Raw genomic sequence first — 54,343 nt, 5'->3', positions numbered from 1 at the left:
AGCCAGTCGTAGCAGATCGCGCAGCCGAGGCGTCCGATAGCCGTGTCCGCAACCGGAAACAGCGGTTCGTCGTATCCGTCGAGATCGTGGGGGCTCGCGTGCACCTCGAACGGGATCCAGGTGTTGACCTTTCGGTATTTGTAGAGAATCCCTGCCGGCCCGATGAGGCAGCTCGTGTTGAATACGACGCCAGGCCAGCGATCGTCCACTTCGAGCATCGAGCCGCTCTGAATATAGATGTCGTGCTCGCGAGCCTTCGCGTGGAGGCGTTCCGTGTGCTCGTTTGGGATAGGCACGGCAAGCTTCTCGAGCAACTCGCCCACGGTGGGAAAGACCGGCGCGGCATGGGCGAACTCCGGAAAGACGAGGAGACGAACCGGAAGGAAGGGTGCCTGGCCGCCGACCGCGGCATCGATCATCGACACCATACGGTCGGTGTTCGCGCGCATTTGGGCGCGCTCGAGCGGGTTCGACAAGTCGGTCTGGCACGCCGCGACGGAATAGCGGAGAGGCGTCATGCTGACAATCGTAGCGAAAAAAGGAACCGGGTACCTTTTCGGTCGCGAAAAGGTACCCGGTTCCTTTTTCACAACGCCAGGAAGGGGCGGCCGGCCATCGCTTGGAGGAAGAGACCGACCATCAGGGCCAGCCACACGGCGGCGCAGGCGCCCATGGCTGTGACGCGTCCTCCTGAGGACCAGTACGGTCGCAGCTGATCCAGCAGATAACCAGCAATCGGGAAGATCTGCAACGAATGGAGTCCGAGGAAATGTGCTACGCGCAGGTCGCCCGCTCGGGTGCTCCAATTGAGGAACGGCAGGCCAGGTCCGCCATCGGGGAGCGCCACCGTGTGGGCACTTGCAGCGACCATCGCAAAACCCTCGACTGTCGCCAGCAGGAACAACACCAACCCGAAGCGCAGACCCCACAGATACGCCACGCGCGGCGCCGCCGTCGGCCCGCGTAGCAGCCACAGCAATCCGATACCTAACACGGTATTGAGACTGATCATCGCACCCATGAGCTGAAACACGCCTGCATCGAAGGCAGTTGCATTGTTGAAATGCGACGTCGTCCCGCGCGCGGCCTGCATGCCAATGCAGGCAATCTCGGTCATCATCGCCAGAGCAATGCCCCATCGCACCGTGGAGCGCAGCGCTCCGCCTTTCTGCGCTTCGCCCATATACCACGCGACCGTGAACGCGTAGAGCGCGATCGAGAGGGCAAACTTGAGTGGCTTGATCCAAGGATTGATCCCGGCGACAAGGCGGGTGTCGAACGGCAGCAGAAGGACCATCACCAGCGCGAGCGCAAGATTGATCACCCCGACCCACGCGAGCAGGGCGTCACGTCGGAAGATCTCGCCGACGTACCAGCTCAAGAGCTCACGAGGTCCAGGTCGTGCGCCCGCCAGGCCCGGAGGGCCAGGTAGGCCAGCAGGCCGATTGGACCGAGCATGAACGTCAGAATCAGACATGGCACCACCATGAGGTGCGGCACGCCGGCGCGCCGCGCATCCCGTGTCTCCCAGGCGCCGATGAAGAGGTCGAAGGCCAAGTAGTGGACCCACCCTGCCAGCAGCAACACCGGTTGCTCGAACAGGCGCGCCACATCTTGAAGCGATCCGAAGCCACCCTCTGCACCGAAGAAGCTCGTGGCGATCAGCACGAGGTACACCGTGGCCAGCAGCAACGGGATGACAACCGCCGCCACGAGCCGGGGTGTCCGATAGTGCGGGACGACCACCAGCAGCAGCCAGCCGACCATCGCTACGATGTTACAGGCGCCGAAGAGCTGCTCTAGCTCGGTCATCGTGACAACTCCAAGACGAGGACCGAGGCGTCGGGATCCGGCGCGGCCCTCGGAACGCCGATCGTAAGGTCCTCGGCGCTGGACGATATCTCGGGCAACTTACTCGCACAGCCATTGTACCCAAAGCGGCTGATACACTAGGCGCAGAACATGTCCGAGGTTCGTCACGCGCTTCGGAGGCTGCTCCAGCGGCCCGGTCCCACGGCGGCGTGTGTATTTGCCCTCGCGCTCGCCATCGGCGCCGTTGCCACAATGGCCGGCATCGTCAGCCGGATCCTCATCGAGCCGCTCCCTGTCGACAAGCCCGACCGTCTCGTCACATTCCATACGCGGTCGGACTTCGGGCTGAGCGATGGGTTTCCGTACGAGGCCCTTCTTCGCATTAGAGAGTCGTATGACACGTTCACCGGCGTTACTGGTATCGCCATGCAGGCAGTCGCGCTCACGTCGCACGGCGTGACGCGCGATGTCCAAGCGCTCTTCGTCACACCAGACTACTTCCGACTACTCGGCGTGAGGTTGCCGGTCGGCCGAGACTTCACGCCAGCGGACAATCGGCCCGGTGCTCCTCTCGCAGCCATTCTCAGTTACAGATTCTGGAACAACACGTTCGAGCAGGGCTCGGAGGCAATCGGGACGGCGATCCGAGTGAGCGACGTTCCAGCCACGATCATTGGTGTGGCACCGCGCGGCTTCAGCGGTACTCGCCTAGCGATCTCCGAAGCGCGCGATAACCTGGCAACTGCCCGACGGCGGGGACTAGGCGGGTGGCACAACTATTGTGCCTAACTCGTTCCAGAACGAGTTCATGCGTATTGCCAATGTGAAGTGATAAATCAATCCCCTCAGGTTCTCGTGCCACGTCCGGGGAGGCATTGCATCCCGTGGCTATAGCAAAACCCAGCCTAACGCTCCCGCGCCTTCTGATGGAACCGGCGCGCCTTCGCGCGGTTGCCGCAGACCTTCATGTCGCACCAGCGGCGTGTCTTGTTGTGGCTCTGGTCCAAGAAGAGCCAGGCGCAGGTCGGCGCGGCACACTCGCGCACCGAGGAGACACGCTCAGACGTGAGCAAGTCGACCGCGGATTGTGCGATCGGCCACAGCATGCGCCCAAGCGCGGTGGGCTCGTCCCGTGTCCATTGCCACTCGAAGTGATCACCGGCCGCTGTGAGCCGGCGATGCCGCAGCGCATCCGCTATAAACGTGTTGAGCTCGTCGAGGTCCCCCGGCGCCACTTGGCGCCGTGCCGCAACCGCAGAAAAGGCCCGGAAGATGACATCGCGCAGCCGCCGCGCGCGCGCGAGCACCGAGCGTGCAGTACGGGGCGCCTTCGCGCCTTCGCGCAGCAGAAGCAGAGCTTCGCGCGGCGAGACAAGGCTCGTCTGCCGGCTCCAAGCCACCAGCGCGCCATAATCTTTCAAGAGGTCTCGGCGATGGTCCGGGCCTGTTAACGTGTTTGCGAAGTCGAGGCAGAGCTCACCCGCCGTCAGCTCAAACTCGATATCGGCCTTGGCTGCGATAGCTGAGCTCATGCTCCCGTCGTTGGTAACCATCATATGGCAATTGACAGGTTATACGATGTCGCATAGAATTGTAACCTGTTAATTCGATGTTGATGGTTACTAGTCATACCACGATTGTAGAGGCGCAATGCCCTCGAGCCCATCCCGAACGCTCGTCGCCCTGTCCTTCTTCGCGATCTACGTGATTTGGGGGTCGACGTACCTCGCGATTCGATTTGCCGTCGAAACGGTGCCACCGCTGACGACCGCTGCGATGCGACATAGCATCGCCGGCTTGTTGCTGTTTGCGTGGGCGTATAGCCGCGGGTACCGGCCCACATGGCGCGAGTGGAAAGCAGCCGCGGTGGTCGGCTTCCTCTTCTTCCTGCTGGGCCACGGCGGCCTCCATTGGGCCGAACAGACCGTGCCCTCCGGTCTTGCGGCGCTGATTGTTGCCACCGAGCCCATCTGGCTGGCAATCCTCGTCGCCCTGCCACCGGGCGGCACGCGACCGACCGGGCGTGCGATCGCCGGCCAGGCTATTGGGCTGGCAGGCGTCGCGCTGCTGATGGGTCCGATGAGCACCGAGAGCTCGTCGGCCGGCTTACTGGTCGGCACCCTCGTGATTCTGGGCGGCACGCTCGCATGGACGCTTGGTATCGTCTACGCCGCGCGCGCGCCAATGCCGCGTGATCCGCTCGCTCGCGCAGCGCTGCCGCTCCTCGCCGGCGCGGCCTGGCTGTTGATCGCGTTGACGGCTGCAGGAGAGCCGGCCAGGCTCGCTGCGAATCCTGTGTCGCTCCGGTCCGCGCTCGCCGTGGGATACCTGGTTACGTTTGGCTCGCTCGTGGCGTTCACGGCGTACACCTGGCTGCTCGGCCACTTTCCAGCAACACTGGTCGCGACCCACACATACGTGAACCCTGTGGTGGCTGTTTGGCTCGGCTGGGCGCTTGGCAACGAGGCGATCACACCGCGTGTCCTGATCGCTGGCGCGATGATCGTCGTGGCCGTAGTGCTCGTGAACGCCGGCACCCGCATTCCCGCTCGGCAGCAGTCGCGAGCGCCCGCCGGCGCCGAAGCGGGCCCTGCCTAAGTGCCTGCTGATCTGAATTCGAAAACAATTGTGCACGGCGAGGGAGGCACGCGGACAGACGCATTCATTTCGGGGAACCGAGCAGTCGCAGCTGCGCGAAGATTCAAACGCTCAACCAGTGGCGACGGCGGGCGGATACGACTCCCAGAGGTCTTGTGTGGACCAGTCAACTTTGCCCATCCACCCGAGCTGCCGATCGTGGACCAGCTCGCCACGGACCATGTCCTCACCGTCCACGAAGATGAGCGGCTGGCGCTTTGAAGCGATCTCCACGAAAGGGGTTTGCTCATGCATCCGCAGATCTTCGAGCCGCAGCCGCCCTAGCGCGTCGACGTGGTTGAAATCGGCTTTGAGAGTGATCATCACGGCATCCAGCGATTGGGTTGCGGCACCGGATTGGCCTCCGGCAAGCCCAGAATCGCATCGAACTGCTCGGGAGTCAAACCAGTGAGGTCGTGGTGGTGCGGCGGTCCAGATGATGGCCTGAGAAGCCCGCCCGTCGCCAGAACGGCTCCAACATGGCTGCGGGAACTCGCGGTGCTGTACGAGACCGGCAGACGGTCGACTACCGACGTGCCATGCTGGTCTCGATCGGAGAGATAGGTCGGCCGACCGCCCGCGTGTTGTATTCGGCGCGATAGCGCCTGTGCGCAGGCGTGTCCGGGTAGGCTTCCGGCGCCGGGTACGGATAGTTGGTCATGTCGTGGAACGGCAAGGGCAGGGTGAGATCCGGGCTGGCGGAGTTCAGATCCATCTCCTTGCTGAAGCCGTCCGCGTAGAGGAGGAACGTTCGCGTCTGACCTTCCGGGAGAGGTGCCAGAGCGGTGGCGTCGAATGAGAGCGCAATCTCGTCGCCTGGTCGAGCGACCACGAACTTGTCGTCTGCCATCTGGAGCAACGGGCGAACATCTCCTTCACGCGTATAGCGTCCTCGCATCACCTTCCACGGCGAGAGGAAGCTCACCCGGTCGTAATCGAAGTCCAGCGGCTGGCTGTCGTCCGCTGTCACCGCAGCTTCGTCGGAAAAGCCGCGCCACGCCAGACGGGCTCCGACAGGATCGAGCTGCTCCCACTTCAGTGGCTCGCTCTCCGTCTCGTTCTCGATCACTGACACCGGCGTCGCCAGTCGGATGAGATCCCAATACACGCGCATCGACGTGACGATGCGCACCTCGCGGTTGTCGGAGAGCCATTTCCCCGTGAGATCGACAGGCACGGTCTGCGGCCGGCCCACCGGAATGCCAATGTTGTCGATTACCGTCTGCCAGCGACCGCGCCCGTCCTTCACCTGAAGAGACGGCGGCACGAGCGCGAGGCCAGCCTGGTGGGCGGCCAGGTTGTCACTCGAAAACGCGTAATCGGTCCAGCCGGTCAAGAGCAGTAGCTGGCCGTCGGACTCGCTCGTCCCGGACAAGGGGTGCGACGGGCTCAAGTCCAGCGTCAACGCGTGCAGCTTGGCATAGCCGCGAATCTTCTCGAGCGGCAACCGATCGACGAAGCGCCGGTCCAAGCGCGCGATCCGATCAATGACGTCACGGCCGGCATGGTCAAGGGCGCGCGCCGGCACGCGGGAATCCCTCACGGCAAAGAGCCGAAACGGCTTTGGCGTGTGCGTCATCCCCTCGTTTGGATACACCTCCTCGTCTGCGCGGTGCGTCACGACCACGAGCCTCGCGTGATCCAGATACAAGGTCTCCTCGAGCTCGTTGGTGACGCGGAGCTCGTAGCGCCCGTCGCGCGCACGCAGTTGGTCGCCCCGAATACGCACGTACTCGATCGGATCCGGAGTGTTGAAGACGCCGGGCGCGACAAGGTAGCCCATCTCGCCACCACCGAGAAAGTCGGTCACGAACTCGAATTGGTCGCCGTTCCAGGTGAAGAGATAGGGGCAGGAAGAGGGTTTGCGGTCGAGCTCCGTCAGCGAGACGACCTGCGTATCGTCGGCAGCCGCCGGTGCCGGAGGAATCTCTGCCTGCAAGATGCCAGCTGGCCAGAGCACGCGGACGACATCGGCACTCGTCCGCTGGCCGAGGCCAAAGCTGATGTCCGCCGGCGCAGAAGCGGGCCAGGCACTCACGTACTCGAGCTTTTGCCACAGTGAGCCGGCTCGCATCTCGATCTTCGCGCCATACGCGCTGCGGTTGCTGACCTGCGCGGTCAGGCGAACCTGAACGGAGCGGTTCGCGTTGCCACCCTCGTTGCGCCAGACCGTGATCGTGCCATCGGCGCCGCGGACGACCAGATCCGTGTCTCCATCGCCATCGAGATCACCGGTTGCAAAGCTGGCATGCTCGGACCCGGCATGTTCGGCCCCTTGGCGAAGCGGCGCGGGGAGTGCCTTCTCTGAAACGTCGTCCCACCGCGCACCGAGGTTCCTCCACAGACGAAATCCCTGCGCGGTCGACACGAGCAGATCCAGCAGCCCGTCATTGTCGTAATCGAGAAATTGCGAGAGACCCGGGGACTCTGGATTCGGGCCCGATTTGGAAGAGCTGAAGCTCCCGTCACCGGTGCTCAGGCTCAGCGTGCCCCGCGCGGCGGCACCTTCATCGTCTGCGCCGAAAAAGAAATCCGTGAACCCATCCTTGTTGACGTCGGCGGCAGCGGAGGCCGAAGTCGGGGTCGTGGGAAGACCAAGCTCGGACGCCACGTCCTGGAACGTGCCATCCCGCATGTTCCTGAAGAGACGCGACGGCTGACCCGATCCGACGATCAGCAGGTCCACGTCTCGTCGATTGTCCACGTCGGTCGGCACGACCTGTGCGCCCGCGACAACGCCAACGCGCGCAGCCTCCGTGATATCGGCAAACGTCCCGTCGCCGTTGTTGCGCAACAGCAGACTGCGCGCCCCGGTCTGTGCGCCCGGCTGACGGGGCTCCGCGGCGATGAGCGCCAGGTCGAGATCGCCGTCATGATCCAGATCGACGAAGCTCGCCCCGACGTGCGGACCCGCAGGCTGTGGCACCTTCGCGGTCTTGGTCTCATCCTCGAAGCGGCCGCTCTCACTCTGCCGCAACAGGCGGTTCCCGCCGGCGCCAAGCAAGAAGAGGTCGACACGGCCGTCATTGTCGTAGTCGCCGCCAATGGCGGCAAAGGGCTCGATCGAAGCCACCGCTGTCCCAAGGCCAACCCGCTCCGACACATCCGAGAATTGGCCCTCGTCATTCGCGTAGGCTCTCAGCGAGCCTCCCGCGCCAGGTGGATCCCGCTCCGCGCGAAGCAGGTCGAGATCACCATCGCGGTCGAGATCTAGCAGCGTCACGCTTCCACCAGGCTGTGCGCCGACTTCGGAAGGAGCTTTCTGCACCTCGTCTGCGCTCGCCGCCTCGTCCGGCAGCGCATCTCGAGAAGCGACGAACGTCACGGCGGGCGTCGCCTCGTCTACCAGCCCCGGCTCCGCTCCGGTCGACGTGATGGCCTCGGCGTAGCGCCCTTGTTCCAGGTAGGCGTTGGAGAACGTGGTCGCCACGCCGCTCTCACGCAGCTTCTGGAACCGCGCCATGGCTTTGGTGCCCTCGTCACGACGGCCTGCACGCATGAACGCCACGGCAAGGCTGTACGCCGCCGTCGCGTTGTAGGGCTCCGCCTCGACGGCGCGCTCGAATAGCGCGTTTGCAGCGTCGTACCCCCGCTGCTGCATCTCGAGCTGTCCCAGGTTCACCAGCGCGCCGACATCGCGCGGATCAATCGCGAGGACACGCTCGAAGGCCGCCTTCGCCTCGTCTATGCGGTTCTCCGACTTCGCGATGAGACCGAGGACGTAATGCGCCTGCGGTCGATCCGGTGCCCCCTGCGCCGCCGCCTCCGCCTCGGTGCGCGCCGCCGTCAGATCGGGAACGTAGAAATGAGCAATGGCAAGATTCACGCGGGCGATGACGAGATCCGGTGCGGCAGCAAGCGCCTTGCGAAAGCTCTCGACGGCGCTCTTGGCATCGAACTGCTCCAGCCGTGCGACACCGATATTGTTCTCGCGATAGGCCTCTTCTTGCTTGGCAGACACAGCGCCGCTATCCGCCTCCTGCGACCGCCCCTGAAGCCAGGCGCCGACAACGACCAGGGTGAGGCCAACCAGGGCAAGCGTGTTTTGACGACGTGACATCTCTGGAAATGAATTCCCGATTGCTACTTCGTGTTCGACGAATCCGTCGCGCCTATGAACGGGACTCGCCGCACGATACCTTTACCTTCGCGCACGATGACCGTCTGGCCGGCATCGACTGCGCCAACGCGATCGACTCGCCCGCTCGGCCATCGGACGTCGAGCGCGCTCACGCGCGGCGCACGGCCAAGACCAAACGTCACGGCCAGGTCGCTCTGGGAGAGATAGCTCGAGCCCGACTTCACCAGCGCCCAGCGCTTCTGCCCCTTCGCCACAGTCGCCACGACCTTGGCGCCAAGGCCGCTTCGGTTCGACACGCTGCCGATCGTGGCGACGCGCAACGCGTGCTGCTCGCTTGCCCCGTCATTCCGCAGGAGTCGCGCCGGCCCGTTGTTGGCCGTGACGACGAGGTCCAGGTCACCATCGTTATCGTAATCGAGATAGGCAGCGCCCCGCCCGACAATGGGCTGCTGGAACGCTTGGCCCACTGCGGCCGACACATCCACGAAGCGCTTGCCGCCCTGGCTCCGGAATAGCTGCGGCCGTTGTGCGTAGGTCACGTTGGGCTGCACACGGTTGATGTCGTCTGCGACATGGCCGTTGACGGCGAGGATATCGAGCCAGCCGTCGAGATCATAGTCGAAGAAGAAGCAGCCAAAGGTGAGCGTGAGCAGCGTTTGTCGGCCAAGGGCCGAGGGTGGTGCCTCGTCAATGAAGAGCCCATTGCCCTCGTTGTGATACAAGGCCATCATCTCGTTGGCGAAGTTGCCGATGATGAGGCTCTGGCGGCCACTGCCGTCGTAGTCGGCCGCATCGACGCCCATTCCTGCCCGCGCAACGCCGGTCTCGTCGAACGCGACGCCTGCCGCGACCCCTTCATCGGTGAACGTGGCGTCGCCGTTGTTGCGATATAGGCGGTTCGGCTGCGTGTCGTTGGCGACGAAGAGATCCGGCCAGCCATCATCGTCGTAGTCGATCACCGCCACACCCAGCGCCTTGGACGTTGGATCGTGGAGCCCCGCCCGCTCGGTCACATCGTCGAAGGTGCCATCACCCTTGTTGCGATACAGCCTTGGCGTCTGCCCTGCGTACGACTCCGGCGTGCAGTACGACTTGGTCTTACCGTCGAGCGTGCAGAAAAGGTCCTTTTCGATCGACCACTGCACGTAGTTGGCCACGTACAGATCCAACCGGCCATCTTTATCGAAATCGAACCACATCGCCCCCATCGAGAAGCTGGTATCGCCGACGCCGGCGCGCTTCGTGACGTCCTCGAACCGTCCCTCGCCGTCGTTTCGAAACAGCCGGTTCGGGCCAAGCGCCGTGACGTAGAGATCCACGTCACCGTCATTGTCATAGTCGGCCGCCGCGCCACCCATGGCGTACGCGTCGAAGACGAGGCCCGCGTCACGCGTCGCGTCCATAAAGGTCGCGTCACCGTTGTTGCGATAGAAGGCCGACCGGCTCTGCTCTTTGCCGTGGCCAGGCCAGGCCCTCGAGTTGACGAAGAAGAGGTCCTGGTGGCCGTCTCCGTTCGCATCGAGGACAACCACGCCGGAGCCCATGGTCTCTGGGAGGTACTTCTTGCCGAACGCGCCGTTGGTGTGACGAAAGCGAATGCCGGCCTCTTTGGTCACATCCGTGAAGACGGACGTGGAGGAGTCGGTCGCACGCGCCGAAGCAAGCAGAAGGATCGCCAGAACCAACACGAGCCCGGCAGGCCTAAAGGCCTGCGCTACAAAGACTGCGCGCAAGTTTGTCATCGTGATCCACGGCCGGCAGACGGTGGTAGGGCGCGTTCGCCGAACGCGCCGCCAGGACGCCTCGGCGAGGCGTCCCTACCTACTGATTCTGTCCGATATCGCGCGGAATCGCGAGGGCTGACATCCACCGACCGGTGCTCGTGGATGGGCTGCCGCTCGTTGTTGTCGTCCGGGTGGAGCTGACGATACGGACCGGTGATCGCCTGCGAGGCCTCGTCTGCCTTGAAGCGCTCGTAGAGCTTCTGCTCGCGAGCCGCCCGTTCACGGTCTCCGACGCCACGGTAGCAGAGCATGAGATTGTAATGCGCCTGCAGGTCCTCCGGGTCAATCGTGAGGACATGCTCGAGCTCCGCTATCGCCTCCTCGTAGCGGCGCTTCAAGAAGAGGACGCGTGCAACCTGGTTGCGGACTACCCGGTCCCGCGGGTACTGTGCGGCAGCCTTGCGCAGATGAGCGAGCGCGTCGTCATAGCGCCCGGCGTTTTTGAGCACCGTGCCAAGAAAGAAATGTGCCGCGGCGAGATTCTCATCCACCGTGAGTGCTTTCCGCAGCATCGCCCCGGCCCCTTCGAGATTGCCCTCTTGGATGCGTGCCCGCGCGACGTTCACCCAGCCGTCCGCGTAGCCGGGATCCGTCTCGGTCACCTTGAGGAACGCCGCCTCGGCGCCCTTGAGGTCGCCTTGCAACAGCAAGCCGATCCCGTAGTCGTTCCAGCGCTCGCGCACCGAGGCGTGGAGGTACGGCGACTGGTCGGGTAACGGCACGCTTGCCGGCAGCACGCGAAGCTCCGCCTGCTGCTCGGCCATCACGGTTACCGGAAGGTCTGGAATCTCCTTGATCTTCCCGGACACGTCCGAGGTATCGCCGCTGAACACCCACCGGCCGGAATCGTGGCTGGGCGCGAGCGCGTAATCACGATGCGTAGGATCACGTATGCCGGCAAACGCCCACTGGGTGTTCCACCACATGAACTTGCGGTAGTTCACCTTGGCGGTGATGAAGATGCGCTCCCCGGCATCCGGCGGAATCCGCAACCGATAGTGGAGCGTGTCGGCGGCACCCGGTGGAATGAGGCGCACGTAGGCGACAGAGCGGGCCATCCAGGCGTTGCGCTTGTTGATGGGATTGCCCTGGCCATCGAGCAGCAGGCTCCGATAGAAGTGCGCGCCAGGCTCCACCGGACCCTTGCCTCCGTCTTCTATCTGCCCACTGTGGAAAATCTTGCGTCCGGTCTCATCTCGTGCTTCGAGCTCGACCCACACGTCGAACGCATCAACGGTCCCGCCTGGAAAGAAGTGCCCGACACCGCGAGTGCGGACGACGACCTCCAGGCGGACCGACTCGCCGCGTTTGACGCTTGCATCGACGTGGCCAAGCGGACCAACCACTTCGACCGGCGGCGCAATGAACGCCTGGCTCGCGCCGAAGTTGGCTGACTCCTCACCGACAGCAAACGTGCTCGCAATCTCCGGTTCCTCGCGTGGTGCACTCACGGGAGCCGCGTCCGCTGTTTCGTCTGTGCGGGCGAAGCCAAAGATGTCCACCGTGATCTGTCCGTTTCGCAGGAAGTCCTGCACCACCTTCAACTGCTCATCGTCACGATTGACGTACGGCAGCGCGGTGTTCGCCCCAGGAAAGCGGTGAGAGCGGACCTTGCCGTCCGTCGCCGCCGGATCGTCCGAGTCGACGAGCGGCATGTGGCAGTCCCTGCACGTCTGCGGCTCTGGCGGATAGTAGAACGAGCGAGCGCCTTGTCCGGACACGCCGGACGCTTGCCAGTTGTCGTAGTCGTTGAAACCGCGGAACCAGCGGTAGTTGTTCACCGGCAGGTCGAGATGGACCTTGTGGCACGTAGAGCAGAACTCCGGCGTCTGCTCGGTGTGGAATGGCTTGAGGAACGTCTCGCGGTGCGGCTGCGGGTCGAGCTCCAGCAGCTTGTCGTGCGTCCAGCGCAGAAAGGCATTGTCGCTCGTGGCCAAGTCGTGCAGGGGTGGATACTCGACGATGAAGTCGCCCTGCCCCATCGAGCTCTTGACGTGCGTCATGGCATGGCACGACGTGCAACCGAGTCCCGCCTGCGCTTCAGGCGTATCGATCTGCTCGACGGCCGGCCGATCGAAGCGACCATTGAAGAACATCGCGTGGTCATGGCAACCGGCACACCACCGCGATGGCTTCGTCCCAATGACATCCTGCATGTACTCAATCGACTTGCGGTACCACTGGTTGTTGAACGATGAGAAGTGGTGCGCAGACGAGGACCACTGTTCGTAAACGTCTTCGTGACAGCGGCCACACTCCTGACTTGTGAGGAAGAAGTTCGCAGGGATGATGCCATCGACGTTGGTGTTGGCCGATGACGGCCAGAAGGGGCTGGTAGGGCCGGCGCCCTCGTCGGTCATGCTCGCCGGCACGGTCTTTGGGTTCGCAATTCGATGGATGGTTCGGCGGGTCGCGTCATGGCGGGCGAGCCGCGCGGACGCCGCCACGCCAAACAGGAGGACTACGCCAATCGCGCCAAGCAACCAGCGTCGCTCCGGTGCCACCAGCAAGCGCGCGGCCAGGGTGAGGTGAACGAGCACGACCACGCTGCCGGAGACACTCAGCAGGATGTGGTTGTACAGCAGCCAGTAGTAAGGACGCGTCGCGCCAAGCCAGGCAACGAGCAAGCCCAGGACCAAGCCGGCGGCCAGCAACATGAGGCCGACCGCGAGCAGCGCCGGGACCCTGATGCGCCGGCGTGTTACCGCCCAGGCCGTAGCAATGGCGAGCGCCATGCCGCCGACCGGATGCAGGACCACGTTGACGAAGTAGAAAGCCGTCGCCTCAGCGTACGCGGCGAGATAGGCGCTGTTGGCGAGCAGGAGCAGGAAGCCGGCCACCAACCAATGAGCCGGCATCAGCCGCCGTATTGGCATGGTTCAGTCAACGTCGGGGCAAAGAATGGGTCAATAGTACAAAAACGCTAGGCGCCGAGAAAAGGAACCGGGTACCTTTTCCGGCTGCATTCGTTCCCGGAAAAGTTACCCGGTTCCTTTTTCTCGGCGTGCATCAGAACGTATAGCGCACGGCAAACTGGAGCCTTCGCATAGGTGCCGTGCCCTCGAAGGCGGTTCCCGTGATGCGGCCCGCGTTCTCGTTCAGGTCGCCGGCCACCCCAATCGTCGTATCCGGAAGCCCCAAGTTGACATGGTTGAAGAGGTTGAGCGCTTCGATGCGTATCTGTAAGTCGCCCGTCGCGCCCACGCGAAAGTGCTTGAAGAGCGACGCGTCGGTCTGCCAGAACGTCGATCCACGCAGCGCGTTCCGCTCCAGGTTGCCGAAGCTGCCGCGGGCTGGGCGGCCAAAGGCGCTGCCCGCCTCGCCGATCGGCGTGACGTTGAACCACTGGTCTCTGGTCTTGGGTCCCTCGGGATCGCCGATGAGATCCGGACGATTCGGTCCCACGTCGCGATCGTCCGCCGCTCCTCGGTAATTCACGTTGAAGGGCAAGCCGCTCATCCAGGTGTGGTTGGCATTGACTTGCCACCCGCCGACGATGTACTCCAGCGCTGGAGCGATATCTGACAAGAACAGCCGATCGCGGCCAATGGGAAGCTCCGTAACGAGCGAGGCGACAATCGTATGGGTCCGATCCCAGTCCTGCACCCCTTTCTCGAGGTCGGAGTCCCAGAAGAAGCCGCCGCCGCCCTGCCCGACCGCCTTTTGAAGCGTGTAGGAGATTCGATAGCTGTACCCGTTCGAGAACCGTTTCTCGAGCTTTGTTTGCAACGCATCGTACCAGTTGTTCGCACAATTGCAGAAGTACCCGATGTCCTGCGTCCACCCGAAGCTGCCGCCGTAGTTCCCGACGGCGGTACGGCGGCCTTCGAAGAACGGACGACGCTCGTCACGCGAGAGGCTCTCTGCAAAACCGTCGATTGTTGGTTCGTTGACGTTGGTCTCGGGTCCGTCACCAGCGAACACGTTCTCACCACGATTGCCTACGTAGCCTACTTCGATCGAGAGATCATCTTGGAGCTGCCGCTGGACGAAGACGTTGAAGGCGTCGATGGCCAGCGGTCGCTGCTTGTCGGGCAGTGCGCGCGCGCTGACGCCTACCGGCAAGGGGAACCGCCCGTCGGAGGGCACGTCCGGGAACGGGGGCGGAGCTGGCCCTTGCGAGAGCGAGAACACCGAGTCGAAATCCGACGGGGGGTTCATGCTCTGCACCGCGAGCACCGGCAGGTTCTGCGTCACGCTGTGGCCGAAGAGCGAGCCGAAGACGCCCAGGTCGTACGCGCGACCGTATCCGGCGCGAATCACCGTCTTCTCGTCGAGCTGGTAGGCTGCGCTCAAGCGCGGCGCCCAGTTGAACGAATTCTCGACGTCGCCGTTGAGGCCGATGTCGCCGACCCCCACCACTTTCATCTCGCCGGTATCGAGGTCGAGAAATCCTGCATTCCCGGCGCCGTTGATGGTCTGCGGATTGATGACGTCGAGGCGCAAGCCGTAGTTGAGCGTCAGCTTCGGCGTGGGACGCCACGTGTCCTGCGCGTAATAGAAGTGGCGCCATTGCCGTTCCTTCGCATCGGTCACAGTGCTGGCGTAGCGGCTGAATCTGCTCACGTCGCCGAGCAGGAACGAGGCGATCGGCAACCCGCCGACGCCACCCGGGCCAGCGGTGCGTGATTGCAGGAAGGTCAGCTCGCCAGAGCGATGGTTATCGCTCGGCACGCGCAAGTTGTAGGCCCGTCGGACGTCGATGCCGAGCTTGACGGTATGGTCGCGCCACAGCTTCGTCAGGTTGCCGACGATCTGCCATTGCTGCTCATCTTGCTCCAGCGGGCAGTTACAGCGGTTCACACCGAGGCCCGATCCGAGCTCGAAGAACCGGTCCTCGTCCTCCTCACCGATGAACATGGCCGGCAAGCCGGAGGTGAAGTCGGTGTCGAGGTTCAGGCCCGGGATGCCGGCGTCGGCGGCCGGCGTCGTGCCGTAGTCGAACGGCAGGACGTCGACCCGATAGCGAAACCATCCGAAGCGGAAGTCTGCCAACAGTGTCGAGCTGAAGGCCTTGTCAACCCCATACGCGAGGCTCTGGTTACGAACGTCTGATACACCGCCGAGCTCGATGGCATCGCCACCCGCCTCGGCGAAGGCCGGCTGGCCATCGCGCGCGAAGTCCTGAACGCTGTAGCGTCCGAATGTGTTGAGGCTCTCGCTCAGCCGCCCGTCGAGGCGCAGGTTGAACGAGTTCTCATCGAACGTATCGGTGACCGACGCCACGTAGTTGTCGCGCGTGCCATTTTGCGTCCCTGGCGCATTGGGCATCGGCACGAGCTCGAGGACCGCCTGCGCCTGAGGCGACAATCGCGACGCTGGAACCCGGTTACCGGGGAACGGCTGGCGGCCTCCTGGACTGCCCGCAGCGCCGGTCGCAGGATCGTAGATGGTCGCACTATACGCGCTCAGATCACCGCGACGCGCCTCCTCGGTCGGCACGGTCAGCAGCAGCGAGCCGCCCTGTTCGGTTCGCGTCCCCTGATAGTCGCCGAAGAGGAACCACTGATTCCGCCGTAGGGGGCCACCCAACGATCCGCCGAACTGGTTCCGCTTGCTTGGCGGGATGAAGCGCCCCGTCACCGGATCCGGCTGGAACTGGGTGAACGGGTTGCGCGCCTGAAACCTGTCGCCTTGATAGAACTCGAAGGCGCTCCCGTGCAGCTCGTTCGTCCCGGACTTGGTACGCACGCTCACCACTCCGGCCAGGGCCTGGCCAAACTCCGCTTCGTAGTTCTGCGATGTGATCTTCATCTCCGCGACGCCCTCGAGCGTGGCGTTGATGACGGCGATACCGAGGATCGGGTCGCGATTGTCGGTGCCGTCGAGCTGGAAGCCCGTTTGGCTGAAGTGCTGTCCGTTCACCTGAATCTGCGTCGACCCTTGCGGATTCTCACTCGCGGCGTGCTGCCATTGCAGCTGCTGGGTTCCCGGTGTCAGGAGCAGGAACTTCGTGGCGTTGCGATCCAACACGGGCAGGTCGGTCACCTGCCGCGTATCGAAGGTCGTCGCGACATCGGCACGGTCGGTCTTGAGCAGCGGCGCGCCGCCCGTGACCGTCACCTCCTCCGCCATCCCGCCAACCTCCAACGTGAAGTTCACGGGTGTCTGCGTGTCGACGCTCACCGTGACCTGTGGGACGATCGTCAGCTTGAAGCCTTGCAGCTCCGCTTTGATCTCGTAGACCCCAGGCACGAGACGATCCTTCACGTAGAAGCCGGACGCGTTGCTCACCACGGCGTCGGTGGTCTGACGCTCGACACTCGTGATCGTGACGGTGACGCCGGGGAGAATACCGCCGCTCTCATCCGTGACCCTCCCACTGATGCTGCCGTACACGGCTTGGGCGGCAGCGCTCGCTGTCAGGCCTAGGGCAATGCCAAGGCAGGCAAGCCACGTCAAGAAGTGGCGACGGAGGGCCAGCCAACAGATAGAGCACCTGGACACGCTGGACATAAGTACCCCCGAAGCAGGCCGCGGTTCGACGCCGGCGGTGGCGAGCGCTCATGATCTCGGCGCGGCCGCCGCATCGGACAGCTGCCGCGCGCGCACGCCTCCGCTTCTCGAAGGGCGGCGGGTGAGGTGAAACGTTTAATGCCTAATGCTACGGAGGTCACGCGCAGGAGTCAATACGAGGGGCGAGGGGCGAAGGGTGACTAGGTGACAAGGTGAACGGGTGGCTCGCAGCATATCAAGCCCACATCAAGCGACGGAAAAGCGTAGACCGATTTGAAAAGCGTCGCCCCGCTTCCACGCCAGTGCATCGAACTACCCCTCACCTTGTCACCCCCTCACCTTGTCACCCCCTCACCTTGTCACCCCCTCACCTTGTCACCTTCTCCCGCCTACCGGCGCTGCGGGAGCTTCTGCATGATCGCCAGCTCGCGCTTGGCTTCGTCCGTTCGCCCCAACTGCTGCAACACGCGCGCGAGCATGTAGCGGGCCTGGCGGTTGTTTGGATCGTATTGGACGGCACGGCGCAACATCCCCTCCGCGGCGGCTGGCTGTTCCATGCGCATGTACGCGCGGCCCAGCAGGATGAACGGCGCGCTGTAGTAGGGATTGATCCAGATGGAGCGTTGCAGCGCGGCGATGGCCGGCTCCCATTTCTGGAGATGCACGTACGCGTCGCCGAGCTGCGAGAACGCCATGGCATCGGAGGGGTTCACCTCGAGCTCCTTCTCCGTCCAACGAACGGCCTCGTCGTACCGCCCGGCGAACAACGCGAGCTGGCCCAGGAGGAAGTGTGCGCGCGGGAGCTTCGGATCCTTCATGACGGCCTGCTCGAGCGCGGCTTCTGCCGACTTGTTGTGCTCGTGGCGGATCATGAGCTGTGCCGTCAAGAGCGAGGCTGCCGCGGAATCCGACGGCACGCCAAAGAGACGTGCGAGCACGGCACGCACCTGATCCGGTTGCTGGGTCTGGAGGTAGGCAACGGCCAGGACCTGAGAGAGCTCGAGGCTGTCACCGCCGGCCGCACGCGCGCGCTCCAGCCAAGGGACCGCGTCCGCAGAGCGTCCCTGCAAGTGCAAGGACAGGCCCAAGACCTTCTCGACCTCCCGGCGTTCCGCCGATCGCTCCGGGAGCTTCGGATGAATGGCCAGGAGCTGTTGCACCGCCTTGTCGTATTCGTCGGCGTGGTAGTACGCCACGCCGACGAGCGCATCGACTCGCACGTCCTCCGGCGCGCCAGCCGCCTGAAGGTGCGCCAGCGCGTCGCGCGGCTTGCCAGCGTCAATCAAGACACGAGCATCAGCCAGCAAAGCATCGATCGGTGATTCTGTGGCTCGAGACTGCACGGCCGCCGCTGACGATGCGGTCAGAATAACCGCGATGATGGTCCCCACCGCGACGCGACGTGAAGGTGTCGACATGGTGGAGGTCACGCGCCGGGGCTTCCGGAACCCTGCTTGATCTCGAGAATCTGGTTGGTCGGCAGCTTCGTCCAGACCTCGTCACGACCGTCCGGCCAGCGGACCTCGAGCCGCTCGATTGTCGCGGCGCTCCCGAGACCGAAGTGCACGCGAAAGTCGTTCTGGGCGTAGTAGCTGCCGCCGCCACGAACTTCGTCGACCTGCGTCGTGCCAGCCGCCGTGATGCGAACGCGTGCGCCGATAGCGTGTCGATTTCCCCTTCCGCCCACCAAATCGACGAGCACCCATCGGTGACCCGGTGTATCACCCGTCGAGGAGCTCCGGTTCGTCTGCCGGTCCAGCCGGAACAGATCGGGCCGGTCGTGTACGTTGTTGACGACAACGTCGATGTCGCCGTCGTTGTCCAGATCGCCAAACGCCGCCCCTCTGCCCGCTCTTGGCGCCGTGACTGGCTCGCCCAATCGATCGGTAATGTCCTCGAAGCGGCCGTTCGCGAGATTGCGGTAGACGATCTTGCGCTGCTCGTAGTGCGCTTCGGCTTCGAGTTGGGCCACCTCCGGATAGACGTGCCCGTTGACGAGAAAGAGGTCTTTCCAGCCGTCGTGGTCGAGGTCGAGAAAGGCGACACCCCACCCCAGGTAACGGGTGTTCACGCCGATCCCTGCGCTGTAAGTCCGATCCTCGCAGAATTCGCCATCCAGGTTGATATAGAGTGTCGAGGTGTCGCCGGCAAAATTCGTCTTGAAGATGTCGAACGTCCCGTTGTGGTCGAAGTCGGCAATCGCAATACCCATCCCTGCCTGGGGCTTGCCATCCTGACTGTATGCGCAGCCGGCCTTGACGCCTTCGTCACTGAACGTGCCGTCGCGCTGGTTGATGTACAAAGCGCTTGGACTCGAGTCGTTTGCCACGTACACGTCGGTCCAGCCATCGTCGTTGAAATCGAGCGTGCTCACGCCCAGCCCGTATGTCCCGTTCGCGCGCGCGATGCCCGAGGGAGCAGAGACATCCTCGAAGGTGCCGTCGCCGTTGTTGCGGTACAGAGCGTTCTTGCCGCCCTCGAGCCCTGGCGGGCCGCAGGCAACGGCAATGCCTTTGTAACGGCACAGGCCGGATGACGGCGTTGGGGTCGACTCCAGCTCCATCGCGATGTAGTTGGCGGCAAACAGATCGAGATCGCCGTCGCGATCGTAGTCGAGGAATGCACAGCCGGCTCCCCAACGACGCGGCGTCTTCAGCCCCGCACGCTCGGTGACCTCCTCGAACGTGCCGTCGCCGCGGTTGCGAAACAGCCGATTCTGGCCCCAATAGGTGACGTAGAGATCGTCCCAATCATCCTTGTCGTAGTCGCCAACGCAGGCCCCCTGCCCCCAACCGCTCTGCTGCAGGCCGGCGCGCTCCGTGACATCGTCGAACGTGCCGTCGCGCTTGTTGCGGTAGAGGTGCGCGGTCGGCTCCTCTCCCTTCGGGAACCCGGCAAGCGTGGTGCCGTTGACGAGAAAGACGTCGAGCCAGCCATCCTTGTCGTAATCGGTGAGCGCGACACCAGATCCTGTGGTCTCGAGAAGATACGTGTTCGTCTCGCGGCCTCCGTAGACCGTCAGCTGATCCAGGCCGGCTTCACGAGCCGTGTTCGTGAAGCGGAAGGGCAAGGCGGAAGACGCCGCACGACTCGCAATCGGATGCGGCGTGCCCAGGAGCCACGCTGCCATCGATGCAGCTACCACAGTCAGCCATCGCGCACCCATGTAGCGACACCTTCTACCAGCCCATCCGCCTTCTCAATGCGCTCACGTGTGCCGTATGGTGGCGGCCGTGCCAAGCGTACCTGGCCAGCGCTTCATTGAGCGTGATGAAAGCTTACCCCGTCACCCCTTCACTTTGTCACCCCCTCACCTTGTCACCCGCCCATCCCCCGGCGGCTTCAGATATGGCGCCAAGCGCCGAGCTTCCTCGAAGTGCTTGCGAGCTTCGTCGTCTCGACCGCGCAGGCGGAGCACGAGCGCGAGCTGATAGTGCGCTTGTGGATTGGCCGGCGCCAGGCGAATGGCTTCGCGGAACTGCGTGATGGCTCCCGCGATGTCGCGTTGTTTGAGCTTCTCGCGGCCGACGCCCACCGCGAAGGTCGACGCCTGCGCATCCGTCTTGCGCTCGTTCAGCCGCTTCGCCTCCGCAAAGGCGTTCGCCGCCCCTGTCGCGTCGCGCTGTTGCTGCAGTGCCTGGCCAAGGCTGAGATACGTTTCTGCTGACGTCGGTCTCAGCTGTGCCGCTCGACGAAAGGCGGCAATGGCGTCCTCCAAGCGGCCAAGCTGCCTCAGGACCGTGCCGCGCATGTAGTGCGCATCCGCCATCTGGGGATCAACCGCGAGCGCCTGGTCGAACTCGCGCACGGCTTCCTCGAGCCGGCCCGTTTGCCAGAGAACGACGCCAAGCGTATAGGGTGCTTCCGGCAACGTCGGGTCGAGTGCCTTCGCCCGGCTGAGGGCGCGCTCGGCGTCGTCGAACTCGTCCCGCTGCTTGAGCGCCATGCCAAGGTTGTAGAAGGCTTCGGCATTCTGCGGGTCCTGTTCGACCAGCTCTTGAAAGGTGGCAATGGCGCCGCGCAGATTGCCGCGCTGGAGCTGCGAGTAGCCCAGGTTCAGACGCGCGACCGAATCGGTGGCATCCTGTTGGACCAACCGTGTGAGACGCGCCTCCGCTTCTCGCCATTCGCCCTTTTGGACCAGCGTCAAGGCGAGCGCATGCTGCGCGTCCCGATTGTCGGCATCGAGCGCCGCCGCGCGCTCGATTGCGGCGACCGCGCCGTCCATGTCTCCCACCTCTCTGCGAGCCAGTCCGAGCTGCAGGTGCACGAGCGGAAGGCCAGGACCGAGTGTGGCAGCAGCCTCCAGCGCTTCGAGCGCTGCTTGCAGCTCGCCGGTCTCTTTGAGCGTCACGCCAAAGTAGTAACGCGCCTCCGGATGCTTTGGATCGAGCGCCACGGCAGAGCGCAGCGCGGGCAGCGCCCCGCGGAAGTCCTTCGTCCACCATTTCGTCGCTCCCAGATGATACTGAGCGTCGAACAGATTCGGGTCGAGCGCGGCTGCTTTCTCGAAGTGCGAGATGGCGTCGGCCGTCCGTCCCAGACGCCCCTGCACGAAGCCCAACCGATCCCACGCCAACGCCTCGTCTGGCGCCGCCTTCACGACGCGTCGATACTGCTCGACTGCTTCGGGCAGCCTGTTCTCGTGCTCGGCAACGACACCGAGGAGATAGTTGACGCGCACGTCATCCGGACGCTCGGCGGCCAGGCGCTCGAGAGAGTCCCGTGCACCCGGCAGATCGCCTGCCGATATTTGCTGCTCGGCGCGATGAAGCCCGGCGTCAGAGCCGCGCGTGGCTTGTGCCCACGCGGGCGTGATGACGACGAGGGCGAGGAGGATGCTGGCAAGGCTCCACACGACATTCGGTCCATCTGGGGATCGGCTAGGATTATCCCATGAGGTTCGACAGTATCCTCGAGGCCATCGGCAAGACACCGCTGGTGCGGCTGGCCCGCCTTGGCGCCCATCTCAGGTGTACGCTCTGGGGCAAGTGCGAGTTCCTCAACCCCGGAGGCTCCCTCAAGGATCGCATCGGGTGGTCGATGGTTGAAGCAGCCGAGCGCGAGGGCCGTATCAAGCCCGGCGATACGTTGATCGAGCCCACCAGCGGCAACACGGGCATCGGCATTGCGCTCGCTGCGGCCGTCCGCGGCTATCGGATCGTCATCACGATGCCCGAAAAGATGAGCCGCGAAAAGCAGGTCGTGCTGGAGGCGCTGGGCGCCGAGATCATCCGCACGCCCACGGAGGCCGCCTCGGACTCACCCGAAAGCCATATCAACGTGGCGCGGCGCTTGCAATCGCAGCTTCCCAACGCGCACATCCTGGACCAGTACTCCAACCCCAACAATCCGCGTGTGCATTATGACGCGACGGCCCAGGAGATTCTGGACGACCTCGACGGCCAAGTCGACATGGTCGTGATCGGCGCGGGCACGGGAGGCACGATTACCGGCGTCGCCCGGCGCATCAAGGAGGTCTGCCCGAGCTGCCGAATCGTCGGCGCCGATCCGGTCGGCTCGATCTTGGGAGGCAGCACGGACGTCGGCCCCTACAAGGTCGAGGGCATCGGCTACGACTTTATTCCCGATGTGCTCGATCGCAGTGTGGTCGACGAGTGGGTAAAGACCACCGATGGACCGTCGTTCCTGCTGGCGCGCCGGCTGATTCGTGACGAGGGACTGTTGGTCGGCGGATCGAGCGGATCGGCGCTCTACGCGGCTCTGCAGCGCGCGCCAGAGTTGGGCCCCGGTGAGAACTGCGTCGTGATCCTTCCCGACGGCGTGCGCAACTACCTCACGAAGTTCCTGGACGACAAGTGGATGCGCGACAACGGGTTCTTCCAAACCCCGTCGATCGACGCGATGGTTGGCGACATCGAGCGTCTGGAATCGCCTCGACGACATCTGGTGGCGGCAGAAGACACCGAGACGGTTGGTGCCGTCATCGAGACGATGCGCGAGCAGGGCATCTCGCAACTACCCGTCTCGTCGGGTGGCGTGCTCGTTGGGATCGTCTCTGAAGCAGAGCTCATGACCTTCCTGAGCTCGGGCGCGGGAGGGCCGCAGTCAGTAGTGGCCAAGTGCATGAACCGCAACGTGCCCATCGTCAGCCTGCAGACGCCGCTCTCGGCGCTCGAGGAACGCCTACAGAAATACAATGCGGTCGTAGTCGTAGATGAAGAACGGAAGCCGATCAGCATCCTGACCCGGATCGATCTGCTCCATTTCCTAGTGCAGGCGTCCACGGCTTAGAGGTGTATGAGGAGAATGGCATGATAAAGGCTCGTATCAGCTCGACTAGGGCGCTTCTACGCGGTGGCGCCGTCTTCGTGATGGCAGCCGTGCTGGGCGGAGGTGGCGGCATGGCCGCGACCGAGGAGGCGCAGGCGGACGCGCAGGAGACTCCCTCAACGACATTGCCCAAATGCGACCCCGACAATGGCGGGCTGAAGCTGCCGGATGGGTTCTGTGCCCTCGTCGTCGCGGACGACCTCGGTCGCACACGCTATCTCGCCGTCAGCCCGACCGGCGACGTCTACGCCCGCCTACGGTCGGAGGACGACGACGACGACGCCAAGGGGGGTGTCGTTGCGTTGCGCGACACCGATGGCGATGGCCGCCCAGACGAGCAGCAGTGGTTCGGGAAGGACTTCGGGACTGGCATCCGCATCCACGACGAGTACCTCTACGTGTCTACAGATGACGCCGTAATGCGCTACGAGCTGCCCAAGGGACAGCTCACGCCTACCGGCGATCCCGAAACGATCGTGTCAGGCCTGGTGAACCGCAAACAGCACGCGGCGAAGTCCTTTACGTTCGACGAGAGCGGAAACATGTACGTCGATATCGGTGCTCCCTCGAACTCGTGCCAATCCAAGGACCGGGCGACGGGCGTGCCCGGCGATCGTCCGTGCAAGCTCCTCGAGGAGGCGGGTGGCGTCTGGCGCTTCAGCGCAGACCGCCAGGGTCAGACACAGGAAAGTGGGCACCGGTACTCGACCGGCCTTCGCAATGCGCTCGCGCTGGCGTGGAATCCAGAGGCCAAAGCTGTGTATGCCGTACCCCACGGGCGCGACTCGCTCGACATGCTCTGGCCGGATCTCTTCACGGCCGAACAAAATGCGCAGCGTACCGCTGAGGAGTTCCACCGCCTGGAAGACGGCGGCGATTTCGGCTGGCCGTACTGCTTCTACGACGTCCTGGACAATCGTCGCGTGCGTGCGCCCGAGTACGGCGGTGATGGGAAGACCGTGGGTGACTGCGACAAGTACCCAGAGCCGCTCGTCGCCTTTCCCGCACACTGGGGCCCCAACGATCTTCTCTTCTATACGAGCGATCAGTTTCCCGAGCAGTATCGCAACGGCGCGTTCGTCGCGTTCCACGGCTCGTGGAACCGTGCGCCGCTCGCGCAAGCCGGATATCTCGTGGCCTTCGTGCCGATGAAGGACGGCAAGCCGACGGGCGAGTTCGAGGTGTTCGCCGACGGCTTCATCGGCAAGGAAGAGATCAAGAGCCCCGGCGACGCCGCATATCGCCCGACTGGCATCGCCGTCGGGCCGGATGGGTCACTCTATATCGCGGACGACGTGAAAGGCCGCATCTGGCGCGTCGTTTACGAGGGCTGAAAAAAGGAACCGGGTACCTTTTCTGGAGCGAAAAGGCACCCGGTTCCTTTTCAGATTCGTGGCAGGGTGACTTCGCGCTGCTTCAGATACTTGCCCGCCTTGTCCCCATACGACACTTCACACGGCTCGTCGCTCTGAAAGAAGAGCACCTGGGCGATGCCTTCGTTCGCGTAGATCTTGGCCGGAAGCGGTGTCGTATTCGAGATCTCGAGCGTTGCCGTGCCCTCCCATTCGGGCTCGAAGGGGGTGACGTTGACGATGATTCCGCAGCGGGCGTAGGTGGACTTGCCGAGGCAGACGGTGATGACGTCACGTGGAATTCGAAAGTACTCGACCGTGCGCGCGAGGGCAAAGGAGTTTGGCGGAATGATACACACATCCGCCTTGAGATCGACGAATGACCGTGGGTCGAAGCGCTTGGGATCGATGAGCGTGGTGTTGATGTTCGTGAAGACCTTCCATTCGTCGGCCACACGAATGTCGTAGCCGTAAGAAGACAATCCGAACGAGATGACACCCGACCGTACCTGGCGCGGCTCGAAGGGTTCGATCATGCCCTGCTCGAGGGCCATTCGCTTGATCCAGCGATCCGATTTGACAGTCATCGATCCATCCTTTCAGCGTCGGACGAAGCTCAACACCACCGTGAGGACGACGCTCAGGAGCACACACGTCGTAATTGGAATGTAAAAGGTCGCACTGCCCCGCCGGATGACGATGTCACCCGGCAGCCGGCCGAGCGGCAGGCCGGCCATCACCAACACGCCTACCAAGGCAATGGCCAGGCCGACCAGCACGAAGGCCTTGCCCATCTACCGGTTGACCAGCTCCATGCCACGGAAGAAATAGGCGAGCTCGAAGGCGGCGGTCTCGGGAGCATCCGACCCGTGCGTCGCGTTGCGCTCGATCGAATCGCCAAACATCTGACGCAGGGTGCCCTCGGCAGCCTTGGCGGGATCGGTGGCGCCCATCACGTCCCGCCACTTGCGGATGGCGTCGGGCGCCTCGATTGCAAGCAGCACTGACCGCCCAGAAGACATGAAGTCGGTGAGCGCGCCGAAGAACGGCTTGTCCGCGTGAACGGCATAGAACCCTTCGGCCTCGTGCTTGCTCAGTCGGGTCATACGCACTGCACACACGACAAAACCTTCTTCTTCGATGCGTGTAAGGATCTTCCCGATGACGCCTTTCTCGACGGCATCGGGCTTGATGATCGCTAGGGTTCGTTGCATAGGGAAAGGGTCAGCCAGGATCTAGGGATCTAGGGTGAAAGGTCAACGGCAGGAGGCCGTCGGTTGCAGATTCTCACTCGTTCAAGACCGGTTTCAAGGAGCGGAGCCTGCCGTTCACTCGCTCCCTTGACCCCTTGATCCCTTGATCCCTTGATCCCTTGATCCCTTGTTAGCCTCGCCCCTACGTTAGCGCCTCCATAATCTCGTCAAGCGCTGCTTTCGGTGGCCGGAGCTTCTCCAGGGGCAGGGTGGCCAACGGCTCGTCGACGATGTTCAGCATCGCGATGAAGTCGGGCTTGTTCGCTTCGATGTAGAGCAGGCCGGTCGCAAACTCCCCGCGCGCGCCAGTCTCGTGCAATACCCGCAGCGCCTCAAACTTGTTCGTCGGATCGTACTTACCATCGAGCTTGTGCAGCAGCAACCGCGACCCGTCGTGCAGTGTCACCTCGGTCGTTGTACCCGCCTCGTACTCGACGCTGATGTCTTCGAAGAATGGCACGAAGTTGAGGCTACCGAGCGGTTCGTCGTGATCTTTCACGTACGCGTAGCTCTTGGTCGAGCCCTCGTGATCGTTGAAGGTCACACAGGGTGACAACACATCGATCATGGAGGTGCCGCGGTGAGCGACGGCTGCCTTGAGAATCGCCAGCAACTGTTTCTTGTCGCCCGAAAAAGAACGGGCGACAAACGTTGCGCCGAGCTCGATTGCCAACGCGCAGGTATCGATGGGCGGCAGGTCGTTGACCACGCCGTTCTTCAATCTCGAGCCGACGTCGGCGGTCGGCGAGAATTGGCCTTTCGTCAAACCGTAGCAGCCATTGTCCTCGATGATATAAATCAACGGAAGGTTACGACGCATCAGGTGCACGAACTGGCCAATGCCGATCGCGCCCGTATCGCCGTCTCCGCTCACGCCGATACCCAGAAGCTCCCGATTGGCGAGCAAGGCCCCTGTGGCGACCGACGGCATACGCCCATGGACGGCGTTGAAACCGTGCGACGAGCCGAGAAAATACGCCGGGCTCTTGCTCGAGCAGCCGATGCCCGACAGCTTGGCCACGCGCCGCGGGTCCACACCCATCTCGTAGAACGCGTCGATGATGCGCTCCGAGATCGCGTTGTGCCCACATCCGGCGCACAGCGTGGTCTTGCTGCCGCGGTACACCTGCGGCTCGAGCCCAATCCGGTTTGTCTTCTTGGGCGGTGTGGGTATTGCCGTGCTACTCATACATCCCTACTCTCCGCCGACCATGCTCACCACGTCTCCGTGCGGGGACTCTGGCGGCGCCTCCGCCTTCAAGCCCTCCTGCACCAGGACGGCGTCCGTGACGGAGCGAGCGTCCACCGGCAAGCCGTTGTAATGCAACACGCTCCGCAGCTTGGCGCTGCGCTCCGCGTCGAGCTCCTGACGCATCAGCCTCTGCATCTGCGCATCGCGGTTCTGTTCCATCACGTACACGCGCTCGTGCCGGTCGATGAACGCGCCAAGCTCAGGCGTGAAAGGAAACGCGCGAAGGCGCAAGTAGGACGTCTGGAGCTCCGCCTCGTTAGCGAGCTGATCCCTGCTCTCCTCCACTGCCACGTGCGACGACCCGTAGGCGATGATTCCAATCGCCGCCCCGTCGCGGATGTCGACGACAGGCGTCGGTATGTGCCGGCGCGCCGTCTCGAACTTGCGTGCCAGCCGGTCCAGGTTGTGCACGTAGTCGTCTGGACGCTCCGTGTATTGCGCCTTCGCGTTGTGTCCGGAGCCGCGCGTGAAGTACCCGGGGCCCCACTGACCGGGCATGGTTCGGTAAGGAATGCCGTCGCCATCGACGTCCCGATAGCGCCCCCACTCGCCCATGCGCGCCAGGGTCTCCTCGGTCAGCAGCTTGCCACGGTCGAGAGGCCGCTCTGGATACGGCAGCGGGCGCGCCATCCAGGTGTTCATGCCGAGATCGAGATCACTCAGCACGAACACCGGCGTCTGAAAGCGCTCGGACAAGTCGAACGCCTCGATGGCCATCGTGTAGCACTCTTCGACCGTTGCCGGGAGGAGCAGGAGATGCTTGGTGTCCCCGTGCGACAGCGTGGCACAAAACGCTACGTCACCCTGTGCCGTGCGCGTCGGCAGTCCCGTGGACGGCCCAACACGCTGGATGTCGAAAATGACCGCTGGAATCTCAGCATAGTACGCCAGCCCGGTAAACTCCGCCATCAGGGAGATCCCTGGACCAGAGGTGGATGTCATCGCCCGGGCGCCCGCCCAACCGGCACCCGCGACCATGCCCAGCGCCGCAATCTCATCTTCGGCCTGGATCGCCGCAAACGTTGCCTTGCCCGTCTCCGGATCCATGCGGTACTTGCGCAGGTAATCAATGAGCGTCTCGCACAGCGACGAGGAGGGCGTAATCGGGTACCAGGCGAGAACCGTCACGCCTGCCATCATGCAACCCAGGGCAGCCGCGGCGTTGCCTTCGATGAGCAGCCTCCCAGCCGTCTCGTTCATCGGCTCGAGCCAGAACGGATCGCGCTTCTCGAGGTGCTCGTCCACGTACTTGAAGCCAAGCTCCAACGCGCCCTGGTTGAGCACCAGCGCCTTGGCCTTGCGCGCAAGCTGTCTGCCCAAGGCACGCTCCATCTGCTGCAGATCGATGTTCAGCAGAGCAGCCAGCACGCCGTCGTAAATCATGTTCCGCACGAGCCGGCGCAGCTTGGCGTCACGCGTCACCTCGCCGACGAGCTTGTCGAACGGCACGGGGTAGAAGATGAGATCGTCGCGAAGCGCGTTCAGCTTCAACGGCTCGTCATAGACGACCGCCCGGCCCGGCTCGAGAGACAGGACGTCTTCGCGCGCCGTCTCCGGGTTCATGGCAACGAGGAAGTCGATCTCTTTCTTCCGTGCGATGTATCCGTGGCGGCTCGCGCGAATCGTGTACCAGGTGGGTAGGCCTGCGATGTTGGACGGAAAGAGGTTCTTGCCTGAAACCGGAATCCCCATCTGAAAGATGGACCGAAGCAAGACGAGGTTTGCCGTCTGACTCCCTGACCCGTTGACGGTCGCAACCTGGATGCTGAAGTCGTTGACAATGCGCTGGTCGGCCGGTACCTCTGACTCCGGCGCAACCTGCAGGTCCGTGGCCATCGATGACACCAACTTCCTCTGTCGACGCTCGTTAGCGCCCAATCTCTGCCAGTATATCACGCGAGATTCTGGCCTATTTAGGGCGGTGTCTCCGAAATCGCTTGGCATTCGGCCGCCGCTGCATCCCGGCCAGCTGCGTTGCTCCTCCCTCAAATATGCCCTATATTCTCGGTCGTCGCGCCTTGCTGGCCGGGCGCATCGGCGCCCTCGGCGCACAAGCTATTTCGGAGACACCGCCCTAGCGCCGGCGCCCACCTCCTCGACCAGCTTGTCCACGACGCCCGGGTCGGCCAGGGTCGTCACGTCGCCGAGATCTTCGACCTCGCCAGCCGCGAGCTTCCGGAGAATCCGTCGCATGATCTTGCCGGAGCGCGTCTTGGGAAGCCCGGGAGAAACGACGATGCGGTCGGGTGAGGCAATGGGACCGATGACCTGGCGCACCTGCTCTTTGAGCGCGCCGACCAGCTCGCCGCGATCCTGCCCTTCGAACTCAGGCGTGAGAATGACATACGCGCAGATGCCGGTGCCTTTGATATCGTGTGGGAACCCGACCACGGCCGCTTCCGCCACGGCGGCGTGCGCCACGAGCGCGCTCTCGACCTCGGCCGTGCCGAGCCGATGTCCCGAGACATTCAGCACGTCGTCGACACGACCAGTGATCCAGTAGTAGCCGTCTGCATCGCGCTTACAGCCATCACCCGTGAAATAGAGGCCTGGAAAGCGGCTGAAGTACGTCTCCTTGAAGCGCGCATGATCACCATAGAGCGTGCGTGCCTGCCCGGGCCACGAACGCTTGAGGCACAGGCTGCCCGACACGTCGTTCCCACTGAGCTCTTTCCCGTTGTCATCGACGAGGACGGGCTCGACGCCGAAGAACGGAAACGTCGCCGATCCCGGCTTGCACGGCGTTGCACCCGGCAACGGCGTGATGAGGATGCCGCCGGTCTCGGTCTGCCACCACGTGTCGACGACAGCACAGCGTCCATCGCCAACGACGTCGTGATACCACTTCCAGACCTCGGGATTGATGGGCTCGCCCACCGTCCCGAGCACGCGGAGCGTCTTGCGACTGTACTTCTTCACCCAACTGTCGCCCTCGCGCATGATGGCGCGGAGCGCGGTGGGCGCCGTGTAGAAGATATTGATGGCAAGGTCGTCCACCATCCGCCAGTAGCGCCCGGCGTCCGGGTGCACCGGGGTCGACTCGAACATCACGGTTGTCGCGCCGTTACACAGCGGGCCGTAGATGATGTAGCTATGGCCGGTGACCCAACCGACATCTGCCGCGCAACAATAGACGTCCTCGTCGTGATAGTCGAAGACGAGCTTGTGCGTCACGGCGGCAAAGAGCAGGTAGCCGGCAGTGGTGTGCAATACACCCTTGGGCCTCCCGGTCGAGCCGGACGTGTACAGCGTGAAGAGTGGTGATTCGCTGTGCATCCACTCGACCGGACAGGTCGAGCGCTGCTTCGCCACTTCCTCCTCGAGCCAGAAGTCGCGGCCGTTCTTCATCGACACGGTCGCGTCGGTCCGCCGCACAACGAGGACTCTCGTAACCGCTCTCACCCCCTCGATTGCGCTGTCGGTCGTCTGCTTGAGCGGGATCCGCCGCCCGCCGCGCAGCCCCTCGTTCGCCGTCACGACGATCTTGGCCCCGGCATCCAGGATCCGGCCGCGCAACGATTCGGCTGAGAAACCAGCGAAGACGACCGAATGGATCGCGCCAATGCGGGCACACGCCAGCATCGTGTACGCGAGCTCCGGAATCATCGGCAGGTAAATCGCCACGCGATCACCAAGACCGACACCGTGGGCGAGCAATACGTTGGCGATGCGCGCCACCTCATGCTTGAGCTCGCGGTACGTGATGGCTCGATACTCGCCAGGCTCGTCACCAGCCCACAGCAGGGCCACCTTGTCGCCACGCGTCGGGAGATGACGATCGACGCAGTTGAAGCAAGCGTTGAGTCGCCCTCCGCCGAACCAGGCGAAGTCGACGGCCTCGAGGTCGCTGTCGACGATCATGTGCGGAGGATGGAACCAGGTGAGGTACTGCTCGGCCAGCGCGCGCCAAAACCCTTCGGGGTCGTCGAGCGAGCGTCGGTAGAGCTGCTGATACTCCTCGAAGGACTTGATATGCGCCCGAGCGGCTATATCGCTCTTGACCGGAATGATCTCCGAGCTCATCGACTTGTTCTCCTACGCGCGTACAAATCCCGGAACCGTCCTACGGAAAGCGGAAAAGGGCCTGTCCCTTTCCGCTTCCCTTATGCCGCGAGGCGGTCGGCCACGGCGCGGCCGATGCCCGCAGGACTCTTCACCACATGCACGCCAGCCGCACTAAGCGCTGCCATCTTGTCGGACGCTGTTCCCTTCCCACCAGCAATGATCGCGCCTGCGTGACCCATGCGCCTGCCTGGTGGGGCTGTCTGGCCCGCGATGAATCCCACGACCGGCTTCGCGCAGGACTTCTGGATGAACGCAGCCGCTTCTTCCTCGGCGGTGCCGCCAATCTCTCCAATCATGACGATGGCCTCGGTCTGTGGGTCGGCCTCGAACAACGCCAGGGCGTCGATGAACGTCGTGCCAATCAGCGGGTCTCCACCGATGCCGATACAGGTCGTCTGGCCAAGCCCCAGCGCCGTGAGCTGATGGATCGCCTCGTAGGTCAGCGTTCCGCTCCTCGACACGATCCCGACACGTCCTTCCTGACAGATGTGCCCTGGAATGATGCCTACCTTGGCCTGGCCCGCCGTGATGACGCCTGGGCAATTCGGGCCGATGAGGCGAGTCTTGCGCCCCTTCATGAACTCCAGCGCCTGCATCGCATCAATGACGGGAATGCCCTCGGTGATGCACACCACCAACGCCAGGCCGGCGTCGGCCGCCTCCATGATCGCGTCGGCCGCAAACGCCGGCGGCACGAAGATCATCGACGTGTTGGCGCCGGTCTTCGCCACCGCTTCAGAAACGGTGTTGAACACCGACCAGCCCTCGTGCGTCGTCCCACCCTTCCCTGGCGTCACGCCGCCAACGACGGTGGTGCCATATGCGGCGCACTGCTTCGCGTGAAACGTGCCTTCGCGCCCGGTGAGCCCCTGGACGAGCAGCCGCGTCTCCTTGTCGATTAGAACGGCCATATCGGTTGTGAATCCTTGTGGGCGCTACCGCGCCGGGGCGGCAGCGAGCTCGACCACGCGCTCGGCCGCGTCAGCCATCGTGTCCGCCGTGGTGAAGTTGAGGCCGCTGGCCTGCAGCATGGCCTTGCCCTGTTCGACGTTCGTGCCTTCCATGCGAATGACGATGGGCACGTGGACGTCCAACTCCTTGACGGCCGCGATGACGCCGTCGGCGAGCACGTCGCAGCGGAGAATGCCACCAAAAATGTTGATGAAGACCGCCTTCACCTGCGCGTCCGATGTGAGGATCTCGAACGCGTTGCGGATCTGCTCGGCATTGGCGCCGCCGCCGACGTCGAGAAAGTTCGCCGGCTCACCGCCGGCCAACTTGATGATATCCATGGTCGCCATGGCGAGGCCGGCGCCATTCACCATGCAGCCGATATTGCCGTCGAGCCGAATGTAGTTGAGGGAGTACTTCGATGCCTCGACTTCGAGTGGGTCCTCTTCCGCGAGATCACGCAGCTCCTGGATGTCCCGATGCCGAAAGAGCGCGTTGTCGTCGAATGTCATCTTCGCGTCGAGCGCCAGCAGATCCCCGCCGGCCGTGACGATGAGCGGGTTGATCTCGACGAGCGAAGCATCGGTAGCCACGAAGGTCGCATACGTCGCCAGCATCAGCTTGGTTGCCTTCGCGACGAGATCGGGAGGCAAGCCAACGCCAAACGCCAGCTGCCGAGCCTGGAACGCCGCCAAGCCGGTGCCTGAATCGATGGACGCCTTCTTGATGGCCTCCGGCGATCGCTCGGCCACCTCTTCGATCTCGACGCCACCTTCCGCGCTCATCATCATCACCGGACACCCGGTGGCACGGTCCATGACCAGACCGAGGTAGAGCTCGGTCTGAATCGCCAACCCCTCCTCGACGAGCACGCGAGAGACGGTCCGCCCTTCGGCCCCAGTTTGATGGGTCACGAGCGTCCTGCCGATGAGCGCGCTGGCAACCTGCTCAGCTTCCTCGGCGCTCTTCACAACCTTGACGCCACCAGCCTTGCCGCGACCACCGGCATGGATCTGTGCCTTGACCACCAGCGGGCTCGTTCCGAGGCGCCGTGCGATGGCGCCGACTTCCGCGGAGCTGAACGCCACGTCGCCGCGCGGCACGGGCACCCCGTGCTTCGCCAGAATCGCTTTCGCCTGATGCTCGTGAATTTTCACGATGCTAATGATGGCCAGAAGGTCTACAGGAATCAAGTCCGGACACGTAAGACCTCAGGGGAACTCAGTCTGCGCAAGGAGTATCGATCTGAGCTCCAAACGGCGGGGATCGTTCATAGCCAGCACATGGACCGTGGCGCGTCCAACGGCAGTGATACCTTCTATGCGCGCGCCTCGTATCAGAAAATGCTCGCTCCACCGGTCGCGGCGCGGATGAAACAACGGCATGAGGCTTCCGGTCAACGGGTCGACTCCGGCCACATTTGGTCCCTTGCGGAGGTTGCAACGATGGCAGGCCAATGCCAGGTTATCCGTGTGGTCGGGCCCACCATGCTGCTTCGCAACTATATGTTCGATGTGGTGAGTGAGCGCGCTGTGCTCCTGACGCAGCAGGCAGTATTCACAACGGTCAGTGGCCCGCAGGCGGACGAGCTGCCGAGTGGCAACGTCCATGCTACGCGCCGGTCGAGAGCAGATGCTCGCGCGCCTTCAGCTGAAGAATTGAAATGATGTCCGCGGCATTAATGAGCGCTTCATATTGCGACCGTTCGTCGTCGGTCAGCAAGCCTTCATTGGCGCGCTCGGCAAGTGCATCAATTATCTCCTGAACTGGGGGGGCGATCCGCAATTCAACCACGCGGCGGGCCGACTCGGAGTCCAGACACCGGCTCAAGGGATCCAGAAGATCGTCGAGCGCATCAGAGGCACTCATAGCGTTACGTTACCATGAATGGCCTCGCATGACCTTCGGCCGGCGCCAAGAGGTCTGGCAGCAGTTGCGCCCGCCAGTGGCCTGCCAGTACAATGCCCGAAGCTGATGAGATGCGTAGGAGTCGATCTGCTCTTGCCGTCTCATTTGACTGCACGTTTCCTGCTCTATCACATCTGCCCGCCTTCGCGCATCGGTGCGCGAGCCTGGCGGTCCGTGCGAGTCGTGTACGTCTGACATGCCGATGCGTCCGATGAAGTTCCTGTCGTCCTCGGTTGGGACGAAGGTGCTGATAGCCATCACCGGCCTGGCGTTCTTCCTGTTCCTCATCCTCCATCTCGCGGGCAATCTGCTGATCTTCGCCGGCGCCGACGCGTTCAACAGTTACAGCCATGCGTTGATCTCCAACCCGTTGCTGCTCGTCGCGGAGGCCGGCCTGGCCGCCGTGTTCCTGCTGCACATCGTCAAGGCCGCGTTGAACTTCGTGGACAACCGGCGCGCGCGGCCGGTTGGCTACGAGCAGAAGCGCTGGGCGCGCCACACGAGCCGCAAGTCGATTGCATCGACCACGATGATCGTGAGCGGGCTCGTTATCTTTGCGTTCCTGCTGTTGCACCTCATCTCGTTCAAGTTCGGCACCTACTATGAGGATCCGACACACCATTATCGTGATCTGCACCGGTTGGTCCTGGAGAAGTTCAGTCATGCCGGCTTCGCGGGCTTCTATGTGCTATGCATGGTGATCATCGGCCTGCATCTGCGGCACGGGCTCGCGAGCGCTTGTCAATCACTCGGCATCGATCATCCGCGGTACAACGGCCTGATCCGGGTGGGTGGCATTCTGCTGGCCGTGCTCATTGCCGGCGGCTTCGCCGCGATTCCGATCTGGGTGTACTTCGCTGCCGCGAGGTGAGGATAGAACGACGCTATGAAGCTGGAGTCGAAGATCCCGGGGGGGCCGCTCGCCGACAAATGGGACCGGCACAAGTTCGAGTCGAAGCTCGTGGCTCCGGCAAACCGCCGCAAGTTCACGGTGATTGTCGTCGGCACGGGCCTGGCGGGCGCGTCGGCGTCAGCCTCACTGGGCGAGCTCGGCTATCGGGTCCTGACGTTCTGCATTCACGATAGCCCGCGACGAGCGCACAGCATCGCCGCGCAGGGCGGCATCAACGCTGCCAAGAACTATCGCAACGACGGTGACAGCATCTATCGGCTGTTCTACGACACGGTCAAGGGGGGCGACTACCGCTCGCGCGAGGCAAACGTCTATCGGCTCGCGCAGGTGAGCGTCGACATCATCGACCAGTGTGTCGCACAGGGAGTGCCGTTCGCGCGTGAGTACGGCGGTCTCCTGGACAACCGATCGTTTGGAGGCGCCCAGGTCTCCCGCACGTTCTACGCCCGCGGACAGACCGGGCAACAATTGTTGCTCGGCGCCTATCAGTCGATGATGCGGCAGGTCGAGGCGGGCACCGTCACGTTGTTCCCCAGCCGCGAGATGCTCGACCTGGTCATCCTCACGGGCAAGGCCCGCGGCATCGTCGTGCGGAATCTTGCCACAGGCCATCTGGAGTCGTACGCCGCCGACGCCGTTCTCCTCTGCACCGGCGGCTATGGAACGGCGTTCTACCTGTCGACCAACGCAGTCAACTCGAACGTCACGGCAGCCTGGCGCTGCCACAAGCGCGGCGCATTCTTCGCCAACCCGTGCTTCACACAGATTCACCCCACGTGCATTCCGGTGTCGGGCGACCATCAGAGCAAGCTGACGCTCATGAGCGAGAGCTTGCGCAACGATGGACGGGTGTGGGTGCCGAGCAACCCCAGTGACACGCGCTCGCCCGAGCAGATCCCGGACGACGAGCGAGACTACTACCTCGAACGGCGCTACCCCAGCTTCGGCAATCTCGTCCCGCGCGATGTGGCGTCGCGCGCGGCCAAGGGAGTGTGCGATGAAGGGCGAGGGGTCGGGGAAACCGGTCTCGCCGTCTACCTCGACTTCACGGATGCCATCAAGCGCCTCGGAGCAAGCGTGATTCGGCAACGGTACGGGAACCTCTTCGACATGTATCAGAAGATCACCGACGAGAACCCGTACCGCGTGCCCATGCGAATCTATCCCGCTGTGCACTACACGATGGGCGGCCTCTGGGTGGACTACAACTTGATGAGCACGATTCCAGGACTGCACGTGCTCGGCGAGGCCAACTTCTCCGACCACGGCGCCAACCGGCTCGGGGCGAGCGCGCTCATGCAAGGGCTGGGTGACGGCTACTTCATCGCTCCCTACACGCTGCCGAACTACATTGCGGGCGTCTCGCTCGAGCCGGTGACGACTGATCACGAGGCGTTCAAGGAGGCCGAGCACGCGGTCCAGGAGCGTATCGATCGATTGCTCACCATCCGCGGCTCGAAGACGCCACGTGACTTTCACCGCGAGCTCGGCCGCACGCTGTGGGACAACGTCGGCATGACGCGGACCGCCGAGAGCCTGGCGCGGGCGCTCGCGGTCATACCTCGGCTCCGCGAGCAGTTCTGGCAGGACGTCTGTGTGCCAGGCGAGCCGAACAACATGAACAAGAGCCTCGAGTACGCAGGACGCGTGGCCGACTATCTGGAGTTCGCAGAAGTGATGGCGCTCGACGCGCTCGAACGTGCCGAGTCGTGCGGCGGGCACTTCCGCGAAGAGTTTCAGACCTCCGATGGCGAGGCGCTACGCGACGATGAGGGTTTCGCGCACGTCGCTGCGTGGGAGTTCGCGGGAATCGGTCAGAGGCCCGTTCGGCACGTCGAGCCGCTCGTTTTCGAGTTCGTCAAGCCAACGCAGCGGAGTTACAAGTAGAAGGGGTCAAGGGGTCAAGGGGTCAGGGATCAGGCATCAGGACGAGGCGGGCGGGAGATCTTGAACGCATGAGCAGAATGACCGTAAGGCTGCGGGTCTGGCGTCAGCCGGGCCCAACCGTACCAGGCCACTTCGCCGAGTATGTGGCCAAGGATGTCTCACCGCACATGTCGTTCCTGGAGATGCTGGACCAGGTGAACGAGGGGCTGATTCGAAGGGGCGAGGACCCGATCGCCTTCGACTCGGACTGCCGCGAGGGTATCTGCGGCAGCTGTGGGTTCCTCGTGAATGGCCTGCCCCACGGTCCAGATCGCGCGACGACGGTGTGCCAGCTTCATATGCGTCGCTTCCGGGATGGGGCAACCATCACGATCGAGCCCTGGCGCGCCCGTGCGTTTCCGGTAGTCAAGGACTTAGTGGTCGATCGCGGGGCGTTCGACCGGATCATCCAGGCGGGCGGGTATGTCTCGGTGAACGTCGGCGCAGCAGCGGACGCGCAAGCGATTCCCGTGCCAAAGCCCATTGCAGAGGGCGCGATGGATGCGGCGCAATGCATCGGCTGCGGCGCATGTGTTGCCGCATGCAAGAACGCGGCAGCCGCGCTCTTCGTCGCCGCCAAGATCACCCATCTGAATCTGCTACCACAAGGCCAACCCGAGCAGAACCGGCGCGTGGTGGCGATGGTCGACCACGCCGATACGGAAGGCTTTGGCAGCTGCTCGAACGAAGGAGAGTGCGAGGCGGTCTGCCCCAAAGAGATCAAGCTTTCGACGATCGCGCGGATGAACCGCCAGTACGCCTGGGCGAGCCTGTTCGGGCGCTAGCAACCACGAAGGGCACGAAGGATCAACCACGAAGAACACGAAGTTCACGAAGAAGAAATTCAATGGTTTTCTTCGTGCTCCGCCCTACACGCCAATCACTGCAACGAGCTCCCGGACAGCGCCTGCCGATTTCTGGAGTGCCGCCTGCTCTTCGTCGGTGAGCGTGATCTGAACGATCTGCTCGACGCCTCGGGCGCCCAACTTGACGGGCACACCCACGAAGACGTCGCTGATACCGTACTCGCCCTGTAGGAACACCGAGCAGGGATGGATCTTCTTCTTGTCCTTGAGGATGCACTCGACCATCTCGGCGGCTGCCGCCCCTGGTGCATACCAGGCGCTCGTGCCCACGAGCTTCGTGATCTCTGCGCCGCCGTCCGCCGTCCGCTTGCAGATGGCCTCGACGCGATCCGGCGGCAACAGCTCCGTGATCGGCACGCCCGCCACAGTCGAGTATCGTGGCAGTGGCACCATCGTGTCGCCATGGCCGCCCAGCACGAAGGCTTGTACGTTCTCCACCGAGACGTTCAGCTCCATGGCAATGAAGGTACGCATGCGAGCGGAGTCGAGCACGCCAGCCATTCCGATGACCCGTTCGCGCGAGAAGCCGCTCAGCCGGTAGACGGCTTGGCACATGGCGTCCAGCGGGTTCGCCACCGGGACGATGATGCAGTCTGGCGAGTGCTTGACCACCTCCGCCGTGACGGCCTGCATGATCTTGTAGTTGACCTGCAGCAGATCGTCACGGCTCATGCCGGGCTTCCGCGGCACGCCCGATGTAATGACCACGACCTCGGAGCCGGCGCTCAAGGCGTAGTCGTCCACGCCCCCGCCGACCAGCCGCACGTCGGAGGCGTCGATCGGGCAGGCCTGCAGCACATCGAGCGCGATGCCCTTGGCCTTCTCCGCCGCGATGTCGAGGATGACGACGTCTGCGAGGGCCTTGGTGGCTAGGGCGCGCGCGACCGATGCACCGACGTTGCCGGCGCCGCCTACGACTGTCACTTTGCGGTTCATGACATGTTCTCGATGATGGCGTCGGCGAACTGCGACGTCTTGAGCTCGGTCGCGCCTTCCATCTGACGCGCCAGATCGTAGGTGACCCGCTTCTGCTGGATCGTTCGCTCGAGCGCGCTGGTGATGAGTTGCGCCGCCTCGCTCCAGCCCAGGTGCTTCAGCATCATCTCACCCGAGAGCAGCACACTGCTCGGGTTGATGACGTCCTTCCCCGCATACTTCGGTGCGGTACCATGCGTCGCCTCGAAGAACGCGATGTCGTCGCTCATGTTGGCCCCGGGCGCCATCCCGAGACCGCCTACCTGAGCGGCACACGCGTCCGACAGGTAATCACCGTTGAGATTCGGCGTGGCGAACACGTCGTAGTCAGCCGTGCGTGTGAGGACCTGCTGGAATACGCTGTCAGCAATCCGATCGTTTATGAGGATCTTGCCTTCTCGGCTCGCTCCAGCGGTAACCTCGTCCTCGGTCACGATGGCGTCGCGGAACTCCGCCTTGGCGACCTCATAGCCCCAGTCGCGGAACGCGCCCTCGGTGAACTTCATGATGTTTCCCTTGTGCACCAAGGTCACCGTCTTCCGCTGATTGTGAATGGCGTACTGGATCGCTTTTCGTACGAGTCGCTTGCTGCCGGTCTCCGAGATCGGTTTGATGCCAATCCCCGAGTCGGGCCGCACACGCTTGCCCATCTCACGCTCGAGGAATTCAATCAGGCGCTGTGCTTGCGGCGTGCCTTTTGCCCATTCGATGCCGGCGTAGACGTCCTCGGTGTTCTCGCGAAAGATCACGACGTCCATCAGCTCCGGCCGCGTCACGGGCGTGGGCGTCCCTTTGAAGTACCGCACCGGCCGCACGCACGCGAACAAGTCGAGCACCTGTCGCAGGGTGACGTTGAGACTGCGGATGCCACCGCCCACCGGCGTGGTCAGCGGTCCCTTGATCGCCACCTTGAAGTAGCGGACGGCCTCGATCGTGTCGGAGGGCAACCACTCTTGATACTGCGCCTTGGCGGTCTCGCCTGCCGGCACTTCGAACCACACGACGGCGCGCGTGCCGCCGTAGGCGTTTGCCACGGCCGCGTCGAAGACACGCACAGCGGCGTGCCAGATGTCCGGCCCGGTGCCGTCTCCTTTGATGTACGGAATGATTGGATGATCCGGCACGACGAGCTGACCGTTCTTCCAGGTGATGGGCTCGCCGTCCGTCGGTGGTGTCAGTTGTGTGAGCTGAGGATGCATACGCTACGCAAGGACCTGGACACGTGCAGCACGCCGCGATTTTAGGGCACGTCCCCCCGACCCAGTTACGAGATCTTCACAGAAACTGTGGAAAAGGTTGTTGAAAACAGCAGCATCGCGCGCCGAATCTGCCGGCCAATTAGCATGATTCTTCACTTTGCACCACGGTGGTGCGATTACTTCATCACGAGCCGCATGGCGCTCGCCCGAGTGCGCGCCATTATACTGTAGGCTGGGTGACGCAAGCTGGGGCCCAACGTCTTCGTCCGACGCGTTCGGACGACCAACCGCTCGCGCCGGCTGACGTGGCCGGCCGTTCCCCGAGACTCACGATCGATTATGAAAATTATCGTTGCGGATAATCTTCCTGCTTCTGCCGTCGACCTCCTGCGCGCGGTCGACGGCTGGACGGTCGACACGCTCGCAGGCCGCGCCCGATCAGAACTGCTCACTGCCATGGCGACTGCCGATGCGCTCCTGGTGCGCAGCGCCACCAAGGTGGATCGCGAATTGCTAGAGGCCGCGCCAGCGCTGCGCATCGTTGCGCGTGCGGGCACCGGCGTCGACAACGTCGATCTCGATGTCGCGAGCACGCGCGGCATCATGGTGACCAACGCACCAGGCGTCAACAGCGTCAGCGTCGCCGAGCACGTCTTCGCGCTCATGTTGTCGCTCGCCCGGCGCGTGCCGGTGGCCGATGGGTCGATGAAGCAGCACCGGTGGGAAAAGAAAGCGCTGCTTGGTGCGGAGCTCCGCGGCAAGACCCTCGGCATCGTCGGCTTGGGACGGATCGGTCAAGAAGTTGCCCACCGTGCCCGCGTCTTTGGCATGAGCGTCGTGGCATACGATCCGTTCATTCCGACTCACGTCGCGGCCGATATGGGCGTTCGCATACTGGCACTCGACGAGCTCTGCTCGCAGGCCGACTTCATCACGTTGCACGTGCCGGTCACCGAGGAGACGCGCCGGCTGTTCAGTCGCGAACAGCTCGTGCGGTGCAAGGCCGGGGCCTGCTTGATCAATACGGCACGCGGTGAGCTGATCGACGAAGCGGCGCTGCTCGAGCTGCTCGAGAGCGGCCACCTTGGCGGCGCCGGTCTCGATGTGTATGAAAAGGAACCGCCAGGCGATTGGCAGCTCGTCTCTCACTCACGGGTGGTCGCGACGCCTCACATTGCTGCGTCCACCTCGGAGGCGCAGGAGCTCGTCGGCCTCGACGTGGCGGAAGGCGTGCGCGATTACTTGTTGCACGGCGTCGTACGCAACGCCGTGAACTTCCCCTCCGTGCCAGCCGAAGAATTCGCGAAGCTGCAGCCCTGGATGTCCCTCGCCGAGCGCCTGGGCATCTGCGCCGCGCAGTTGGCCACCGGCCCCATCCAAAAGGTTGGCATCCGATATTACGGTCAATTGGCCGAAGGACCACGCGAGCTCATCACCGGTTCGGTGCTCGTTGGCGTCTTCCGGCACATCTTGAGCGCGGGCACCGTGACTCTCGTCAACGCGCGCGCGCTCGCGGCCGACCGTGGCGTCGAGGTGCTCGACACGCGCAGTACACGCGCCCGGGACTTTACGAGCCTCGTGTCGGTGAAGCTTCACACGAGCGATGGGGAGCAGTGGCTCGAGGGCACGATCTTCGAGCACGGCGGCCCGCGCATCGTGCTCCTCAACGGGGTCGGTGTCGAAGCCCCGATCGAGGGCACGCTCATCGTGATTGAGAATCAGGACCGGCCGGGCGTCATAGGCGAGGTTGGCACCTGCCTCGGTCGCCATGCCATCAACATCGCGACGTTCGCCCTCGGCCGCACAGGCGCCGGCGCCGTTGGCATCGTCAAGGTCGACGAGCGCGACGCCGCTGGCGTCGATGACGCAGTCCTGACCGAGATACGCGCGATTGCTGCAGTGCGGAGAGCGACGGTGGTGCGGTTAGGGTGAGGGGTGACGAGGTGACAAGGTGAACGGGTGACAAGGTGAACGGGTGGCTCGCAGCATATTAGGCCCACATCGAGCGATGGGAAAGCGTCGACCGATTTGAAAAGCGTCGCCCCGCTTCCACCCCAGTGCATCGAACTACCCCTCACCTTGTCACCCCCTCCCCTTGTCACCCCGGTCACGGCAGTCCCAGCTGCCGCACCGCATCCGTCACCGTATCGCGCAGTTCGACGGCATCGGCACCGACGGTCGTCACGACATAGCGGGCGGTGACGCTATCGCCCGCCTTCACCATGAACAACTGCCCCACCCCCGAGATAATCGCGGTCCTCTCGACGCCCTCGCTGGTCACCTTCTCGGCCACGCCAATCAAACGGAGCTGCAGCGTTTTGGCAGCCGGGGTGGCCTTGGGAGCTGGTGGCAAAGCCGCGGGTCCTGGCTCGGGTCGAGCGGCAGGCGGCGGTTCTCGTTGCGCAAAGTGAAACGGATTCCGCTGAGATGCGTGTGGGGCTGGGGCCGTTCGGGAATGTGCGCTCAGCCGCTCGACCTGGCCGCTCACCTCGTCGGCCATGCGCTCGACTTCGGTTCTGGGCGTCGGCTGCGTCGCGATTGGGCGTGGATACGGCGCGCGCGGCGCGGCAGTGGCCCAGAGAACCGCCACCACGGCAACGCTGCACAGGACCACCGCCACTGCGGTTTTCATCGAAGGCTCGTCCGGGACGATCGTAACAGAAGACAGTCAGGCCGGCTCGGCGAGATAACGGCCCCTCCGCGAAGGTAGGGCGCGTTCGCCGAACGCGCCGTCTGGTTCGCTAAATTTGTGCTATGATTCGATGTGCACCGTTCGTGGCCCGCTGAAAGCACCCGCCCCACGGTCGCGGTCGTCGTTCCTGCTCGATATCACTCGACGCGTCTCCCTGGAAAGCCACTCGCCGACATTCATGGGAAGCCCATGATTGTGCACGTGTACGAGCGTGCGTGCACGGCAACCTCCGTTGATCGGGTAATTGTAGCGACCGATGACGCCCGGGTCGTGAGCGCGCTCACGGCAGTGGGCGGTGAAGCGACGCTGACCTCTGCGGCACATCAGACCGGTACAGATCGCGTGGCAGAAGTCGCCCGTTCGCTCCGATGCGATCTCATCGTCAACGTCCAGGGTGATGAGCCGCTCGTCACTGGTGCGATGATCGACGCGGCGGTGGCAGCCTGTGCGACAGATCCTAACCTCCCGATGTCGACACTCCGGTGTCGGTTCGCCGACAGCGAAGACCCGAGCAATCCCCATGTCGTGAAGGTTGTCGTCGACCGGCGCGGTCACGCCCTCTACTTCTCGCGTGCGCCCATCCCGTTCCGGCGGCGAACCGATGACGATTTCGTAGGATGGTTCAAGCACATTGGCTTGTACGTCTACCAGCGTGAGGTCCTACTGAGACTTGCGTCGCTCCCACCCACGCCGCTCGAGCAAGCAGAGTCGCTCGAGCAGTTGCGGGCGCTGGAGCACGGGTATGCAATCGGTACCGTGGAGACCCCTTGGGACTCCACGGGTGTGGACACCGTGGAGGATCTGGAACGAGCTCGACAACAACTGGCAGGCGCGTTCGGCGAACGCGCCCTACCATAGATCAAGGTAGGGACGCCTCGCCGAGGCGTCCGTTACCGTGGCGCCGAAAACTATGACCACTCCCCGGAGCCCTGAAGCCCGCCCTGTCAAGTACATCTTCGTTACCGGCGGCGTCGTTTCCTCACTCGGCAAAGGCTTGGCGGCCGCGTCTATAGGGTGTCTGCTCGAAGGCCACGGCTATCGGGTCACGCTCCAGAAGTTCGACCCCTATATCAATGTTGACCCTGGCACGATGAGCCCCTATCAGCACGGTGAGGTCTACGTCACCGACGATGGCACCGAAACGGACCTGGACCTGGGGCACTACGAACGGTTCACGGGCACGGTGACGACACGCAACCACAACTGGACGACCGGGAAGGTATATTTGTCGGTCATTCAGAAGGAGCGGCGGGGTGATTACCTGGGAGCCACGGTCCAGGTCATTCCTCACATCACCAACGCCATCAAGGACTGCATCAAAGCGGTCGCCGAGGGCGTCGACTTCGTCCTCGTCGAGATTGGCGGCACGGTTGGTGACATCGAGAGCTTGCCCTTCCTCGAAGCAATCCGCCAGTTCCGGCAGGACGTTGGGCGGGAGAACGCCCTCTACATCCACCTCACTCTGGTTCCGCACGTCTCCACCGCCGGCGAGCTGAAGACGAAGCCCACACAACACAGTGTCCGTGATCTCCGGTCGATTGGTATTCAGCCGGACATCCTTCTCTGCCGGACCGATCGGTTCCTGCCGCCAGAAATCAAACGCAAGATTGCCTTGTTCTGCGACGTGGACGAGGAGGCCGTCATCACCGCCAAGGATGTCTCGAGCGTGTACGAGGTCCCGCTGGTGCTCGCGGCCGAGGGGCTGGATCGCATCGTGCTCAAGCGGCTCGGGCTGCGCGAGACCGAGCGACGCATGGCCGAATGGGAGGATCTCGTCGACCGGGTCCGGCATCCGACCGATGAGATGACGATCCACGTTGTCGGCAAGTACATCGGGCTCGAGGATTCGTACAAGAGCCTGAACGAAGCGCTTGCACATGGCGGGTTCCGCAGTCGGCTCAATGTCAATATCCGCTGGATTGAGGCGGAGGCGCTGGAGGCGCCGGGCGGTGAGCGTCTGTTGGACGAGGCGCACGGTATCTTGGTGCCGGGTGGCTTCGGTGCACGTGGCACCCGTGGCATGATGCGGGCAGCCGAGATCGCGCGGACCCGTCAGATTCCGTACTTTGGCATCTGTTACGGCTTTCAATGGGGTACGGTGGAGTTCGCCCGGGCTGTGTGCGGCCTCACGGACGCTGATTCAACCGAGTGCGCTCCGGACACGGCCACGCCGGTCATCTACAAGCTGCGGGACCTGCTCGGCGTCGACGACCTCGGTGGAACCATGCGACTCGGCTCATACGCGTGCCAGCTCAAGCCGGGTTCGCTCGCACAGCGACTCTACGGCGCCGACGTGATTCACGAACGGCATCGGCACCGCTACGAGTTCAATTGTCTGTACGAGCAGGCGCTGACAACGCACGGCCTCCAGATCGTTGGGCGCTCGCTCGACGGCAAGTTCGTCGAGATCATCGAGCTCCCCGGCCATCCATGGTTCGTCGCTGTTCAGTTCCATCCAGAGTTCAAGTCGAAGCCCCGTCGGCCACACCCACTCTTTGCCGGCTTCATCGAAGCGGCGTACCGGCACAAGCAAGAGGCGCTCGGCAACCAGAGCGCGGCTCTGCGAGCCGTCAAGGTTCGAGGGTCGAGGTTGGAGGTTCGAGGTTGACCCTCCCACCTTGAACCTCGAACCTCGAACCTCGAACCGTATAATGACCGCGGTGAAGGCGGTGGAGATTGGCTCGCTGCGATTGGGAGCAGGCGCTCCGCTCATGCTCATTGCGGGGCCGTGCGTCATCGAGAGTGCGGAGCACGCGCTGACGATCGCCCGCACCGTGGCCTCCACTGCTCGAGCTCACGGCATCCCCTATATATTCAAAGCATCGTTCGATAAGGCAAATCGCACGTCACTCGGATCGTTCCGGGGTCCTGGCCTGGAAGAAGGGCTGCGCGTGCTCGCGCGGATCAAGGCGGAGGTTGGCCTGCCCGTGCTCACCGACATCCACGAGCCGTGGCAGGCGCCGCGTGTGGCCGAGGTCGCCGACGTGCTGCAGATTCCCGCCTTTCTTTGTCGGCAGACGGACCTGTTGGTAGCAGCCGCCGAGACAGGGGCCGTCGTGAATATCAAGAAGGGGCAGTTCCTCGCTCCGCTCGATATGCAGCATCCCGTGGCCAAGGTGACTCAGCACGGTAACCCGCGTGTATTCGTCACCGAGCGCGGCACGACGTTCGGCTACCACAACTTGGTCGTCGACATGCGAGCGTTTCCGCTGCTGCGCTCGCTTGGAGTACCAGTGGTCTTCGATGTGACGCACAGCCTGCAGCTGCCTGGCGCAGGCGGCGGCGCCTCGGGCGGTGAGGCGGCGTTCATCGAACCGCTCGCCTGCGCTGGCGTCGGTGCAGGAGTCGACGGCCTCTTCGTCGAGGTCCACGAAGAGCCATCTCGCGCGCCAAGCGACGGGCAGAACGCCCTTCCTCTCGAACGGCTGGACGCGCTCCTGGCACGGCTGGTGCGCGTGCGGCAGGCCGTCGAGGGAGGATAGCCCGACAGGGCGCGAGGCGAGCAACGCAACGCCATGGCACAGACAACCAGCGCCGCCAGCGATCTCGAGCTCGCCATGCGCGTCCTCCGCACGGAGGCGAATGCGATTCTGCGTCTGGTCGACCGTCTCAACGCACAGTTCGAGCGTGCAGTACAGTTGATTCTCGACTGCCGCGGACGGGTCATCGTCACAGGCATGGGGAAGTCGGGAATCATCGGGCGCAAGATCGCGGCAACGCTCGCGAGCACCGGAACGCCGGCGTTTTATTTGCATTCCGCTGAGGCCTTCCACGGCGATCTGGGTGCCATTCGCGCCGACGATGTGATGGTGGCGTTGTCACACAGTGGCGAAACGGACGAGGTCGTTCGCCTCCTCGAGACCGTCCGCCGGCTCGGGGCCCGGTTCATCGTCATGACCGGATCACCGATGTCCACGCTTGGCCAGTCGGCTGACGCCACGCTCGACTGCGGCGTGGATGAAGAGGCATGCCCAATGAACTTGGCACCCACCGCCAGCACAACGGCTGCCTTGGCGCTCGGCGACGCGCTGGCAATGGTAGTGCTCGTTCGGCGGGGATTTCGCGCGGAAGACTTCGCCAATCTGCACCCAGGCGGTCAGTTGGCCAAGCGGCTCATGCGGGTAGCGCGCCTGATGCACACTGGTGATCAGGTGCCGCACGTGCTGCCGGAGACGTCCGTCCGCGATGTCGTTTACGAGATATCGCGCAAGGGCCTCGGCATGGTCTGCGTGCAGGACGACCAGCAGCGACTCGTCGGCATCATCACGGACGGCGATCTGCGACGGCACATGGCCAGTGCGCCGGACATCCTCGAGCGTACGGCGGCAGCCGTCATGACGCGATCGCCTGTCACCATCCGCCCGGCCATGCTCGCGGTGGAGGCGCTAAAGCTGTTGGAGGAGCGGAAGATCACCGCGCTCGTCGTGACCGATGATCACCAGCGGGTCCAAGGCGTTTTGCACTTGCACGACCTCTGGCGGACGGAGATGTTTTAAGGGTCCTTGGTCCTTGGTTCATGGTGCGCCTTGGCGTACCGAAGCGCCGAAGCGTACTTAAGGGCACCAGGGACCAAGAACCAAGGACCAGGAACCAAGAACTGACCACCAATGGGTGACTACATCCCGTTGTTGTCCGCCTTGATTGCTCTCCTGGCAGGTCTTGCGGCCGGCAAGGCATGGGAGCGCTACAAGCTCCACGAGGGCCGGTGGATCGACCGTCGAAAGGCCCGCCAGTCGCCGCACTACATCCAGGGGCTGAACTTTCTTGCGAACAATCAGATCGACCACGCCATCGAAGAGCTTGGCCAGGCGGCGCACGTCGACACCGAAGCGGCCGAGATTCACATGATTCTCGGCAATCTCTACCGCGAGAAGGGACAGGTCGGGAGGGCCATCGAGATTCACCAGCAGGTGCTCCAGCGCCCGCGGCTCACGAAGTTGGAGCACACCTACGGACTCCTGTGCCTTGGCGTCGACTTCCGGCGTGCTGGCTTCGTCGACCGGGCGCGCGAAGCATTTGCGGAGGTCCTTCGCCTCGATCCGAGCAACGAGCACGCCTTGCTGAACTTACAGCGGCTGCACGAGGACCAGCGCCAGTGGGACGAGGCGTACCGCATTCGTCAGCACTTGGTCCAGGAAGAGGTGCGCGGCGCCGAGGATCGGCATCAGGAGATCCAAGCGTTTCTCGAGAACGAGCTCGGCCTCGAAGCAGTGAGGCGACGGGACTTCACCGAAGCCATCCAGTGGTTCGAGAAGGCGATTGAGCGGGCGCCTGGCGTTCTGCCGACGTACCTCCATCTCGGCGACGTCTACCATCGACAGGGGCAGGTCGCTGCCGCGGTGGCCATATGGGAGCGCCTGATCGAGGCGGCGCCTGACCGAGCGTACCTGGCCTTCGACCGCCTCTCGGCGGCGTATACTGCCGGCGGCGCCCCCCATCAATTCGAGACACTCTGCCGGCGGCTCATGCAAACGCAGCCGCAGGACTGGCGCGCGCGTGTCGCGCTGGGCCGGCACCTCGCCGCGCACGGGGCACCCTCGGCGGCCTTCGAGGTCTTGCTGGCGGCGCTCCGCAACAATCCGCACGCGCTCGGCGTCCATCAAGCCGTCTGGGAGACACTCATGCAGCTCGGTCTCGACCGGACACGGGTGAAGAGCTACATGGAACAGAGTCAGGACGCGGTGTTCTACCGTGACCCGCATATCTGTGTGCGCTGCCGCTACCGGAGCGACGAGCTCCTCTGGCGATGCCCGCACTGTCATGAGTGGAACTCCTTCGTGGAAGATCGATTGTCCCCCGCCAAGGAGCGAGACGAGATCGCCACGTAGAACCGATGTTACGTGTGGCGCTCACCGGTGGAATCGCCAGTGGCAAGAGCTACGTGCTGCGCCTGTTCGCGACACACGGTCTCGCCACGATCGACGCCGACGTCCTGGCTCGGGAGGTCGTTCGGCCGGGCACGCCGGGCCTCGCCGCGATCGTGGAACGATTTGGTCGCGAGCTCCTGAGGCCCGACGGCACCCTCGATCGTGGGCGCCTCGGGCAGCAGATCTTCAGCAACGAGGGGGCGCGCCGCGATCTCGAACAGATCATTCACCCCGCGGTCTACCGGGCCATCGATGCGGCGTTCGCACACCTGGACCAAGACGGCGCACGCCTGGGGGTCGCTGACATCCCGCTCCTCTTCGAGACAGGCCACGAGAACGAGTTCCACCGGATCGTGGTGACCTCCTGTCCGCGAGATGTCCAAATCGAACGGATGATGACGCGAGACCATCTGAGTCGCGAGGAGGCCGAGCAACGTCTCGCCACCCAATGGCCAATCGATCAGAAGGAGGCGGGCGCCGACTTCGTCGTCCACACCGCCGTCCCATTCGAGGAGACCAATCGCCAGGTCGCCGCCGTGGTCGAGGCGCTGCGAGCGGAAGGGGCTTAAAACAAGGGGCGAGGGACAAGGAGCGAGAGTGAGGTTCAGAGGCAAGGCCGCGGCATCCGGAACGTCGGAGGTGTGACGCCCCTTCGGCAAGCTCAGGGCGCCCCGAGCGGAGTCGAGGGGCGATGAAGGTGACAGCATGAAGGGTCTGACGAAGCTCGCCCCTGGACCGGGTCACGTTGCGATCGCAGAACGCCCCGAACGGGCTCCTGGGCCAGGCGAAGTGCTGGTGGAAGTACACGGAGCCGGCGTGTGCGGCACGGACCTGCACATCGAGGCGGGTGAGTTCCGGAGCGTGCCACCGGTGACCATGGGCCACGAGCTGTCGGCCGTCGTGGTCGAGGTCGGTCCTGATGTGCCCCCTGACTGGCTCGGTGCCGCCGTCGTCACTGAAACCTACTATTCCACCTGCGGCGCCTGTCAGTGGTGTCGGGCCGGTCGAATCAATCTCTGCCCAGAGCGACAATCGATCGGCTCGGTCGTCGATGGCGGCTTTGCCCCGCGCGCGCTGCTGCCAGTGAAGAATCTGCACAGGATTCCGGGATGGCTCGACGAGCACGCCGCCGTGCTGATCGAGCCGCTGGCGTGCGTGTGCCAATGCCTGTGCGATCCACCCGCCGTGACGGCTGGCGACCAGGTCCTGGTGACCGGTCCGGGGCCCGTTGGGCTGCTGGCGGCACAGGTCGCGCGGGCGCTCGGCGGGTCGGTGCAGGTGATCGGTCTACCCCGAGATGAAAGGCGCCTCGAGGTAGCGGATAGGCTCGGCTTCACTGTTGGGCATGCTGCCGAGCCAGGCGCGGACGTTGTCGTCGAGTGCTCAGGGGCCGCGGGAGGAGCCGCAACCTGTCTGCAGGCTGCCAGCCGCGGCGGTCGCTACGTTCAGATCGGCGTGTTCGGCAAGGATGTCTGTGTTCCCCTGGACCACATCTTCCAGAAGGAGCTCATTGTCTCCTCGGGCTTTGCCTCCACGCCGCGCTCCTGGAGCCGGGCGCTGACGCTCGTCCTGGATCGGAAGCTTGCGCTCGAGCCGCTCGTGTCATCGGTGGTCCCTCTCACCGAATGGGAGCAGGTCTTTGCCAATCTGCGGCAAGGTCAAGGGATCAAGGTCGTCTTCGACCCGCGACTCGATGAATCCCGAACCGGTATTGGCCAGGGCTAAGGACCTGCGCGACGACCGCTGGCAGCCCGCGCCTCGCCTGCCGCGAGCGTGTTCTTCATGAGCATCGCGACGGTCAGCGGACCGACACCGCCCGGCACCGGCGTGAGCGCCCCGGCGACCTGCGCCACCCCCGGATGCACGTCGCCGATGAGAACCGAGCCTTTGCGCGCAAGGTCAGCAACCCTTGGCGAGCCCTCACCAAAGAACCGTCGGACGTCGGCTTCGTCGCTCAGCCGGTTCATGCCGACGTCCACGACGGTGGCGCCCGGCTTGACGAACCCCGGCGTGACGAATCCCGCACGCCCAATTGCCGCGACGAGGATGTCGGCACGTGCGGCGGTATCGGCGAGATCCGGCGTCCGGGAATGGCAAATCGTGACGGTGGCGTGGCGATGCAACAGCATCAGCGCCATTGGCTTGCCCACGATGTCGCTTCTGCCAATGACCACGGCGTGATGTCCTGCGGGGTCGATACCGTAGCGGTCGAGCAGCTCCATGATGCCTGCAGGCGTGCATGAGCGAAGGCCGGGCCGATTCTGGACGAGCCGCCCAACGCTCTCGGCGCTGAATCCATCCACATCCTTTGCGGGATCGATGGTGTCGAACACGCGGCGTGCCGCGCCCTCCCCCATGGCCTCCGGCAGCGGTGATTGGACCAGGATCCCATCGTGGCGCTCGCTACGATTGAGGCTTTCCACGAGCGCGAGCACATCGCCCAGGGAGGTGGCGGCAGGAAGCGCATGCAGGTCGATCCAAAACCCGGCCTCTCCCCCGGCGCGTGCCTTGTTGCGCACGTAGATTTGCGAAGCCGGATCCTCACCCACCAGTACGATGCCGAGCCCCGGCGCGCGGCCGAAGCGCGCCGTGAATGCCGCGACCCTCGGCGTCAGCTCTTCCCGAATCTGTCGAGCCACGCCGGCACCATCCAGGAGCCGGGCGCTGTTGGACAATGAGGTCATTCAGCGATCTCCAAACAGCACTCTAACTCGGGTTTCTCCATTTGATACGTCACTGCACGTCATACGTAATGAGGGGGGAAGGCGCAACCCGAAGAGACCTGTCTCATGAATCGACGGCTACCTTAGCACGAAGATGGACGAGCGATCGCCGGACGTGGTCGGCCGGCCTCGCCCCGGTGGCGTCCGTTTTGCACTTGGGGTCAGGCGTCACATTCACGTAGAATGCCGCCGCCCACCAGTCGCGCATTGTGGACAGGAGCGCTATGGCAGTGTCATCGGATCGAGGCATGTGGAGCGGCCGGCTCGGGTTCATCCTCGCGACCGCAGGGTCGGCGGTCGGCCTCGGCAACATCTGGGGCTTTCCGATTCAGGTGGGCCAGGGTGGCGGCGCCGCCTTCGTCCTGATCTACCTGGCCTGTGTCTTCTTGATTTGCGTCCCAATCCAGATCGCGGAATTCGCCATTGGCCGGCGCGCCCAGCGTGCACCGGTCGGTGCCTTTCGCACCATTAGTCCGAGCACGCGCTGGTGGCTCGTGGGGGCGCTCGGCACCATCACCGGCGTCGGCATTCTGTCCTTCTACGTCGTGGTCGCTGGGTGGACGCTTGCCTACATCTGGTTCGCGGCGGCGGGCAGCGTTGGCAACAGTCCGGAGGCGATTGGCGGCTTCTTCAAGGCCTTTGCGGCCAACGCCCCGCTCAACGTATGCCTGACCCTGGTCACGCTTGGCATGACGGCCGCCATCATCCTCGGCGGTGTGCGCGGCGGTATCGAGCGCGCGAGCCGAGCGCTCATGCCGCTGCTTTTCGGCCTGCTCGTGCTGCTCGCCATTCGTGCGGTGACGCTGCCTGGAGCCGCCGACGGACTGGCCTACTACCTCCGACCGGACTTCAGCAGCATCGCCGACATCCGGGTGTTCAACGCCGCTCTGGGCCAAGCCTTCTTCTCACTCAGCCTTGGCATGGGGACGCTCATCACCTACGGCAGTTACCTCTCGAAGCGCGAGAGCATTGGGGCGTCGGCGCTCTGGATCGCGGCGATCGATACGACGATCGCGTTGTTGGCCGGCTTCGTCATTTTTCCGGCGGGCTTCTCCATCGCAGGCTTCGATCCCCGGACGAGCGGACCGAGCTTGATCTTCGAGGTGCTGCCGCGGCTCTTCGCGACCCTGCCTGGAGGGCAGCTCTTCGGCGCCGCCTTCTTCGTCCTCCTCTTCATGGCCGCGCTCACCTCGGCAATCTCGCTGCTCGAGGTTCCCGTGGCCCACTTGATCGACCAGCACCGCTGGTCCCGCCGCAAGGCGGTGCTGACGGTGACGGTGGTCACGGCCGTCCTGGCACTGCCCTCCGCGCTCGGGAACGGCGCTGTTGGGTTCTTCACCCAATTACCGGGCCTCGGTTTGGACTTCCTCACGTTGATGGCCACGATCTGGAACAACTTTTCGCTGCCGATCGGTGGTTTCCTGACGGCCATCTTCGTCGGCTACGTCTGGCGGGTCGAGGGCGCCCTCTCGGAGCTGCTCGCCGAGCATGCCTGGTTTCCTCAGCCGCATCTCTGGGGCGCCATCATCCGCTACGTGTGCCCCGTCGCGATCTTCGTGATCATCTTCTTCACGGTCCGCGCGCTCATTGGCTGACCCCGCCGAAGCGACGCGCGTAGGGAGCGATAGATGGATGTTTCCACACTGACCGACCGCATCCTGGCGATCGATGGCCAGGTTTGGCAACCGTTTGCCATGCCGCTGGTGCTCGTGATCGTTGGCGGGCTATTGACGGTGATGACCGGGTTCGTGCAGATCCGCCGCTTCCCCATTGCGTTTCGGATGGCGCTCGGCGGCCTCTTACATCGAGAGGCCGATTCCGGGGCGGCGATCACATCGTTCCAGGCGCTCTCGACGGCGCTCGCGGCGACGGTGGGCAACGGCAACATCGGCGGCGTCGCCACCGCCATCCTGATCGGCGGCCCGGGCGCGGTGTTCTGGATGTGGGCGTGTGCGGCGGTCGGAATGGCCACGAAGTACGCCGAGGCGGTGCTGAGCGTGCACTACCGTGTGACGCGCGAGACGGGCGAGCTCGCGAGCGGCCCGATGTACTACATCATGCGTGGCAGCGCGAATCCCGGCCTGGGACGGGTCTTCGCGTATCTATTCGCGGCGTTCGGGTCGGTGACCTGCCTCGCCGGCACCGGGAACATGGCCCAATCGAACACCGTCGCACGAACGTTCGTCGAGGCCGCTAGAACACTCGGCGTGGAGGTGCCGCTCTGGGTACCCGGCATTCTCATCACGGTATCCGTTGGGCTGGTGCTGCTCGGAGGCATCAAGCGCATCGCGGCCACGGCCGAGCGGATCGTGCCGCTCATGATCGTCATCTACGTCCTCACTGGGCTGGTCTACATCGTCTTGAACGCGGGCCAGCTACCGCACGTCTTGGGGCTGATCTTCGCGGAGGCATTCACGCCGACGGCGGCCGTGGGCGGGTTCGCCGGCGCATCGGTCGCGCAGGCCATCGCTGCCGGGGTCAGCCGCGGCGTGCTCTCGAATGAAGCAGGCCTGGGCAGCGCACCAATCGTGCATGGGGTCGCTAACGTCAAGCACCCCGCGGAACAGGGGCTCGTCGGCGTCTTCGAAGTCTTCACGGACACGATCGTCGTCTGCTCGATGACCGCCTTCGTCATCCTGTCATCAGGACTCTGGACCGATGTCGCGTATCAGGGTGCGAGCGGCGATCTCACGGCCGCGGCACTGAGCACGACCATCCCAGGCGCGTCGCTCATCGTGGCGCTCAGCTCGTTTCTCTTCGGGTTCTCGACGCTGATTGGCTGGAGCTACTACGGCGAGAAGTGCTTCGAGTTCCTTTTTGGCTCGAAGATGGTGCTGCTCTATCGTGCCCTCTTCACCGCGCTCATCATGGTCGGCGCCGTTATTTCGGTCCCCGTGGTGTGGGCCGTCGGCACCCTGCTGAACGGCTTCATGGCGTTTCCGAATCTGATGGGAATGCTGCTCCTCTTGGGCACCGTGCGCGCCATAACCCGGGACTATTTCGAGAAGCGCGGACAGTACTCGGTGGCTCATCCTACGACAGGTGCGCGCTACGACGGCCGCGCGTAAGTCGGACACGTCACGCGTCGGTCGGCCTCGGCCCCAGTGGTCACGCGCTACTTCCGTGCTTTGGGAGGACCACGGCGGCGCGGCCGTTTCTGCGTGTCGACGAGCTGATTGAGCTTGCGCTCGACACGCGACATGCTCGCACCCAACGTGCGTTCGACACCTGAGATGCGCGCACCCAACCTGCGTTCGACACCCGAGATGCGCGCACCCAACTTGCGTTCGACACCCGAGATGCGCGCACCCAACTTGCGTTCGACACCCGAGATGCG

43 protein-coding genes and 1 pseudogene are annotated in these 54,343 nt (G+C 63.9%); 17 read left to right on the top strand and 27 right to left on the bottom strand.

Annotated features, from left to right (window positions below):
• The 3 genes from GEV06_15315 to GEV06_15305 all read right to left on the bottom strand — a co-directional run.
• Positions 1-518 (bottom strand): nitrilase (locus GEV06_15315; protein ID MPZ19262.1); only part of this gene is annotated, 518 nt, incomplete at its 3' end.
• A 68-nt stretch (positions 519-586) separates the two neighbouring features.
• Complete coding sequence (locus GEV06_15310) at positions 587-1,381, bottom strand: hypothetical protein (GenBank protein MPZ19261.1); 795 nt, start codon at positions 1,379-1,381, stop codon at positions 587-589.
• Positions 1,378-1,812 (bottom strand): DUF4281 domain-containing protein, encoded by a 435-nt coding sequence (locus GEV06_15305; protein MPZ19260.1) that lies wholly within the window; start codon positions 1,810-1,812, stop codon positions 1,378-1,380. Before GEV06_15305 ends, GEV06_15310 begins: the two co-directional genes overlap by 4 nt.
• Before the next feature lie 150 nt (positions 1,813-1,962).
• On the opposite strand from GEV06_15305, the gene GEV06_15300 reads away from it, so the two are divergent.
• Positions 1,963-2,601: a hypothetical protein gene (locus tag GEV06_15300; GenBank protein ID MPZ19259.1), complete on the top strand. Its 639-nt coding sequence runs from the start codon at positions 1,963-1,965 to the stop codon at positions 2,599-2,601.
• A 116-nt stretch (positions 2,602-2,717) separates the two neighbouring features.
• Here GEV06_15300 and GEV06_15295 read toward each other — a convergent pair whose 3' ends face one another.
• Positions 2,718-3,368 (bottom strand): hypothetical protein, encoded by a 651-nt coding sequence (locus tag GEV06_15295; GenBank protein MPZ19258.1) that lies wholly within the window; start codon positions 3,366-3,368, stop codon positions 2,718-2,720.
• Positions 3,369-3,462: 94 nt separating this feature from the next.
• On the opposite strand from GEV06_15295, the gene GEV06_15290 reads away from it, so the two are divergent.
• Positions 3,463-4,410 carry an EamA family transporter gene (locus GEV06_15290; GenBank protein MPZ19257.1) on the top strand — a complete coding sequence of 316 codons (948 nt, stop codon included), beginning with the start codon at positions 3,463-3,465 and terminating at the stop codon, positions 4,408-4,410.
• A gap of 111 nt (positions 4,411-4,521) precedes the next feature.
• Here GEV06_15290 and GEV06_15285 read toward each other — a convergent pair whose 3' ends face one another.
• The 9 genes and pseudogenes from GEV06_15285 to GEV06_15245 form a co-directional block, all read right to left on the bottom strand.
• Complete coding sequence (locus GEV06_15285; GenBank protein MPZ19256.1) at positions 4,522-4,773, bottom strand: hypothetical protein; 252 nt, start codon at positions 4,771-4,773, stop codon at positions 4,522-4,524.
• Between the two features lie 202 nt (positions 4,774-4,975).
• Positions 4,976-8,509: a tetratricopeptide repeat protein gene (locus GEV06_15280; protein ID MPZ19255.1), complete on the bottom strand. Its 3,534-nt coding sequence runs from the start codon at positions 8,507-8,509 to the stop codon at positions 4,976-4,978.
• A gap of 23 nt (positions 8,510-8,532) precedes the next feature.
• Positions 8,533-10,272, bottom strand: coding sequence for a CRTAC1 family protein (locus tag GEV06_15275; GenBank protein MPZ19254.1), 1,740 nt, complete (start codon positions 10,270-10,272; stop codon positions 8,533-8,535).
• Positions 10,269-13,172 (bottom strand): tetratricopeptide repeat protein, encoded by a 2,904-nt coding sequence (locus GEV06_15270; GenBank protein MPZ19253.1) that lies wholly within the window; start codon positions 13,170-13,172, stop codon positions 10,269-10,271. Before GEV06_15270 ends, GEV06_15275 begins: the two co-directional genes overlap by 4 nt.
• Before the next feature lie 151 nt (positions 13,173-13,323).
• Positions 13,324-16,770 (bottom strand): hypothetical protein, encoded by a 3,447-nt coding sequence (locus GEV06_15265; protein ID MPZ19252.1) that lies wholly within the window; start codon positions 16,768-16,770, stop codon positions 13,324-13,326.
• Between the two features lie 389 nt (positions 16,771-17,159).
• Entirely contained in the window at positions 17,160-18,188 is a 1,029-nt protein-coding gene (locus tag GEV06_15260; GenBank protein MPZ19251.1) for a tetratricopeptide repeat protein, read from the bottom strand.
• 8 nt (positions 18,189-18,196) lie between these two features.
• Positions 18,197-19,936, bottom strand: a complete 1,740-nt coding sequence (locus GEV06_15255; protein ID MPZ19250.1) for a CRTAC1 family protein — start codon at positions 19,934-19,936, stop codon at positions 18,197-18,199.
• A gap of 13 nt (positions 19,937-19,949) precedes the next feature.
• Positions 19,950-20,039 (bottom strand): annotated as a pseudogene (locus GEV06_15250) (metal-dependent hydrolase).
• Between the two features lie 41 nt (positions 20,040-20,080).
• On the bottom strand, positions 20,081-21,706 hold the full coding sequence (locus GEV06_15245) for a tetratricopeptide repeat protein (GenBank protein ID MPZ19249.1): 1,626 nt from the start codon (positions 21,704-21,706) through the stop codon (positions 20,081-20,083).
• Here GEV06_15245 and GEV06_15240 point away from each other — a divergent pair.
• Positions 21,667-23,025 (top strand): cystathionine beta-synthase, encoded by a 1,359-nt coding sequence (locus GEV06_15240; protein MPZ19248.1) that lies wholly within the window; start codon positions 21,667-21,669, stop codon positions 23,023-23,025. The genes GEV06_15245 and GEV06_15240 overlap by 40 nt on opposite strands.
• A gap of 80 nt (positions 23,026-23,105) precedes the next feature.
• Positions 23,106-24,398: a sorbosone dehydrogenase gene (locus GEV06_15235; GenBank protein ID MPZ19247.1), complete on the top strand. Its 1,293-nt coding sequence runs from the start codon at positions 23,106-23,108 to the stop codon at positions 24,396-24,398.
• A gap of 50 nt (positions 24,399-24,448) precedes the next feature.
• On the opposite strand, the gene GEV06_15230 is transcribed toward GEV06_15235, so the two are convergent.
• The 10 genes from GEV06_15230 to GEV06_15185 all read right to left on the bottom strand — a co-directional run bounded on the left by GEV06_15230 (position 24,449) and on the right by GEV06_15185 (position 33,806).
• Positions 24,449-25,003, bottom strand: coding sequence for a dCTP deaminase (locus tag GEV06_15230; protein ID MPZ19246.1), 555 nt, complete (start codon positions 25,001-25,003; stop codon positions 24,449-24,451).
• Between the two features lie 12 nt (positions 25,004-25,015).
• A complete protein-coding gene (locus GEV06_15225) occupies positions 25,016-25,210 on the bottom strand; it encodes a DUF2905 family protein (GenBank protein MPZ19245.1) in 195 nt (64 codons plus the stop codon).
• Positions 25,211-25,630, bottom strand: coding sequence for a nucleoside-diphosphate kinase (locus tag GEV06_15220; GenBank protein ID MPZ19244.1), 420 nt, complete (start codon positions 25,628-25,630; stop codon positions 25,211-25,213).
• 181 nt (positions 25,631-25,811) lie between these two features.
• On the bottom strand, positions 25,812-26,858 hold the full coding sequence (locus GEV06_15215; GenBank protein MPZ19243.1) for a 2-oxoacid:ferredoxin oxidoreductase subunit beta: 1,047 nt from the start codon (positions 26,856-26,858) through the stop codon (positions 25,812-25,814).
• Between the two features lie 6 nt (positions 26,859-26,864).
• Positions 26,865-28,757: a 2-oxoacid:acceptor oxidoreductase subunit alpha gene (locus tag GEV06_15210; protein MPZ19242.1), complete on the bottom strand. Its 1,893-nt coding sequence runs from the start codon at positions 28,755-28,757 to the stop codon at positions 26,865-26,867.
• A 219-nt stretch (positions 28,758-28,976) separates the two neighbouring features.
• Positions 28,977-30,944, bottom strand: a complete 1,968-nt coding sequence (acs, locus tag GEV06_15205; protein MPZ19241.1) for an acetate--CoA ligase — start codon at positions 30,942-30,944, stop codon at positions 28,977-28,979.
• An 80-nt stretch (positions 30,945-31,024) separates the two neighbouring features.
• On the bottom strand, positions 31,025-31,897 hold the full coding sequence (gene sucD, locus GEV06_15200; GenBank protein ID MPZ19240.1) for a succinate--CoA ligase subunit alpha: 873 nt from the start codon (positions 31,895-31,897) through the stop codon (positions 31,025-31,027).
• Positions 31,898-31,921: 24 nt separating this feature from the next.
• Positions 31,922-33,094 carry an ADP-forming succinate--CoA ligase subunit beta gene (gene sucC / locus GEV06_15195; protein ID MPZ19239.1) on the bottom strand — a complete coding sequence of 391 codons (1,173 nt, stop codon included), beginning with the start codon at positions 33,092-33,094 and terminating at the stop codon, positions 31,922-31,924.
• A gap of 54 nt (positions 33,095-33,148) precedes the next feature.
• The gene (locus GEV06_15190; GenBank protein ID MPZ19238.1) at positions 33,149-33,547 is read right to left on the bottom strand and encodes an HNH endonuclease; all 399 of its coding nucleotides are present in this window, start codon (positions 33,545-33,547) and stop codon (positions 33,149-33,151) included.
• A gap of 1 nt (position 33,548) precedes the next feature.
• On the bottom strand, positions 33,549-33,806 hold the full coding sequence (locus GEV06_15185) for a hypothetical protein (protein MPZ19237.1): 258 nt from the start codon (positions 33,804-33,806) through the stop codon (positions 33,549-33,551).
• Positions 33,807-34,041: 235 nt separating this feature from the next.
• Here GEV06_15185 and GEV06_15180 point away from each other — a divergent pair, with 235 nt between their 5' ends.
• The 3 genes from GEV06_15180 to GEV06_15170 all read left to right on the top strand — a co-directional run bounded on the left by GEV06_15180 (position 34,042) and on the right by GEV06_15170 (position 37,469).
• Positions 34,042-34,716 carry a hypothetical protein gene (locus tag GEV06_15180; protein ID MPZ19236.1) on the top strand — a complete coding sequence of 225 codons (675 nt, stop codon included), beginning with the start codon at positions 34,042-34,044 and terminating at the stop codon, positions 34,714-34,716.
• A gap of 15 nt (positions 34,717-34,731) precedes the next feature.
• A complete protein-coding gene (gene sdhA, locus GEV06_15175) occupies positions 34,732-36,645 on the top strand; it encodes a succinate dehydrogenase (quinone) flavoprotein subunit (protein MPZ19235.1) in 1,914 nt (637 codons plus the stop codon).
• A 77-nt stretch (positions 36,646-36,722) separates the two neighbouring features.
• Positions 36,723-37,469, top strand: a complete 747-nt coding sequence (locus tag GEV06_15170) for a succinate dehydrogenase/fumarate reductase iron-sulfur subunit (GenBank protein MPZ19234.1) — start codon at positions 36,723-36,725, stop codon at positions 37,467-37,469.
• Positions 37,470-37,553: 84 nt separating this feature from the next.
• Here the strand turns inward: GEV06_15170 and mdh are convergent, their stop codons facing one another.
• Together mdh and icd are read right to left on the bottom strand one after the other, a co-directional pair.
• Positions 37,554-38,486, bottom strand: coding sequence for a malate dehydrogenase (gene mdh, locus GEV06_15165; protein MPZ19233.1), 933 nt, complete (start codon positions 38,484-38,486; stop codon positions 37,554-37,556).
• Positions 38,483-39,724 (bottom strand): isocitrate dehydrogenase (NADP(+)), encoded by a 1,242-nt coding sequence (gene icd, locus GEV06_15160; protein MPZ19232.1) that lies wholly within the window; start codon positions 39,722-39,724, stop codon positions 38,483-38,485. Before icd ends, mdh begins: the two co-directional genes overlap by 4 nt.
• Before the next feature lie 339 nt (positions 39,725-40,063).
• On the opposite strand from icd, the gene GEV06_15155 reads away from it, so the two are divergent.
• Positions 40,064-41,656 (top strand): phosphoglycerate dehydrogenase, encoded by a 1,593-nt coding sequence (locus GEV06_15155; protein MPZ19231.1) that lies wholly within the window; start codon positions 40,064-40,066, stop codon positions 41,654-41,656.
• A gap of 175 nt (positions 41,657-41,831) precedes the next feature.
• Here GEV06_15155 and GEV06_15150 read toward each other — a convergent pair whose 3' ends face one another.
• A complete protein-coding gene (locus GEV06_15150) occupies positions 41,832-42,356 on the bottom strand; it encodes a hypothetical protein (GenBank protein ID MPZ19230.1) in 525 nt (174 codons plus the stop codon).
• Between the two features lie 132 nt (positions 42,357-42,488).
• Here GEV06_15150 and kdsB point away from each other — a divergent pair, with 132 nt between their 5' ends.
• The 7 genes from kdsB (at position 42,489) to GEV06_15115 (ending at position 50,008) form a co-directional block, all read left to right on the top strand.
• A complete protein-coding gene (kdsB, locus tag GEV06_15145; GenBank protein MPZ19229.1) occupies positions 42,489-43,274 on the top strand; it encodes a 3-deoxy-manno-octulosonate cytidylyltransferase in 786 nt (261 codons plus the stop codon).
• Positions 43,275-43,326: 52 nt separating this feature from the next.
• Positions 43,327-45,024: a CTP synthase gene (locus tag GEV06_15140; protein ID MPZ19228.1), complete on the top strand. Its 1,698-nt coding sequence runs from the start codon at positions 43,327-43,329 to the stop codon at positions 45,022-45,024.
• 43 nt (positions 45,025-45,067) lie between these two features.
• Positions 45,068-45,898, top strand: coding sequence for a 3-deoxy-8-phosphooctulonate synthase (kdsA, locus tag GEV06_15135; GenBank protein MPZ19227.1), 831 nt, complete (start codon positions 45,068-45,070; stop codon positions 45,896-45,898).
• A gap of 33 nt (positions 45,899-45,931) precedes the next feature.
• The gene (locus GEV06_15130) at positions 45,932-46,912 is read left to right on the top strand and encodes a KpsF/GutQ family sugar-phosphate isomerase (GenBank protein ID MPZ19226.1); all 981 of its coding nucleotides are present in this window, start codon (positions 45,932-45,934) and stop codon (positions 46,910-46,912) included.
• A gap of 111 nt (positions 46,913-47,023) precedes the next feature.
• Positions 47,024-48,244: a tetratricopeptide repeat protein gene (locus GEV06_15125; GenBank protein ID MPZ19225.1), complete on the top strand. Its 1,221-nt coding sequence runs from the start codon at positions 47,024-47,026 to the stop codon at positions 48,242-48,244.
• A 5-nt stretch (positions 48,245-48,249) separates the two neighbouring features.
• Positions 48,250-48,852, top strand: coding sequence for a dephospho-CoA kinase (locus GEV06_15120; protein MPZ19224.1), 603 nt, complete (start codon positions 48,250-48,252; stop codon positions 48,850-48,852).
• Positions 48,853-48,988: 136 nt separating this feature from the next.
• On the top strand, positions 48,989-50,008 hold the full coding sequence (locus GEV06_15115) for an alcohol dehydrogenase catalytic domain-containing protein (protein ID MPZ19223.1): 1,020 nt from the start codon (positions 48,989-48,991) through the stop codon (positions 50,006-50,008).
• Here GEV06_15115 and GEV06_15110 read toward each other — a convergent pair.
• Positions 50,005-50,967 (bottom strand): bifunctional methylenetetrahydrofolate dehydrogenase/methenyltetrahydrofolate cyclohydrolase, encoded by a 963-nt coding sequence (locus GEV06_15110; GenBank protein MPZ19222.1) that lies wholly within the window; start codon positions 50,965-50,967, stop codon positions 50,005-50,007. The two genes, GEV06_15115 and GEV06_15110, sit on opposite strands and share 4 nt — an antisense overlap.
• Positions 50,968-51,230: 263 nt before the next feature.
• Here GEV06_15110 and GEV06_15105 point away from each other — a divergent pair, with 263 nt between their 5' ends.
• Positions 51,231-52,601, top strand: a complete 1,371-nt coding sequence (locus tag GEV06_15105; protein MPZ19221.1) for a sodium-dependent transporter — start codon at positions 51,231-51,233, stop codon at positions 52,599-52,601.
• A gap of 33 nt (positions 52,602-52,634) precedes the next feature.
• The gene (locus tag GEV06_15100; protein MPZ19220.1) at positions 52,635-54,074 is read left to right on the top strand and encodes an amino acid carrier protein; all 1,440 of its coding nucleotides are present in this window, start codon (positions 52,635-52,637) and stop codon (positions 54,072-54,074) included.
• Positions 54,075-54,343: the final 269 nt, after the last annotated feature.

Source organism: Luteitalea sp. (genome assembly GCA_009377605.1).
Classification (GTDB): domain Bacteria; phylum Acidobacteriota; class Vicinamibacteria; order Vicinamibacterales; family Vicinamibacteraceae; genus WHTT01.
Note: the sequence above shows the minus strand (reverse complement) of the source record. Positions and strands in the feature narration are given on the sequence as shown.

Coding starts and splice junctions, on each gene's coding strand:
- GEV06_15180 (MPZ19236.1), top strand. CDS start 34,042: ATGCCGATGCGTCCGATGAAGTTCCTGTCGTCCTCGGTTGGGACGAAG.
- GEV06_15285 (MPZ19256.1), bottom strand. CDS start 4,773: ATGATCACTCTCAAAGCCGATTTCAACCACGTCGACGCGCTAGGGCGG.
- GEV06_15140 (MPZ19228.1), top strand. CDS start 43,327: ATGACCACTCCCCGGAGCCCTGAAGCCCGCCCTGTCAAGTACATCTTC.
- GEV06_15150 (MPZ19230.1), bottom strand. CDS start 42,356: ATGAAAACCGCAGTGGCGGTGGTCCTGTGCAGCGTTGCCGTGGTGGCG.
- GEV06_15295 (MPZ19258.1), bottom strand. CDS start 3,368: ATGATGGTTACCAACGACGGGAGCATGAGCTCAGCTATCGCAGCCAAG.
- GEV06_15255 (MPZ19250.1), bottom strand. CDS start 19,936: ATGGGTGCGCGATGGCTGACTGTGGTAGCTGCATCGATGGCAGCGTGG.
- GEV06_15235 (MPZ19247.1), top strand. CDS start 23,106: ATGGCAGCCGTGCTGGGCGGAGGTGGCGGCATGGCCGCGACCGAGGAG.
- GEV06_15125 (MPZ19225.1), top strand. CDS start 47,024: ATGGGTGACTACATCCCGTTGTTGTCCGCCTTGATTGCTCTCCTGGCA.
- icd (MPZ19232.1), bottom strand. CDS start 39,724: ATGCATCCTCAGCTCACACAACTGACACCACCGACGGACGGCGAGCCC.
- GEV06_15170 (MPZ19234.1), top strand. CDS start 36,723: ATGACCGTAAGGCTGCGGGTCTGGCGTCAGCCGGGCCCAACCGTACCA.
- GEV06_15265 (MPZ19252.1), bottom strand. CDS start 16,770: ATGTCCAGCGTGTCCAGGTGCTCTATCTGTTGGCTGGCCCTCCGTCGC.
- kdsA (MPZ19227.1), top strand. CDS start 45,068: ATGACCGCGGTGAAGGCGGTGGAGATTGGCTCGCTGCGATTGGGAGCA.
- sdhA (MPZ19235.1), top strand. CDS start 34,732: ATGAAGCTGGAGTCGAAGATCCCGGGGGGGCCGCTCGCCGACAAATGG.
- GEV06_15190 (MPZ19238.1), bottom strand. CDS start 33,547: ATGGACGTTGCCACTCGGCAGCTCGTCCGCCTGCGGGCCACTGACCGT.
- GEV06_15220 (MPZ19244.1), bottom strand. CDS start 25,630: ATGCAACGAACCCTAGCGATCATCAAGCCCGATGCCGTCGAGAAAGGC.
- GEV06_15185 (MPZ19237.1), bottom strand. CDS start 33,806: ATGAGTGCCTCTGATGCGCTCGACGATCTTCTGGATCCCTTGAGCCGG.
- sucD (MPZ19240.1), bottom strand. CDS start 31,897: ATGGCCGTTCTAATCGACAAGGAGACGCGGCTGCTCGTCCAGGGGCTC.
- GEV06_15105 (MPZ19221.1), top strand. CDS start 51,231: ATGGCAGTGTCATCGGATCGAGGCATGTGGAGCGGCCGGCTCGGGTTC.
- GEV06_15305 (MPZ19260.1), bottom strand. CDS start 1,812: ATGACCGAGCTAGAGCAGCTCTTCGGCGCCTGTAACATCGTAGCGATG.
- GEV06_15155 (MPZ19231.1), top strand. CDS start 40,064: ATGAAAATTATCGTTGCGGATAATCTTCCTGCTTCTGCCGTCGACCTC.
- GEV06_15225 (MPZ19245.1), bottom strand. CDS start 25,210: ATGGGCAAGGCCTTCGTGCTGGTCGGCCTGGCCATTGCCTTGGTAGGC.
- GEV06_15280 (MPZ19255.1), bottom strand. CDS start 8,509: ATGTCACGTCGTCAAAACACGCTTGCCCTGGTTGGCCTCACCCTGGTC.
- GEV06_15260 (MPZ19251.1), bottom strand. CDS start 18,188: ATGTCGACACCTTCACGTCGCGTCGCGGTGGGGACCATCATCGCGGTT.
- GEV06_15120 (MPZ19224.1), top strand. CDS start 48,250: ATGTTACGTGTGGCGCTCACCGGTGGAATCGCCAGTGGCAAGAGCTAC.
- GEV06_15270 (MPZ19253.1), bottom strand. CDS start 13,172: ATGCCGGCTCATTGGTTGGTGGCCGGCTTCCTGCTCCTGCTCGCCAAC.
- GEV06_15240 (MPZ19248.1), top strand. CDS start 21,667: ATGAGGTTCGACAGTATCCTCGAGGCCATCGGCAAGACACCGCTGGTG.
- GEV06_15115 (MPZ19223.1), top strand. CDS start 48,989: ATGAAGGGTCTGACGAAGCTCGCCCCTGGACCGGGTCACGTTGCGATC.
- GEV06_15300 (MPZ19259.1), top strand. CDS start 1,963: ATGTCCGAGGTTCGTCACGCGCTTCGGAGGCTGCTCCAGCGGCCCGGT.
- GEV06_15215 (MPZ19243.1), bottom strand. CDS start 26,858: ATGAGTAGCACGGCAATACCCACACCGCCCAAGAAGACAAACCGGATT.
- GEV06_15290 (MPZ19257.1), top strand. CDS start 3,463: ATGCCCTCGAGCCCATCCCGAACGCTCGTCGCCCTGTCCTTCTTCGCG.
- GEV06_15210 (MPZ19242.1), bottom strand. CDS start 28,757: ATGGCCACGGACCTGCAGGTTGCGCCGGAGTCAGAGGTACCGGCCGAC.
- GEV06_15275 (MPZ19254.1), bottom strand. CDS start 10,272: ATGACAAACTTGCGCGCAGTCTTTGTAGCGCAGGCCTTTAGGCCTGCC.
- GEV06_15130 (MPZ19226.1), top strand. CDS start 45,932: ATGGCACAGACAACCAGCGCCGCCAGCGATCTCGAGCTCGCCATGCGC.
- mdh (MPZ19233.1), bottom strand. CDS start 38,486: ATGAACCGCAAAGTGACAGTCGTAGGCGGCGCCGGCAACGTCGGTGCA.
- acs (MPZ19241.1), bottom strand. CDS start 30,944: ATGAGCTCGGAGATCATTCCGGTCAAGAGCGATATAGCCGCTCGGGCG.
- GEV06_15110 (MPZ19222.1), bottom strand. CDS start 50,967: ATGACCTCATTGTCCAACAGCGCCCGGCTCCTGGATGGTGCCGGCGTG.
- GEV06_15100 (MPZ19220.1), top strand. CDS start 52,635: ATGGATGTTTCCACACTGACCGACCGCATCCTGGCGATCGATGGCCAG.
- GEV06_15230 (MPZ19246.1), bottom strand. CDS start 25,003: ATGACTGTCAAATCGGATCGCTGGATCAAGCGAATGGCCCTCGAGCAG.